This is a genomic window from Paenarthrobacter sp. Y-19 (assembly GCF_029223985.1).
Taxonomy (GTDB): Bacteria; Actinomycetota; Actinomycetes; order Actinomycetales; family Micrococcaceae; genus Arthrobacter; species Arthrobacter nicotinovorans.
Map to the genome: position 1 here is coordinate 1,083,318 of NZ_CP119414.1, position 57,671 is coordinate 1,140,988.

Consider the following 57,671-nt stretch of genomic DNA (forward strand, 5'->3'; position numbering starts at 1 on the left):
AAGGCGTCGCAATGGCGGACGAACCGTGCCGCCTTTTCCGAGGCCGAGATGTCCAGCGTGCCGGCGAACTGCATCGGCTGGTTGGCGACGATGCCAACGGTGTGTCCCTCGACGCGGCCGTAACCAATGATCACGTTGGGCGCGTAGAGCGACTGCATCTCCAGGAAGTGGGCATCGTCCACGATCTGCTCGATTACCTTGCGCATGTCGTAGGGCTGGTTGGCGGAGTCCGGAATCAGCGAGTCCAGGGCGAGGTCGTCGTCGTTGAGTTCCAGTTCCTGGTCGTGCTCAACAACCGGGGCTTCGGAGAGGTTGTTGGACGGAAGGAAGTCCAGGAGTTCGCGCACGAATTCGATCGCGTCGGCCTCGTCCGATGCCAGGTAGGTGGAGGTACCGGTGGTGGCGTTGTGCTGCCGTGCGCCACCCAGGGTTTCCATGTCCACGTCTTCACCGGTGACGGTCTTGATGACGTCGGGGCCGGTGATGAACATGTGCGAGGTCTTGTCCACCATCACCACGTAGTCGGTCAGGGCGGGGGAGTAGGCTGCGCCGCCGGCGCAAGGGCCCATGATGAGGGAGATCTGGGGGACCACGCCGGAGGCATGGACGTTGTTGCGGAAGATGTCCGCGAACATGGCCAGTGAGGCCACGCCTTCCTGGATGCGCGCGCCGCCGCCGTCGTTGATGCCGACAACCGGGCAGCCGTTGCGGAGGGCGAATTCCTGGACCTTGACGATTTTCTCGCCGTTGACCTGGCTCAGCGAGCCGCCGTAGACGCTGAAGTCCTGGCTGTAGATGGCCACCAGGCGGCCATCTACGGTTCCGTAACCGGAGACCACGCCATCACCGAGCGGCTTCTTCTTTTCCATGCCGAAGGCTGTGGAACGGTGGACCGCAAGGGCGTCGAACTCAACGAAGGAATCCGGGTCAACCAGAAGGTCGATGCGCTCACGGGCGGTGTTCTTGCCGCGTGCGTGCTGCTTCTCAACCGCTTCCGGGCCGGAAGGCTGCTCTGCCCGTGCCTGGCGGTCGCGGAAGTCGGCAATCTTTCCCGCTGTCGTTGTCAGATCGTGGCTCATCAAGTGTCTCCGGCTCTGTAGCTGATATTCGCTGGCGCAGTCCTGGGTGCGGACAGAAGCTCACTTAAGTAGCTTCCGTACAAAGAACAGGCCCCGCAGGCCAGTCTAGTGACGCCTTTGCCGCGAACCGCTGTAGAAACCCTACAATTTTCCGCGTCGTAGCCAAATCCTTCACTATGTTACCCGTCGGTAACATAGTTGGGTTAGAGTGTCCCCATGAGTTCAAGCAACGACGCTTCCAGCACACTTTCCCCGAGTGGCAGCCCCTACGTCGCCACGGGTTCGCTCAAGGACCGGACCATCCTGATGTCAGGCGGAAGCCGTGGCATCGGGCTGGCCATCGCCACCCGCGCGGCCCGCGACGGGGCAAACATCGTCCTGATGGCCAAGACCGGCGATCCCCACCCGAAACTGGAGGGTACGGTCTTTACGGCTGCGGAGCAGTTGGTCGCTGCCGGCGGCCAGGCCCTGCCGCTGGTGGGGGACGTCCGCAATGACGACGACGTCGCCGCGGCAGTCACTGCCGCCGTCGAGCGTTTCGGAGGCATAGACGTCGTGGTCAACAACGCCTCGGCCATCGACCTGTCCCGCACCGACGCTGTCGACATGAAGCGGTACGACCTCATGCAGGACATCAACGTCCGTGGAACATTCCTGTTGTCCAAGCTGGCGCTGCCTGCCCTACGGGAATCCAGCCACGGCCACATCCTCACGTTGTCCCCGCCACTGAACCTCGACCCGAAGTGGGCGGGGATGCACCTGGCCTACACCATGGCCAAGTACGGGATGAGCCTGACGACCCTGGGCCTCGCGGAAGAATTGAAGGACGACGGCGTATCGGTCAACTCGTTGTGGCCATGCACCCTGATCGACACCGCCGCGATCCGCAACATGCCCGGTGGGCGTCAAATGGTACAGGCAGCCCGTGGCCCCGAAATCATGGCCGACGCAGCGCATGCAGTGCTGACGGGGTCCGGAGCCACAGGCAACTTCTATACGGATGAGCAGGTCCTGCGAGCGGCCGGCGTATCCGACTTTTCCCCCTACAGCCTCGGTGCGCCGGAAGACCGCCTGGTGCCGGACATCTTCCTCTAAGCGTTTTCACGGGTTCTTTTCAGGGCCGCCGGCATTCCTGGACGGCACAACTGGATAGGATTCAGCTATGGATGCCGAACAGCCAGACAGCAGCGAAGCAGTTGACCCGCCCAGCGGCATGGAGCGGCCCGCATTGGACCGCGCGGCGCTGCTGGATCCGGACTTCCTGTCCTCCGCCGGCATCTCGCAACTGAAGATTGTGGACTCCACAGGGTCCACGAACGCGGACCTGGTTCGGGCCGTGACAGTGGAGCCGGGCAAGTGGGCCGATCTCGCGGTGCTGACGGCCGAACACCAGACGGCCGCACGCGGACGCCTGGACCGGCACTGGGAAGCCCCGGAGCGCTCTGCGGTCTCAGTCTCGATCGTGCTGCGGCCCGTGACGTCCCAAGGAATGCCCGTTCCGACCCAAAGCTACTCGTGGTTGTCACTTCTCGCAGCCGTTGCCCTGCGCGAAGCCCTGCAGGAAACGGCCGGGCTGCCGGCCGACATCAAGTGGCCGAATGATGTCCTTGTTAACGGGCGGAAGATCGCCGGCATCCTTGCCCAGATGACGCCTCTCGGGGACGGATCTGTCCCAGCGGTGATCCTCGGGGTGGGACTGAATGTCTCTCTCGCCGAGGACGAGCTCCCCGTACCGACTGCGACATCGCTCGCCGTGGAAGGAGCCACGACGACGGACCGCACCACGCTGCTGAAAAGCTACCTGTCGCGTTTCGCCCGGCTCTACCGCAGCTTCTGCAACTCCGAGGGTGACCCTTCGGCCGGTTTGGCCGGGGGAGCGTCCTTGCATAAGCGGGTCGAATCGGCCATGGTCACCTTGGGCCGGGAGGTGCGCGCGCATCTGCCGGGCGACCTCGAGCTGGTCGGCCACGCGTCCCGTCTGGATGAGCATGGTTCGTTGCTGGTGGTGGACCACGGTGGCCGGGAACACGTCATAACTGCCGGCGATGTGGTGCACCTCCGCGCCACAGAAAGCGGTTATGCGTAAAGAGTTGCTTCCGGGGGAGCAGGTCATCACCATCACGCGACAACAGGCCCGCTCGCTCTTCTTTCCAGTGCTGGCCTTCATTGTGGTTCCTGCCGTCGCTGCCTATGCCTGTGCCTGGGTTATCAAGGGCAACGCCCAGCGGCTGGTGCCCTTCATATCAACGGAGTGGACACCGTGGCTCGTGGGTGCGTGCGTGGTGCTGGCGGGGTGGTTCCTGCTGGCCTACAGCATCAAGCGGGTACTGAAATGGCGATCCATCAGATACACCCTCACCAGTCGACGCATACTTGCCAGATACGGAATGTTCAGGCGCAACGACTGGCAGATTTCCCTGGCGGCCATCCGCCATGTGGAAGTCCATCAGAGCCTGCTCCAACGGACATTGCACTCAGGGAATATATCCTTGGATACCGGGCACTCCGGAACAGCGCTGCTGGCAGATGTCCCGGAGGTGGGGAAATTCAGGGGCTTCATCCTTGACGCGTTGGACGAACTCCCGCAAGGTGAGGTTTTTGAGGGTGAACTGTTGGGGGACTATGAAGAATTGCCGTGGGAATTGAGAGAAGGTGGATGAGATGAGCGTTGAGGATCAGCAGTCCGGCGAGGACCTGGACCAGGAGTTCGACGCCGTACCCGAACCTTCAGTGGACGACGACACGGAAGAAGACGACACGGACGACGACGGCACGGACGACGACGACACAGACGACGACACAGCCGCCGGGCCATCCCAGGCCTCCGTTCCTACAGGCCCGCCCACTGGCGTGATGTCGGCAGAGCGGCTGGCGATCAAGGCCCTGGAGGCAAAGCTTCTTGGCGGCGAACGGAAGCTGCGTCGTCGTGAAGTGGCCGCTGGCGCGGGCGTTTCCATTTTGTCTGCCCGTAAGGTGTGGCGCGCGCTGGGTTTCCCGAACTTCAATGACGAGGACGTGGCGTTCACCGAGCGCGACCAGGCTGCACTGTCCAGCATCCTGGACCTGGTGCGCGCCGGCATTCTGACCGAAGAAGCCGCGATCTCCGTGACCCGCTCCATCGGCCAGATGACAGACCGCATGGTGGTCTGGCAGATCGAAGCGTTGGTCGAGGACATGGTGTCCGAGCAGGGCATTCCGGATGCCGTTGCGCGGAAGCAACTGGTGGGACGCTTGCCGTCACTGGTGGATTCCCTGGAAGAGATCCTCGTCTATTCCTACCGACGCCAGCTCAACGCCGGCGTCCAACGGCTCGCTGTCCGGGCCGAAGCCGGTTTGCAGGCCAGCGAGGAAGGCCGCGAAGGGGACGAGGACGATTCCCCGTTGCCCTTGGCACGCGCAGTGGGCTTCGCGGACCTCGTCTCCTACACCAGCCTTTCCCGGCGGATGAACGAGAAGACGCTGGCCCAGTTGGTGCAGCGCTTCGAGAACAAATGCGCCGAAATCATCTCCGTTGGCGGTGGTCGACTGGTCAAGACTGTCGGCGACGAAGTGCTGTACATTGCCGAGACGCCGGCCGCCGGGGCCGAGATCTCGCTTGCTTTGGCGCAGGCCTTTACCGAGGACGAGATCCTGCCCCAATGCCGGGTGTCCATGGTGTGGGGACGCATTCTTTCGCGGCTCGGCGACATTTATGGTCCCACCGTGAACCTGGCCGCGCGCCTCACGACGCTCGCCCAGCCCGGGACGGTGCTGGTGGACGCCATGACCGCAGCTGCCCTCGGCCAGGACGACCGCTTCGTGCTGGTGCCCCAGAAGTCGGAGAACGTCCGTGGCTTTGGCGAGATCCATCCGGTCATGCTGGCCCGCGGCCGTGGCAAGGGCCTGGTTCTCGACTAGGACTGCTCGTTCCCGGACAATGCCCGACCTTCCCCGCCCATCGCTGGGCGGGCCCCACGGACTGTTGCGTTCCTGGCAGCCCATGTTGCGCACTCTTGGCTAATCGATGGATTAACCCGGTACTCTTAGCTTGTTTGTGTTGTGATGGCCCGGGGTTCGGTGCTGGCTGCCTAAAAGTGGGGAATTTGGATGACTCTGACCAATGGGTCCGGGAATCGTCGTGGCAAGATCCGGCGGCGGAGGGTTATCACGGCTACCGCCTTCACAGCCGCCGCAGCAGTGCTCGTGACGGGTGCCATTCTCTACCCCGGGTTCAAGACCACTGAAGTGGACCTGAACGACGGCGGTGTCTGGGTAGTCAGCAAGTCCAAGAATGCCGCCGGCCGGCTCAACTATCCGTCCAAGTCCCTGGATGGTGCCGTCACTCCGGCCAGCAAGGACTTCGACATCCTTCAGCAGGCCAGTGACGTGTTCATTGATGATGCCGACGGCGCCACCATCAATCCCGTCAGCGCCGCCAACATGCGCCTGGGCGGAGACCAAAAGCTCCCGGGGTCGGCAGCTGTAAGCTTCGGCAACAAGGTCCTGGCCGTCACCGATCCCTCCAAGGGCAAAGTCTGGGCGCTCACAGCCGGTTCGGTCGGCGGATTCAGTGACGAGGCCGAGCCCGTCCTGGAACAGTCCACCGGCATCGTGTCCGTCGTTGGCACCGATGACACCATCCACACCGTGGATCCGGAGACCGGCAGCCTGACGGCCACCAAAGTCGACGCCAACGGCCAGTCGGTGGATTCCCAGGTTCGCAAGGATGATGCGCTGAAGGGCGCCGGCGACCTCCAGCTGACCGCGGTGGGGGACAAGGCTGTGGTCCTCAACGAGGCCACAGGAAACATCGTCCTGCCGGGCGGAGCCACCGTCCACTTGGACGACGCCCGCGACGCCAAGCTCCAACAGAGCGGGACTGCCGCGGACTTCGTGGCCATCGCCACCAAGAAGGCAGTGTTGCTGCAGCCCCTGGACGGCAGCACAGCCAAAACCATCCGAGCTGACGGCGAAGGCGTGCCCGCAGCGCCTGTCCATCTGGGCTCCTGCACCTACGCGGCCTGGTCCGGGGCCAACAAGTACCTGCGCGAGTGCACGAACGAGGCTGACAACCGCCGCGCCGACGTCCCCAAGGCGAGTGCATCGCCGTCGTACGTCTTCCGGGTCAACCGGGACCTCGTGGTACTGAACGACGTCAACTCCGGCAACGTCTGGATGGTCAACCAGAACATGCAGCTGGTCAACAACTGGGACGACGTCATCCCACCCCAGCAAACATCTGACGACGCCGACAAGGACTCCGCGGACGAAGTCCAGCAGACAGTCCTTCCGGACCGCAGCAAACCGAACACTCCACCTGTCGCGAAGCCGGACGCTTTTGGCGTGCGGGCGGGTAAGACAACGCTCCTGCCCGTGCTTGACAACGACGCCGACTCCGACGGCGATGTCCTGACCGTCTCGGCCGACCAGGTGCTCAAATCAGGGGCGTTGGCCCCCGTCTACGGCGGCACGGGATTCCAGATCACGGTTCCTGCCGATCAGTCCGGGAGCGAATCGTTCAAGTACTCCGTGGATGACGGCCGAGGAGGGACTGCCTCGACCACCGTGGATCTGAGGATCGTTCCCCCCGGTGAGAACGCCGCACCGCAGCAGAAGCCCAACCGGAACAACGCCTTGGTGGTGCAGGCGGGAAAGATCGCCAACCAATACATCCTCAGTGACTGGATCGACCCCGACGGCGATGACCTGTTCGCCGTGGCGGCCAGCAGCAGCGATCCCGCGGACCAGGTGCGGATCAGGCCCGACGGGCTTTTGACGTTCCAGGACTCGGGGGCCGGTCCGGGGAAGAAGACGATTTCCGTGACGGTCTCCGATGGCACGTTGAGCTCCGAGGGGCGGATCAGCGTGGATGTCCGTGCGCCGGGAGCCCTGCCACCCATTGCCAACGCAGACCACGTGGTGGCCGTCGCCGGCCAGGACACGGTTATTGCACCCCTCAAGAACGACTCCGATCCACAGGGAGGCACGCTCCGCCTGGCTCAGGCGCAGGCGGATGACCAGGCGACGGCCGTGATAGGTCCGGACCAGCAGACCTTCTCGTTCAACTCCACGAGTGTCGGTCCGCACTACGTCACCTACATGGTCACCAACGGACCTGCCAGCGCGCAGCAGCTGGTGCGCGTCGACGTCGTGTCCGGCAGCAACGACGGCGCGCCCGTGGCGGTGCGCGATATCGCCCTTCTTCCCAGCGGCGGCAGCACAGTGGTGGACGTGCTTGGCAACGACTCGGACCCGGCCGGCGGCGTGCTGGTTGTCCAGTCCGTGACGGCCGCGGACGGCCTGCCTGTCACGGTGGCGGTACTGGACCACTCGGTGGTCAAGATCACCGATATCCATGCCACGGGGCAACTTTCCCTCAAGTACACGATTTCGAATGGCAAGGCCTCCGCCACCGGAGACATCTCGGTCCAGGTGGTCCCCGCCCCCAGCAAGCTGCAGGCACCGCAGGCGAAGCCCGACGAAGTTTCAGTACGGGTTGGCGATGTGGTCACGATCCCCGTCCTGGAGAACGATTCCGACCCCAACGGCGGTGAGCTGACCCTCGATCCAGTCCTGGCGCAGCAGCCGGACGCGGCCGACGGACGGATGTTCATCGCGGGCAATTACCTGCGCTTCATTGCGGGCGACGTCCCCAAGACGGTGTATGCGATCTACAAGGTCAGCAACTCCTCGGGGCAGACCGACTCGCAGCAGGTGACCATACGCATCCGCGCCAGGGATGACGCCACCAACACCCGCCCTGAGCCCCGGAACCTGACCGCCCGGGTAGTTGCCGGGATGACCGTCAAGATCCCGGTTCCGCTGGACGGCATTGACGCCGACGGCGACTCCGTCCAGCTCATCGGCGTGGACAAAGCACCCGCGATGGGCACCGCTGTGGTGCGGGACGGCTACATGGAGTTCACCGCCGGCGGCAAGTCTGCCGGGACGGATACCTTCAGCTACCGCGTGCGGGACCGCATCGGCGCCGAAAACACAGGCACCGTCATTGTGGGGATCGCTCCGGCAGAGGCCAACAACCAAAAGCCGATCGCCGTCGATGACGCCATTGATGTCCGGCCGGGGCGCCGCATTGCGGTGGACGCCCTCAAGAACGACTCCGATCCGGACGGCGACCCCATCGGCCTGGTCAATTCATTCGAGGCCAATCCTGATCTCCAGGTGGAAGCTGCCTCCGGCAAGATCCTGCTGACAGCACCCGGCGTTGCCGGAACCGAGAGCATCAGTTACCGGATCCAGGACGACAAAAAGGCCGAAGCCAGCGCGGTGGTCAGGGTCCAGACAAGTCCAACGGCAGCCCTCCACGTTCCTGTGGCTGTGGACGACCGCGTCACACTGGCTGAGACGTTGGGCAAGACCGCCGTCGACGTTCCGGTATTGAAGAACGACTCCGACCCCGACGGCGTCGCCGAGGACCTCACCATTTCACTGCCGGATGGAAATCCAAACGCACGGGTAGGTACCGCCGGCAACGTGGTAGTGACCCTCGTCCCGCAAGAGCAACTGATCCCGTACACCGTCACGGACATGGACGGTCAGTCAGCCACCGCCGTGATGTGGATTCCAGGCCAGGGCCTCCAGTACCCGACCCTGGCAAAGACAGAACCTGTGGAAGTGATGTCCGGCAAGGACGTCACGCTGGCGCTGCAGGAATACGTCCGCGTCCGGGAAGGCCGCCAGGCCCGCATCACCGTGGCGGACAAGATCCGCGTTCAAGGCGGGGACCCCTCAAACGTCATCTCCGGTGATGGAAACGCGCTGCGGTACGCAGCCCAAGCCGACTACGTTGGCCCCGGATCCATCACCTTCGAGGTCACTGACGGCTCCGGCCCGGACGACTCCCAAGGGTTGAAGTCCACGTTGACCATCCTTACGAAGGTCATTCCGGACCCCAACGCCAACCACCCGCCGACCTTCAGTGGAGCATCCGTGGAAGCTCCCAAGGGTGAGACTACGGACGTTGAACTGGCCAACCTGGCCAAGGACGTCGACGAAAGGGACCAAGGCAACCTGAAGTTCGAGCTCGACGGCCAGCAGGCGGCAGGTTTCCAGGCCAAAGTGGAAGGTACCGTCCTTAAGATCACCCCGGACCTCTCGCTCAATCCAGGGGCCGTAGGCTCGTTCCCGCTCAAGGTCACCGATGGCCGCTCCGACGCGGTGCGCGCAACTGTCACCGCCACCGTCGTCTCGTCGAACCGGCCGCGGCCGGTTGCCAACGACGACGCCGTTGAGAAGGCCAACGCGGGCCGTTCGGAAACAGTGAACGTCCTCGCCAACGACTTCAATCCTTTCAACGACGCACCATTGACCATCGAAAACGCGGCAGTGGAGACCGGGTCCGCCGCCGGCCAGCCGACGGTGTCAGGAGAGTCGATCACCGTCACCCCGGCCGATGGTTTCAAGGGTGTCATGGTGGTCCGGTACACGGTGCTGGACAAGACCAAGGACCCTTCCAGGCAAGCAACCGGCCGTGTCCGCATCACAGTGCGGGACAAGCCCGATGCTCCGTCCGCCCCCGTAGCGACCGACGTCAGGAGCCGGACTGCCGTCCTCAAGTGGACGCCGCCGTCGGACAATGGCGCAGCCATCACCAAATACACCGTGAAGGCGGCAGGTTTCGAGCAGGTATGCCCGACCACCACCTGCACGCTGTCCGGACTGACCAATAACGTGAAGTACGTGTTCACCGTTTACGCCACGAACGAGGTAGGCGACTCGCCGGCATCCACGGCGTCCAACGAAATCCGGCCCGATGAGAAGCCCTCGCCGCCGGATGCCCCTACGGTCAAGGCCGGGGACAAGAACATGGCAATCACCTGGACCCCTGCCAAGACGGAGGGGTCGCCGGTGAAGCACTACAACCTGGAAATCTCACCGCCTCCGGCCAACGGCATTGCCGTGAAGAACGAGGTCACAGGACTCACATACACCTGGCCGGGACTGACCAATGGTGTGAAGTACAAGGTGCGTGCCCAAGCGGTCAATGAGCTCGGGCCCTCCGATTGGGGCATGTATTCCGTTGAGGACAACCCCGCAGGCCTCCCGGGGGCACCGGCGGCTCCCACTACCGCTGTGGTGCAGTCCGTGGGAGCCCAAAACCAGATCCGCGCCGATTGGACTGAACCGGATGTCAATGGTGATCCCATCAAGGCGTACTACGTCACCATGAGTGGTGGCAATGGGGTGCCCCAGACGCAAACGATCCCAGGCAACGTCCGCTCCGCAGTCTTCACCGCACAGAACGACGAAAAGGGCTACACATTCACTGTTCAAGCGGAGAACAAGGCCGGAAAGGGAAGCGTTAGTGCGCCTTCCGCTCCCCGTCGTGCAACGGGCATGCTCGGCACCGTCAACAACGTGTCGGCAACCCCGGCAAACACCGGGGGAGCAGGTCGTGCGGTGACCATCAACTTCACCGTTCTCGACCAAAGTCAACGCAATGGGTCCAGCCAAAGCGAAGTGAGCTACCGCTACGTCGCCAGTACCGGACAGTCGGGTCCCATCAGCCCAGGGCAGACGGTGAGCGGCTTCACCAATGGGCAGGCCACCACCATCACGGTCAATGCCGTTTCCACGGTGGCCCCAAGCTCCAATCCCAGTGCACCCGCCACCACCACACCGTATGGTTCGCCTGGCACCCCCTCGGCGTCCGGTGCCAACGGTGGCCAGAACCAAACCACGCTGACCCTTAACTGGTCATCGCCTTCCACGGGCAGCAACGACGTCGCCGCGACCAAGATCAGGATCACCGGCGGCGGAACGGACACCGGGTGGATCAACGAATCCGCCTCCGGCAGCCGGGTTGTGAACACGGGCGGCTACAACCAGACCCGGACCATTGAGGTCCAGACCTTCAACTCGGTGGGCCAAGGTGGAGCCGTGGCTTCGGCCAGTGCCCAGAGCGGTCCGCAGAAGACGTCGTGGGATGCCACCTTGCCGGCCGGCAGTTTCCGTACCTGTACGGACACGGCGGCATCGGGACAGACGTCCTGGGACCCGAACACGCCGGGCCACCGCTGTGACGGCGTGGTCTACGGCACCCCGTGGCAGTACGAGTCAAACGGTTCCTTTACGGTCAATTGCTACATCAACCGCAGTACCCCGTACCTGAACTACGCGGCGTGGTACCGGCTGACCAGCGGTCCCAATGCCGGACGCTTCATTGCGCAGGGCAACACCACCCTGGGCGATCCCGGACCCCACCAGATACCGCAATGTTGAGGCCATCAGCACCGCGGCGCGGGGCAGTTGTCCCCATCGCGCTTCACGGCTCCAAGACAGTACTCTGTCAAAGCCATTGGATAGCCCGGTCTCGGGTTTCCTTGGCTGGCCGTGGGGCGCGTGGGATAGTCTTAGGGACTGAAAATTCCGCCGCCGTTCGGGGGTACTGCGGATTGTACGGCTGCCGGCACCTGCCGGATGGCTTGGAAGCCACTGGGGGGCGGCTGCAAACAAAGGGAATTCTGGGGCTGTGACAACTTTCTTCGGCAAGCTGGGGCTGAAAAAGCGTCAAAACAAGAAATTCATAGCGGGCACCGGTGCCACTGCAGCAGGGGCTTTGCTGGTCGCGGGTGCTGTTCTGTACCCGGGCTTCAAGACCACCGAGGTGGACTTGAACGACGGCGGCGTGTGGGTTGTGAGCAAAACCAAGAACGCTGTGGGGCGGCTGAACTACCCGTCCCGCGTCCTCGATGGTGCCGTAACGCCTGCCACCACCACGTTCGACGTCCTGCAGCACGACGGCAACGTCTTCGTCGATGACGAATCCGGTTCCACCATCAACCAGGTGTCCGCCGCCAACCTGAAGCTTGGCGGCGATAAGCAGCTGCCGTCGTCGTCGCAAGTCAGCTATGGTTCCACGGTCCTGTCCGTGACCGATCCTGCCCGTGGCAAGGTGTGGGCACTTTCTCCGTCCACGGTCAACGGCTTCGACGAGGAAGGCACCGAACCCGTCCTGACCGGCGATCAAGGCATCGTCTCCGCAGTCGGCGCGGATAACCGCATCTACACCGCAGACCCCGGCAAGGGCGAGATCACGGCCATCACCGTGGACGCGGACGGCCAGCGGACCAACTCCGAAGTCACCAAGGTGGACGAGCTCAAGGGCGCAGGCGATCTTCAAATCTCGGTGGTGGGAGACAAACCCGTTGTCCTCGATGCCGCCTCCGGAAACCTTTTCCTCCCCGGTGGCCGCAAGCTCCAACTCCAGGATGCCCGCGAAGCCAAACTCCAGCAGACCAGCGGGGAGAGCAGCTACGTCGCCATCGCGACCCGCAAAGCCCTCCTGAAGCAACCCCTGGACGGCTCTACAGCCGCCACTGTCAACGCCGACGGCGAGGGCGTACCGGCCGCTCCTGTCCAGGTCAGCAAGTGTGTCCACGCGGCCTGGTCCGGCGCCAACAAGTACGTCCGCGACTGCGAGAACGACGCCGACGACAAGAAGAACGACGTCCCCAAAGCCAGCGCTTCCCCGAGCTATGTGTTCCGCGTTAACCGCGACCTCGTGGTGCTTAACGACGTGAACTCCGGCAGCGTATGGCTGGTCAACCAGAACATGCAGCTGGTCAACAACTGGGACGACGTTGTCCCGCCCAAGAACCAGTCCGATGACCAGGACCAGGAGTCCGCGGACAACAACACCATCAACGTCCTCCCGGACCGCACCAAGCCAAACCGACCGCCGGAGACCAAGCCGGACGAATTCGGCGTCAGGCCGGGCCGGACCTCCATTTTGAGCGTGCTGGACAACGATTCAGACCCCGACGGCGACGTCCTCACCGCTTCGGTGGGTCCGAACGGCCCCAAGATGGGGACGCTGGAAAACATCTACGGGGGCTCCGCTTTCCAGATCAAAGTTCCCACGGATGCCAAACCGGGAACGGAAGTCTTCGACTACAACGCCGCAGACGGACGGAGTTTGTCGGCCGGTGGCAAGGTCACCCTCCATGTGGTGGCTCCCGAAGAGAACAAGCCTCCCTTCTTCAAGCGGGGCGAGCCCACCACCATGCTCGTGGAGCAGGGAAAGTCCGTCAGCCAGAACATCCTCACCGATTGGATGGATCCCGACGGTGACGACCTCGTCCTGCTCGATGCCAAGACGGACAACGACCAGGACCAGGTGAAGGTTCGCCGCGATGGCCTGCTCACCTACCAGGATTCCGGCGCAGCACCGGGCAAGAAGAACGTCACCATCACCGTGTGGGATGGCAGGGCCACCACCACGGGCCGAATCGTCGTCAACGTACAGCCCCCGGGCGCGCTGGCACCCGTGGTCAACGCCGACCACGTGACAGCCGTTGTGGGGCAAGACCTTGTCATTGCGCCGTTGAAGAACGACGTCGATCCCAACGGCGGCGCATTGCGCGTTGCCCACGTTGAGGCGGCCGGGCCCGCTGAGCTGGGACCGGTGACCGACGGCGGCACTTTCACCTTCCGGAGCGCCACGCCGGGTCCGATCTACCTGACGTACATCGCCAGCAACGGGCCGCAGAGCAGCCAGGGCCTCATCCGCGTCGATGTCGAGTCCGGCAAGGACGCAGGAGCTCCCGTTGCCGTCCATGACGTTGCCTTGCTTCCCGTTGGAGGCAGCGTCCTGGTGGACCCCTTGGCCAACGACTCCGATCCTTCCGGGGGAGTACTGGTCCTGCAGTCAGTGACGGTTCCGGACGGCTCGTCCGCCTCGGTCAGCGTCATTGACCACAGTGTCCTGCGTGTCACCGATGTCCTCGGTGCCAAGGACCCCTTCGTCTTCACCTACACCATGTCCAACGGACGCACCTCAGCGACCGGAACGGTGGGCGTCGTCCCGGTGCCGGCTCCCGCCGTCGTCGAAGCTCCCCAGCCGAAACCGGACGAAGTGAACGTGCGGGTGAACGACGTCGTCACCATTCCGGTCCTGGACAACGACACGCACCCGCAGGGCGAAGAGCTCTCCGTGGACCCCGTCCTGGCCCAGGGCATTCCCGAAGAAGACGGCAAGGCCTTCATTTCCGAGAAGACCCTGCGCTTCATCGCCGGACCCACGCCGAAAACGGTGCGCGCCATCTATAACGCAGTGGACCCGCAGGGCCAGAAGAGTGCTGCCGCGGTAACCATCCACATCCTTCCCCTGGAAGGCACCCAGAACTCGCGCCCGCAGCCGCAGAACCTGACCGCTCGCGTCGTGGCCGGAGGCAGCGTCCGGATCCCGGTCCCGCTGGACGGCATCGATCCCGACGGCGACTCGGTGCAGCTCACCGGCATCGACAGCACACCCACCATGGGAACCGCGACGGCGGGAAGCAGCTTCATCGATTTCGTCGCCGCCGGTGACGGTGCAGGAACGGACACGTTCCGGTACAAAGTGATTGACCGGCAGGGTGCGGTCAACACCGGAACCGTCACGGTCGGCGTCGCGCCCCGGGGGGAGAACAACCAGAAACCGGCTCCCGTCGATGACGAGGTCAAGGTTCGCCCCGGTCGGCAGATCGCCGTTGATGCCACTGCCAACGACACCGATCCCGACGGTGACATCATCCGTATCCTCACGGACAGCATTGAAGCCGATGCGGGCCTCGACGCCCATGTCAGCAAGACCAGCGGCCGCATACTGGTTACCGCGCCCGCCGCTGAAGGCACCGTCAACGTCCGCTACTCCGTGGCCGATGACCGTGACGCAGTGGGACAAGCCAGCATCCGCGTGGTGGTGAAGAACGACATCCCGCTCCAGGCACCGATCGCCCGCGATGACCGGGTGACATCAGCCCAGACACTGGGCAAGACCGCCGTGGATGTTCCGGTCCTGAAGAACGACGAAGACCCCGACGGCGTGGGGGAGAACCTGAAGATCAGCACCGACGTGACAACCGCGCGCCCGGGTCCCGAGGGCAATGTGATCGTCGAACTCACCGAGCAGCCGCAGTTGGTGCCCTACACCGTGGAGGACGTGGACGGACAGAAATCCACGGCCATCATCTGGGTTCCCGGCATCGGCCAGCAGGTTCCGACGCTCGCCAAGGACGAGGTCATTGAACTCGTTTCGGGCCAGTCGGTGACCGTTGACCTGGCCGAATGGGTGAAGGTCCGTGAGGGCCGCTCGCCACGGCTGACGCAGACTGACCGCATCAAGCTCATCGGCGCCGACGGCGCTGATCCCGTGGCCAACGGTGGTACCGGCCTGAAATACACTGCTGGAGCCGAATACGTGGGTCCTGGCTCCATCAGCTTCGAAGTTACAGACGGAACCGGGCCGGACGACCCCAATGGCTTGAAGTCCACCCTGAGCATCCGCACCAAGGTCCTGCCTGATCCCAACAAGAACAACCCGCCTGTCCTCCTGGGCAGCGATGTGGAAGTTCCCAAGGGTGATTCCGCAAGCCTGGATCTTGGGAAGCTGACATCGGATCCTGACTCCGACGATGTCCAGAACATGAAGTACGAGCTCACTGGTTCTGCCACGAGTGGCTTCAAGGTGTCGGTGGACGGCAAAACCCTGAAGGTCTCCGCGGATGACTCCGTGCAGATCGGGCAGTCCGGCACTGTCCAGGTGAAGGCCAAGGACCCCCGTGGCCTGGAAGCTGTTGCTACCTACAAGCTCGCGCTCTCGGCGTCCAACCGTCCCAAGCCTGTTGCCAACGATGACGCTGAACCGGATGCACAGTCCGGGAAGCCTGTCACCGTGAACGTGCTGGCCAATGATTCGAATCCGTTCCCGGACACCCCGCTGAAGATAGTCTCGGCGGTCACGGAGACGGGGCAGGGAACTGCCGAGGCCAGCGGCGACAGTGTGACCGTGACGCCTGCCGGCGGCTTCACAGGGACCATGGTGGTTGCCTACACGGTGCAGGACAAGACGGGCGAAATTTCCCGCTACGCCACAGCGCGTATCCGCTTGACCGTCAAGGACAAACCAGCGGCGCCCACCACACCCTTGGCTCAAAGCGTCGGTGACCAGACAGCGTTGCTCACGTGGAACGCCCCTGCAGACCGCGGCTCACCCATCACCAAATACACGGTCTATGGCGAGAACGGCTTCAAACAGGATTGCCCGGCCAACACGTGCACCTTGACCGGCCTGACCAACAACGTGAAATACCACTTTGCGGTCACTGCCACGAACGCCATCAACGAATCCGAACGCTCCCCGGTCTCGGCCGAGGTCCGGCCGGACGTGAAACCGGACACGCCGGTTGCTCCAACGCTGAAGTTCGGCGACAAGCAATTGTCGGTTGCCTGGGTTCCCCCCGGCAGCAAGGGTTCGCCCATCAAGTCGTACGACCTTGAGATTTCCCCGGCCCCGGCAGGACAGAATCCCCAGATCCAGAACCTGACGGGCAACAGCCACGTCTGGACGGGCCTGACCAACGGTGTGGCCTACAAGGTCCGGGTCGTGGCCCGCAACGACGCCAAGGAGCCTTCCGAGTGGAGTACCTACTCTGCTGCGGAGACCCCGGCCGGTGTCCCCGCGACACCTGCCGCTCCGTCGGTGGCCGGCGCAGGATCGGTCGGCAGCCAGAGCCAGTTGCAGGTCAGCTGGGTGGCGCCGAACAACAACGGCGACGCCGTGTCCAGCTACACCTTGACCACGTACCGTGGTGGCGCCGTCGTGGGTTCGCAGGCTGTAGCAGCGACTTCCCAGAACGTGACCGTTGACAACTCCGAAGCCGACTATTCGTTCACTGTCTCGGCCACGAACAAGGCAGGCGTCAGTGGCGTGAGCCAGCAGTCCAATGCCATCCGTGCTGCAGGCAAGCCCGGAATGGTGGGCGCGCCGTCGGCGGCCCTGGTGGAAACCAACGCCGACGGCGGCAAGATCCGCGTCGCGTTCAACCCGCTCTCCGCGTCAGAACGCAACGGTGCCAACGCCAACGAGATCAGTTACCGATATGCGCTGACCTCAGGCGGCGGCAGCGGTGCCATTCCCGCCGGCGGCGGCGTGGTGGCAGCACCCAACGGTACAGACACCGCCGTGGTGGTTTGGGCGATCTCGACCCGTAACCCGACGCCCGGTGATCGCAGCCCGGCGTCGAACACTGTGAATCCTTACGGCCTTGCCTACGCTCCGACCGTTACCGGCAGCAAGAGCAGCGGCGTGGGGGACAAGACAGTGTCCTGGACCTGGAACGCCCCCAATGGCAACGGCCGGCCGGTTACCGGCTACCAGTACAGCCTCGACGGCGGAGCCTGGCAGGACACGGGCCAGCGGAGCTTCTCCACGACTGTTGGATTCAGTGAAACGCACACTCTGCGGGTCCGTGCCGTCAGCGGCGGGCAGGCAGGACGGGTTGGCAGCGACACCTCGCGCAGTGGCGATGCGCCGCCGCCCCCGCAGCCTCCGGCAGGCGAGATCAGGGCCCACAACAACACGTGCCCCGGTAAGCCCGGACAGGCCGATACCTACAACCCGAGCGGCCCGAGCTGCGGCGTTGGCTGGGTCTCCAACTCCGAAGGGTGGTTGAACGTCAACTGCACCAAGGACATCTACAACAACGGCACTCCCTGGTACCGCGTCACCCAGGGCAGCCACCCCGGCTGGTTCGTGAAGTCCACCACCGTGGATCTGCGCGGAACCAAGCCCGGCGGTTGCTAGCCACGTCCGGCCGGCCGGCATCAACAACAACTTCATCCCAACACCCCAACACAAGGAACAGGATCAACCGATGACCATGACAAACGAGCAGGCCGCGTGGTTTGCAGAAACGTTCGAGAAGCTCGTTGCCAACGTGGGCCAAGCCGTCCTGGGCAAGGAACACGTCATCCGGCTGACGTTCACTGCGATGCTGGCCGAGGGGCATGTCCTTTTTGAAGATGCACCCGGCACGGGCAAGACCTCCCTGGCCCGTGCTTTGGCTGCCACGGTGCAGGGTTCACACAACCGCATCCAGTTCACCCCCGACCTCCTGCCCTCGGATGTCACGGGTGTGACCATCTACGACCAGAAGACGCAGAAGTTCGAGTTCCACAAGGGACCGGTCTTCAACAACATCGTTCTCGCCGACGAAATCAACCGTGCTTCCCCGAAGACGCAGTCTGCGCTGCTGGAAGTCATGGAGGAGTCCCGGGTGACCGTGGATGGCACCACCTACGAGGCAGGCCGCCCGTTCATGGTCCTGGCCACCCAGAACCCCATCGAGCAAGCTGGTACCTACCGGCTTCCGGAAGCCCAGCTGGACCGCTTCCTTATCAAGACCTCCATTGGCTACCCGGACCACGCCTCCACCGTCCGGCTGCTGGGCGGGGCCAACCTGAAGGACCGGTCGAAGGATCTGACGCCGTTGATCACGACGCAGGCCGTGGCCGACATGGCGGATCTCGCCGCCACCACGCACGTGGATACCGCAGTGCTTGAGTACATTTCCCGGCTGTGCGAGGAGACCCGTAACGCCTCCGAAACCCGCCTCGGCGTTTCGGTGCGTGGAGCCCTGGCCATGGTCCGTGCGGCCAAGGTATGGGCAGCGGGACAGGGCCGGAACTTTGTGCTTCCGGACGACATCAAGGAGCTCGCTCCAGTGGTGTGGACGCACCGTTTGGTGATGGATCCTGAGGCAGAGTTCTCTGGCGCCACGCCGGACGTCGTGCTCACGCGCGTCCTGGCCGAAGTGGCCGCCCCGCAGCAACGCGCCACCGCCTAAGCCAGCGCAGTTCCCTTCTCGCACCGTTCGAACAAAGGCCCCTACATGTCCTCCAGCAAACCCCTGACCAGGGCTGCTGATTCGCTTAAGCGCGCCACGTCAGCAGTTGGCGGCACGATGCGCTCCCTGCGTGGCTCCGGCAAAGAAGCGGGCAACCGCCCTGGCAGCCGAAGCACGTCCGGAAAAACCAGGAAACTGCACCCCGCCGCAGTGTGGGCCGAGGCTGCTGGCACGGCAGGGGAGTTCCTCGCGCCGGCCTGGGAGAAAGTCCGTGCCCTATGGCTGCGCTTTGTCTGGCCGGCACTCTCCGTTGTCAGCCTGCTCGGCTGGGTGGTGCTCGCAGCGGCGATCGGGCTCTGGTGGGCAGGCCAGTCCTGGGGCTGGCAGGAAGCCAAGTCCGCGGCCCTGGTGGCCTTCCTGCTCTTCGTGCTGGCCGTTGGCTTCATTGTGGGCCGCTCGGCGTACGGCGTGGTCCTGGACCTTGCCCGCACCCGTGTCGCGGTGGGTGACGACGCCGTGGGGAGCATTGCCGTTTCCAATGTCTCCACACGCCCGTTGCTGCCTGCCGCGCTGGAACTTCCCGTGGGAGCCAACACGGCCGTCTTCCACCTGCCGCGGATGAAGCCGGCCCAGGTCCACGAGGATCTCTTCACTATTCCCACGGCCCGCCGTGCGGTGATCGTGGTCGGACCGGTGCGCTCCGTTCGCGCCGACCCTCTCCACCTGCTGCGCCGCCGCGTGCTCTGGACCGAACCGGTCGATCTGTTCGTGCACCCGAGGACCGTGGCGCTCGGGGGTTCCGCTGCCGGGTTCATCCGCGACCTCGAAGGCATGCCCACCACGGAACTTTCCAGCGCCGACGTCTCCTTCCATGCCCTGCGCGACTATGTGCCAGGCGATGACCGGAGACACATCCACTGGAAGACCACGGCCCGCACCAACAAACTCATGGTCCGCCAGTTCGAGGAGACGCGCCGGGCACACCTGGCCATTTCCCTGTCCATCAACACCGACGAGTACGACACCGAAGCGGAATTCGAAATGGCCATTTCGGTGGCGGCCTCCATCGGCCGCCAAGCCATCAGTGAACAGCGGGACCTGGACGTCCTGACCCAGAAGGGGCCGCTCCGCTGCGAAACCGGCCGCAACCTCCTGGACGACATGACCAGGATTGTCGGTGCACCCATGCGGAAGACCGCCGTCGATCTTGCCCGGACCCTCTCGGATACCGTCCCGAATGCTTCCGTGGTGTTCTTCGTGGTCGGCAGCCATGTCACGGCCACGCAATTGCGTTCGGCCTCAGCGTCCGTCCCGCCGGGAGTCCGCAGCCTTGCCGTCCGCGTCCAACCCGGCGCCGCGCCGTCGAGGGCCAACATCGCGGACTTGACGGTCCTCACTGTGGGCGACCTGGACGATCTCGCCATTGTCCTTCGAAAGGCGGCAGCATGAGCACCGCGCCCAACCTCCGCGTCCGTCCGCGTGCGGAAAAGCAGGCTAAGTCCGGTGCCCGGGCCAAGGCACGAGCCGCAGGCGGATCTGTCTTTGCCGACGACCGGCCATTGTGGCACTTCTTCGTGGACTGCGGCGCCCTGACAGTGCTGCTGTTCCTCGGCGTTCTTGGCTTCACGCTGAGCTTCGGTGGGGACGCACGCTTCCTCGTCGCTGGTTTGGGCGGGGTGATCCTCGGGCTCGGCATTGCCGTCCTGAATGCCCATCTCCGGCTCGGTCTCCTCATCACAACAGCTTTGGCCTTTGGCGCCTACATGGTGTTCGGTTCTGCGCTTGCCGTGCCGGATTCCGCGGTTCTCGGTTTCCTGCCAAGCTTCGATTCCCTGCGAACGCTCCTGTTGGGCATTGTGTTCTCGTGGAAGGACATGCTCACGGTCGGCGTTCCGGTCGGAACAGCCAACGGCACGTTGATCGTGCCGTTCCTGAGCTCGCTGCTCATGGCCCTGGCGGCAGGGCTGTTGACCTGGCGGCTGAAAAGCCCATACTGGCCGTTGCTGCCGGTTCTGGTCCTGTTCGTCACGGGCATCGCCTTCAGCACCAGCTCGGGCTTCCTGAACGTGGAGCGCGGCGTGTCCTTGACCATAGTTTCGATCGTCTGGGCGACGTTCCGCCGGGACGTGCTCCGCCAGCGCAGCACCCGGACCGTCTCAGCCAACAGGCCGGATTCCGACGCCGGTGCGGCCCGCCGCGGCCAGCTCCGCCGCTTGGGGACTGCAGCCGCGGTCATCGCCGTGGCCGTGGGCGTAACGGCCATCGCATCCCCCCTGGTGACCGCCAGCGACGACCGCAAGGTGCTGCGGAACACGATCGTCCCGCCGTTCGACCCCCGTGATTACATCACTCCACTGGCGAGCTTCCGGAGCTTCGTCAAGGACGAAAAGGACACCACGCTCTTCACGGTGAAGGGCTTGCCCAAGGACGCCCGTGTACGGCTGGCAGCGCTGGATGCGTTCAACGGCCTGAACTACACCATGGATCCGAACAGTTCCGGCAACTTCAGCAAAGTTGGCGACGCCAAGTCGCTGAACACGCTGGCTGATTCCGGGAGCCCGGTGGAAGGCACCAACTACACTCTGGACATCACGGTGGAGGACTACCAAGGTTACTTTGTCCCTGGCGGCCGCCACACCACCGGGATGAGCTTCGCGGACACCTCCGGCGCGGCATCGGGGCTCTACTTCAATGCGGGCACTGATACTGCGGTGACCACCAAGGGACTGGGCAAGGGCGAGAATTACACGGTCCAGGTTTCCGATCCCGGCACTTTGGAGCATGGACAGCTCACCCAGTACGACTTTGCGAAGCTCACGTTGCCCGACGCTGAGGAAGTTCCCCCGATCGTTGCCTCGCAGGCCAACGAACTGTCCGCGGATGCACCCACAGCGATCGACCGTGTCCGGCAGATCGAGGCCCACTTCCAGAAGGGTGGTGCCTTCAGCAACGGCCTGGTGGCAGAGGGGCAGCTGCCCAGCCTTCCGGGCCACAGCGCGGCCCGCATCCGCAACATGCTCTCCGCCAAGCAGATGCTGGGCGATGACGAGCAGTACGCAGTATCCATGTCCCTCATGCTCCGCCATTTGGGCATTCCTTCGCGCGTTGTGATGGGTTTCTACCCGGATCCCAAGAGCCCCGAAAACGGCGCCGGCGATGTCAAGATCACGGGCAAGGATGTCCACGCCTGGGTAGAGGTGGCCTTTGACCGCGTTGGCTGGGTCTCCTTCGATCCCACACCGCCCAAGGACAACGTGCCCATCCCGCCGGATCCGCAGAACAAGTCAAAGCCGAAGCCCCAGGTACTGCAGCCGCCACCGCCGCCGCAGGAGCCCGCGGACCTGCCGCCGGACTCCACTCCCGACGCCCTGGACGCGGACGAGAAGAAGAACAACCCCTGGTTGTTCTGGGGACCCCTGCTGGCTGCGATCGGTGTTGCCCTGATTCCTTTGGGGATCCTGGCTATCCCGCTGCTGTTGATCCTCCTGTTGAAGTCTCGACGCCGGAAGGCACGTTTCCGTGATGGCCACCCGGCCCAGCGGGTTGGCGCAGGATGGAGCGAGGTATTGAGCCTTGTCACCGACATGGGTGCATCGATCGACACCAAGTCCACCAGGCGCGAGTCTGCCTCGGTGATTGCGGACGCTTTCCCCACAGCCGGCAACACCACTACCGTGCTTGCGCACCGCGCCGACGCCGCGGTGTTCGGTGCCGGCCAGCCGAGTGAGTCGGAGGTCAAGGAGTACTGGGAGATCGTCGACTCGTCCCTGACCGATATCACTGGAAGCGTCGGATTCTGGAAGCGGCAGCAGGCACGGTTCTCTCCGCGCTCGTTGTTGTCCGACGGCAGGGCGGCCCTCCGCCGTCGGAAACAAGACCCTTCCAATCCCGGCGGGCGGCGTTTGAAACTGCCATTCACGAAGGACACCACGGATGAGCAGTGACGTTGAACTGTGCCCGGCCTGCCGTCACGCTGTCCGTCCGGGGGCGGCGTTCTGCAACCAATGCGGATCGCCGCTGAACAACCGGGGCGCCCGTAAAGAAGGCAACATCAACCATGCCCAAAGGGCGGCCCTGGAGTCCGCCGCCCGGCAGGGCGTGGCCGATCCCGGTAGTATCTCCGTAGTGTCGGCGCCAGTATCGCCGGTGCTTCCGGGGACAAGTGCCGAACCGGACAGACTGCAGGGGCCAGGGGGAGGGACCATCATGACCACCAAGCTCGACCTCGTACCCGCTTCCGCCGGGAAACGGATGGGCGCGGCAGCCTTGGACTGGTTGGGTCCCGTCGCCGTCTTGGCCACGACATTTGCCATCGGCATCGCCGGCATCACCCAGACGCGTCGGAACGGCTTTATTGTCTACGACACCGGCCTGCTGGTTCTTCTTGGCAGCATCGGCCTCGCAGTCACCGTGATCTACACGTTCGTTCTGCTGGGGGTGGAGGCAAAGTCGGGCAACACCATCGGCAACCAGCTCATGGGCATCCGCAGCGCCGACGCGGACGGCTACGCACCGGGTGCTGGGGCGGTTTTCGTTCGCGGCATCGTGACGGGTGGCCTTCTCGTTGTGGGGTCCTTGGCTGCAGTCATCCTGTCGGCCCTCGGCCTGCTGGGGCTTGTCGCGTGGATCGCGCTCCCGCTGATGGTGCTCGGTGTTGTATGGGCCATCCTGGTGGTGGTCTCCAACGCCTGGGACAAAAACGGCAAGTTGCGCGGCTGGCATGACAAAGCGGCAAAGTCCTTGGTGTTCGATGTCAACGCCGGCCGGAATCCGGTAATCTCGGGCGGCATCCAAGGTCCCTACAGCTTCGCTCCCATGGACCTTCCCCCGGTCCAACCGGTTGCTTCCCCCGTGCCGTCCGGGCGGGCCCCGGCCCCGGCGCAGGCTCACCCAACCCAGGCGACCGCGCCGGTGACCCCGACCGCCCAGGCCGCTCCGGCGTCGTCCGTTGCACCGGCCGTGCAGCCCTCGCATGATCCCAACCAGTGGCGTCCACCGACCCCGCCTCGCCAGGTTCCTGTCACGCCACAGGTGCAGCTTGCCCCCCAGCAGGCCGCCGCGTCCCATGCGGCTCCGGTCGTTCCGCAGCCGGCTGCGGCCGCCCACCCCGACGACGACGTCGAACGCACCCAGATGCGTCCCGGCACAGCCCGCGCCCAGGCAGTCCTGCGGATAAGGGTGGATGACGGCCAGGATGTCCAGCTCGGCGGAACCGTCCTGCTGGGCCGCAATCCCGCTGCCCAGCCCGGGGAAAACGTTGAGCAGCTCCTGCCGGTGTCCGATCCCGGCAGGTCCATCTCCAAAACCCATCTTCATCTCCGGGTGGACGGCGACGGCGTGTGGGTAACGGACCGCAACTCAACCAACGGCAGTGCCGTCACCACCCCTGACGGCATCCAGACCAGGCTCCAACCGGGCGAAGCTGTCTTCGTCCGCCCCGGTTCCACAGTCCACTTCGGGGACCGCTCCTTCCACCTAGGACAAGCATGAATTCACAGCCGGCCACTCCCGCAAACGCCGACGCCGGCCCAGCCGCAGGCGGTACCTCATTCCGTCTCAGCTACGGATACGGAACCGACCGCGGACTTCGTCGCGAGCTGAATGAGGATTCGTTCATCGCCGCGGACCCAGTCTTCGCCGTCGCGGATGGCATGGGCGGGCACGAGGCAGGCGAGATAGCCAGCGGCATGTGCGTGCGCACCCTGGGCAGCGCTCCCGAGTTGGCTTCCGGGGTCCGCACGGCGTCAGCGGCGGATCTGCAGGCTTGCCTGTTGAAGGCCGACGCCGCCATCCGCGACGCCACGGGTGCCCGCGCCGGCACCACGCTTTCGGGTGTGGTTGTGGTGGAGCAGATGGGCCTTCCGTACTGGCTGGTCATGAATATCGGTGATTCCCGGACCTACAGGCTCAGCCAGGGCGAATTCGCCCAGATCAGCGTTGACCACTCGGAAGTCCAGGAGCTTGTGGACTCGGGGGATATCACCTCCGAGCAGGCGGCCGTTCATCCCCGCCGGCACGTTGTGACGCGCGCGCTGGGAACCGGCGATGAGACGGAGGCCGACTTCTGGTTGCTGCCCATCCAGGAGGGCGACCGGATCATGGTCTGCTCGGACGGACTCAACGGCGAACTCAGCGATGACCACATGTTCCGCATCCTCAGCACCGTCGCCCACCCGCAGGACGCGGTGGACGCACTTATCCAGGCTGCGCTGCGGAGCGGTGGACGGGACAACGTCACAGTGATTGTGGTTGATGCCAAGAACGTCCTGAACGACGCCGGTATCGCCATTACGGCGCCCCGCCCGGAAGTCGGGTCCGAGGTGGAGGAGGACACCCTTCCCAAGGCCTGGGTAAACGGCACCGGGCAAAACGACCAAGAGGAAGGCAGCGATGGCAAGCAGTAATCTCCTCTCCCACACGCGGTACCAGCAGGGTGAATGGTTTGGTGTTGTTCGCAATGGAACCGTTGTCCTTCTTGGGCCGGAAACACCCCATGCCTTGATCGACACTGTCTGGGAGCTGCTGGAATCCTCACCCGAGGCCCATGAAGTACTGAACGAAGTCACCGGGGCTTTTGGTGTCTCGCTTAGCCGTATCCCGCCGTTCGGCATCATTGATTCCAAGGACGCGCTGCGGGTGTTCCTCCGTGGCGACCTCGAATTGGCAGTGCATCTGGACGGGCGCCAGGAACATCTCACAGGCCGTGACGTCACCACCTGGACGGAGCGCCGCATTGTCGGTGCGTCCTCCTTCAACGTCTACATCGGTGCGCCGGCTGCCGCCGGGATGGACCGGCCGCTTTTGGATTCCCTCCCCGTCAAGGACGGCGTGGTGCTGTTGGCTTCCCTGGAAGCCGCCGGTTCGGCCCCTTCAGCGGCGGATCCCGTGCCGGAAAGCGACATAGCGCCGGAACAAGACACAGCGCCGGAACAAGACACAGCTCCTGAACAAAACATGGTTCCTGAACAAGACAGGGCGCCCGAAACCCACGTGATGCCGAACGCGCACGTCGCGTCTGTTTCCGACGAAACCATGGTCGGCTACCAGGAAGCCGACCTAGGGCTCACGATTGCACCAGGCCAAGCCCACGCCATCGAGGGCCCTGTCCCGGCCGCACCTGAAACGAAGGCCGTCGACGACGGGGACAGCGGACAGGAAGACACGGAGCAGGCCGGGCTCGCAGTGGGGGAGCCTGAAGTGGGGGAGCCCGCTGGACAGGAAGACCCTGCGGGGTACATTGCTGCTGAAGCCAAAGAAGCTGAAGTCCGTTCCGGCGATGAAGAACTCCCCGCTCCGGACCGGTCCGGCGAAGACGGTGCCGTGGACGATTCGGAAGTCCCGGTCCACACCAGCACGACTGATCCCGTGGGTCCCTCGCTGGAGAACACCACGAACTATGACCATTTGTGGGACAAGACGGTGATGCGCACCATCGAAGACGCCGCAGTCCGTCTGCAGAGCGACTCTGATGACCACGACACTCCTGCGGGCCAGGCACTTGGCCCGCAACCGCCGGCGGCTCCGCAACCGCCGTCGGAGCCGGAAGGAACCGTCCCGGACCCGGCTGGCCCTGAACCGCTTTCACCTCAACCGCTTTCACCCCAACCGTTGGTTATCCCGCCAGTGCAGGCAACTGCGCCGGTGGCCGGTCAGTCCGCCGCCGCAGCGCCGGCAGGTGGACTGATTGATTCGGTGCCGTGGCTGCGCAGCGCTACGTCGGCGCCGGTGGCTGCTCCCGCCCCACAGGTGCCTGCAGCCTGGACACCCGCGCCTACCAGCGGCCCGGTGGACGAGGACGCGGACCACGACGGTCAGACAATCATGAAGAGCAGCCTGCCCGCGGCCGATGACGGGGAAGCTGCCGCCGCATCCGGTGCGACGCCGGCCGTCAACGGTCCCAGTGTGCTGGCCAGGGTCTGCTCCCAGGGACATGCCAACCCGCCCACCTATCCGCTGTGCTCGGTGTGCGGAGTTCCCGTCTCCGGGGATGCTGTCCATGTCCCGCGGCCCCGTCTGGGACGCATGCGGCTTTCCACCGGGGAACTGATCGACCTCGATCAGTCGCTCATCATCGGCCGCCAACCCTCGGTTTCGCGCGTCCAGGGCGGCACCATGCCACGGCTGGTCCAGGTGGAGAGCCCCGGCGGGGACATTTCGCGATCCCACGTCGAGGTCCGCCTTGAAGGCTGGCACGTGATGCTGTGCGACCTGAAGGCGACCAACGGCACCGTGCTTATCCGCGAGGGCCAAGCGCCCCGACGGCTTGCCCAAAACGAGATGGCCATCCTGCTGGATGGCGATATCGCCGAACTCGGCGACGACATTTCATTGCGTTTCGAGGAGATTCTTTGAGTTCCAAGAGGCCCCCCGCGCCGCCTCCGCCCATCCCGGGGTTCAAGTACATCAGCTTGCTTGGCTCCGGTGGCTTTTCCGATGTTTACCTTTACGAGCAGGACAGGCCGCGCCGTAAGGTGGCGGTCAAGGTGCTGTTGTCAGACCTCAAGACGGAAGGGGCGCGCCGCCGCTTCGAGTCCGAGGCGAACCTGATGGCGCAGCTGTCCTCGCACCCCTACATCGTGACGATTTTCGAAGCGGAGATCACTGAGAGCGGCCATTCCTACCTGGCCATGGAGTACTGCTCCCGGCCCAGCCTTGACGTGCGCTACCGGCGTCAGCGCTTCAGCGTGGACGAGGTCCTTGCCGTCGGCATCCAGGTGGCGTCCGCCGTCGAGACCGCCCACCGGGCCGGAATCGTGCACCGTGACATCAAGCCGGCCAACATCCTGGTCACCGACTACAACCGTCCGGCCCTCACGGACTTCGGCATCTCAGGCACCATCGGTGCCGATGCCGAGGACGACGCCGGCATGTCCATTCCATGGTCGCCGCCCGAGCAGTTCCGTGGTGGTGCCGTGGAGGGCGTTCCCGTGGACATCTGGGCCCTGGGAGCTACGCTCTACACGTTGCTGGCGGGCCGGTCACCTTTCGTGCTTCCGGGGCAGGACAACTCGCAGCGGGAACTGATCTCGCGCATCACCAACGCGCCCCTTCCCAGGCTGGGCCGCGCCGACGTTCCGGAATCGTTGGAATTGGTGCTGGTCACCGCCATGGCGAAGTCCCCAGGCTCCCGCTACTCCTCAGCGCACGCCTTCGCTTTGGCGTTGCAGCGGATCCAGACCGAGCTGAACCTGTCCGTGACGCCCTTCGAAGTGCTCGAAGAACCAGGTCACGGCGATGAGCAGCACCCGGATGACAACTTCGAGGAAACCCGGGTCCGGAGCATCGCGTCGATCGACCCGGACGCGTCGGGCACAGCCACGACAGGCTCTGCACCGACCTTCCCTGCCCGAACTTTTCCTTCGACTGTTCCCGGGAACAACCAGCCGCAAACAGCCCCGCAACCGGCAGCACGGCCGACCCTGTCCCAAGGCTCTGCCCAGCAGGCAGCAGCTGCTGCCCAACAGACAGCGCCGCCGCGATTCCACACGGCCCAGCCGGTCTTGGACGAGCCCGATTCTTCGGAGTCCACCGTCCTTCGCGGCTGGCAACCCTCGGGCAGGCAGGACATCGTTGACGATACTGTCAGTCGCTCCGCGTCGCAGGCATCCCAGGACACCGGCAATGAAGCGCCGGCTGCGGACCACAGCAAACGAAACTTGTGGCTTGCTGCAACGGGCGCGGCGGTGCTGGTTGTGGCGATCGTGGTCGGAGTGGTGCTGGGCGCCCAGGCGCAGCCGAAGGTGGCACCCACAGAGGCGGCCAGCAAGCCGCCGGCGGACCCGATAGGCGATGGTGGGGTTCCCGAGGTTACGGACATCACTTACGAGATCCAAAGCGGGGGCACCTCAACGACGCCCTTGGTGGTTTTTCGCTGGGACAGCCCTGACTGGAAGGTGACGGACACTTTCAAGTGGCGACTCAAATCCGCGAAGTCCGAGGGCACCTACGAATCGACGTCCGAACTTTACGCCATCATCACGGGCCACGCCGAGCGGCCCCTCTGCATCCAGGTCATCATGGTCCGGGCGGATGGTTCGGCATCGCCGGGCGGCCCTGAGTCCATTGCCTGTGTGGAGAAATAGACGGCTCATGACAGAAACACGTTGTCCAGCAAGGAGGCACAGATCATGGGGGATCTAGCAATAGATTTCTGTGGGGAATGGTACGAACCATCCGACGAGGACGTCTTTGACATCGGCCGTGAAGGTGACCTGGAAGTAGACGACAACCCGTACTTGCATCGCCGCTTCCTGCAGATTGCCCGTTACGACGGAATCTGGTGGCTGAGCAACGTTGGCAGCATGCTGTCGGCCACGATCGCGGATGGCTCCGGAGGCATGCAGGCATGGCTGGCACCGGGTGCCAGGATCCCGTTGGTGTTCAGCCACACCAACGTCATTTTCACCGCGGGCCCCACCACCTACGAGTTTGCGGTACACCTGAAGACGCCGTCTTTCCGGCACGAGGCACGCGAGGAAGACCAAGCCGGGGACACCACCATTGGCCCCGTGGTCTTCACCGATTCACAAAAAGCACTCATCGTGGCCCTCGCTGAGCCGATGCTTCGCCGGGAGGGTACCGGTTTCAGCGCCATACCGTCTTCTGCGGAGGCCGCCAAACGCCTGGGGTGGGCCCTGACCCGTTTCAATCGCAAGCTGGACAATGTGTGCGACAAGCTCGACCGCGTTGGCGTCGTGGGTCTTCGCGGTGGAGCCGGCAAATTGGCCACCAACCGCCGGGCGCGCCTGGTGGAGCATGCCGTGACGTCCCATCTGGTGACGCCGGCTGACCTGCATCTTCTTGAGAAAATGAGTGAGGTCGACGAAGGATGAAGTTCCGCCTGACATTGCGGCGTGACCCTGCGGAAGCAAAGGACCTCGCCGTAACCGTGGATGGCCGCGCCACCGTGGCCGACATCGCCACCGAACTGTGGGCTGCCGACCCCGCACGCAAGGGCACCGAACCGCCGTCGAACCTGTCCATCAGCGTGGACGAAGCGTTCGTCGGCGGTGGCTTGTCCGGTCATGTCCTCAGGCCCACGGAGAACCTCCTGGAATCGGGCCTTCGCCCGGGTTCCAAGGTTTCGCTGGCGCACGTCAGTGAGGAATTCGCCTCCAACGGCCACGGCACCAACAGGGGCCCAGCCGCGGCGACGTTGCGTGTCATGTCAGGGCCCGACGTCGGACGCGAATTTTCGCTGCCGTTCGGCACCAGCTACATCGGCCGGGACCGGGACGCCGACATCCGGCTCTCCGACCCGCTCACCTCCAAGCGCCATGCGCGCATCACCGTGGGGGAGACGGTGGAGATCGTGGACACGAACTCCGCCAACGGTCTCCTCATGGACGGCCTGCCGGTAACACGGGCCACGCTCGCATCATCGGACACCGTGACGCTGGGCGACACTACGGTGGGCGTCGTCTCCCTCTCCCGCAACCACGGTGGCGGCCCGTCGTCGCCACTGGTGGATTTCAATCGCTCGCCGCGGGTGCTGCCTCGGTTTGAATCGCCCAAGCGGGTTCCACCAGCTGGTCCGAAACGGCCTGAACACCAGCCGTTCCCGTACATCATGCTGGTTGCCCCGCTGCTGATGGGCGGCGTGCTCTTCGCGGTAACCCAGAACCTCCTATCCGTGCTCTTCATGGCGATGATGCCGCTGTTCATTGTGGGCCACTACGTGGATCACAAGATGCAGGGCAAGCGCCAGGCGAAGGAAGGCCACAAGCAGTTCAAGGCCGCAATGCTGGCATTCCGCGAGGACATCGACAAGCAACAGAACATTGAGCGCGCCGTCCGGCTCCAGGAAGCGCCCTCGGTGAGCGATACCGTGGACGCGATCTACAAGCTCGGGCCCTTGCTGTGGACCAACCGTCCCGAGCACCAGCACTTCCTGGGCGTCCGTTTCGGTTTGGGCTCTGCGCCTTCGCGCATTCCCTTCGATGAGCCTGCCGCCAACGAGACAGAGCCGCAGTACATGCGCGAAATCCAGGAGTGCCTGCAGCAGGTGCGCGTCATCGAGGGCGTGCCGATCGTGTCACAGCTGCGCACTTCCGGTTCCTTCGGCGTTGCGGGGGACCGCAGTGTGGTTGATGACGTAGCCCGGGGTATGGTGCTCCAGTTGGTGGCCCTCCATTCGCCTGCCGAGGTGGTCCTGACCGCCTTGACGTCGCCGCGTTCGCGTGAGCGCTGGGATTGGTTGCAATGGCTCCCGCATGTCGGTTCAGGCCACAGCCCCCTTTCGGGTGACCACCTTGCGGCCGGCCCTGGCGCGGGCGCTGCCCTGTTGTCCCGCCTGGAAAACCTCGTGGAAGAGCGCGAGTCCCTGTCCAAGGAACCGGGCCCCCAGCCGCGTCCGGGCCTCAAGGACGAGAACCAGGAAATCCCGTCTCCTGTAGTGCCCGCCGTGCTGGTGATCGTGGAGGATGACGCTCCCGTGGACCGCGGCCGCCTGACCAGGCTGGTTGAACGGGGTCCGGACTACGGTGTGCACGTCATGTGGGTGGCGGCAAATGTGCAGTCCCTTCCGGCGGCATGCCGCGATTTCCTGTCCGTCGACGGCGACCACGGCACCACTACGGGCCAGGTCCGCCTGGGCCGGCACACCTACCCGGTGAGCTGTGAAAGCCTCGACGCCGATCTCGCCACGCAACTGGCGCGCATGATGTCGCCGCTGGTGGACGTGGGCAACCCGCTTGAGGACGACTCCGACCTCCCGCGTGCAGTCTCCTACGCCACGTTGATCGGCAAGGAGCTGATGGACAACCCGCAGGCCGTCGCCGAGCGGTGGCAGGAAAACAACTCAGTACACGCCACGGCCGTTCCCAACCGTAAGGACAACGGAAGCCTCCGTGCCCTCGTGGGATCCAAGGGCGTGGAACCGTTCTACCTGGACCTGAAGAACGAGGGCCCGCACGCGCTGGTGGGTGGAACCACCGGTGCCGGCAAGTCCGAGTTCCTGCAGTCATGGGTCATGGGCATGGCGGCCGCGTACAGCCCGGACCGCGTCAGCTTCCTCTTCGTCGACTATAAGGGCGGTGCGGCTTTCGCCGACTGCCTGCACTTGCCCCACACGGTGGGCCTGGTAACGGACTTGTCCCCGCACCTGGTTCGCCGGGCACTGACTTCCTTGCGGGCCGAGCTGCATTACCGGGAACGTCTCCTGAACCGCAAGAAGGCCAAGGACCTGCTGGCTCTGCAACGCGAGGCCGATCCCGAGGCTCCGCCGTACCTGATCATCACTGTCGATGAGTTCGCGGCCCTCGCCACCGAAGTTCCCGAGTTCGTTGACGGGGTGGTGGATGTGGCGGCCCGTGGACGGTCCCTGGGCCTGCACCTCATCCTTGCTACGCAGCGCCCCGCCGGTGTCATCAAGGACAACCTGCGTGCCAACACCAACCTCCGTGTCGCGCTGCGCATGGCTGACGAAGTGGACGCCGTGGACATTCTGGGCGTCCCCACGGCCGCGTACTTTGATCCGTCCATTCCCGGCCGTGGTGCCGCGAAGACGGGACCGGGGCGCATTCAGGGGTTCCAGACCGGATATGCCGGTGGCTGGACCACCGAGAAACCGCAGCGTCCCAGGATCGACATCGTGGAGATGGCCTTCGGGTCCGGACCTGTGTGGGAGCCGCCGCTGGAAGCCCAGGTGGAAGAAGAACCCGCCGGCCCGAACGACATCGCGCGGATGACGGGAAACATCATCCGGGCAGCCGATGTCCTGTCCATTGCCCCGCCACGGAAACCGTGGCTCAACGAGCTCGCCACAACCTACGATTTCTCCAAGCTCCCCAATCCGCGCACCGATGAGCGGCTCCTGTTGGGCGTTGCCGATGACCCCGCGCACCAGGACCAGCCCACCGTGTTCTACGAACCGGACAAGGACGGCAACATGGCCGTCTACGGTACGGGTGGATCCGGCAAGTCGGCAGCGTTGCGGGGTATCGCGATTGCGGCAGCGGTAACTCCCCGTGGCGGACCGGTACACGTCTATGGGATCGACTGTGGCTCCTCGGGCCTGAAAATGCTCGACGGCCTTCCCCACGTTGGCGAGATCATCAATGGTGACGACGTCGAGCGTGTAGGGCGCCTCTTGCGGTGGCTCAAGGAAGTAGCCGACGACCGGGCAGCGAGGTTCGCCGAAGTCAGGGCCTCCACCATTGTTGAATACCGCCAACTGGCGAACCGGCCGGAGGAGAAGCGCATCTTCATCCTGGTGGACGGTATGTCCTCTTTCCGGGAAAGCTATGAGTACAGCAACCTCTCCGCGCTGTGGGATATCTTCCTGACCCTGGCAACCGATGGCCGTCCCCTGGGCATCCACCTCGTCGTCAGCGGTGACCGCACCAATTCCGTTCCGGCGTCGTTGCTTGCCTCCATCCAGAAGCGACTGGTGCTGCGGCTCAGTTCTGAAGACGACTACATGACCTTGGACGTCCCCAAGGATGTCCTGAACGCTGCCTCACCTCCGGGCCGCGGACTGCTGGACGGCCTCGAAGTCCAGCTCGCCGTGTTGGGCGGCAACTCGAACCTGGCTCTGCAGGCCCGTGAAGTGTCCAAACTGAGCCAGGCAATGGTTCGCCAGGGCCTCGAGCAGGCACCCCAGATCCAGCGCCTACCGGAGCTTGTGGATCTGGATATCCTGCCCATCGGCGCTCCGGACAACCCCGTTATTGGTGTCGACGACGAAACGCTGGGTTCAGCGGCCATCGCCGCCAAGGGCTCGCTCCTGCTGGCAGGCCCTCCCGGCTCGGGCCGGACGGTCGCGCTGGTCACGCTGGCCTACGCCCTGCGGCGCTCCAACCCACGCACCGACCTTATCTACATCGGTTCGCGCCGCTCGGCGGTGGCATCGTTGAACATCTGGAGCCGGTCGCTGGTAGGAGCCGATGAGGTCTCCGACGTCATCGACGACCTCGTTGACAAGGCTTCCGACAACCCGGGCAGCATGGCCATCTTCATTGAGGGCCTGACCGAGTTCACGGACACATTGGCCGAATCCGGGGTTGGCCGGCTGGTCACCGCTGCCATCAAGGCAGACCAATGGGTGGTTGGCGAGTCCGAAACATCCACCTGGTCCCAGGCCTGGTCTTTGGCGCAGCCATTCAAGTCCGGACGCAGGGGCCTCCTGCTCAACCCGGGGGACGTGGAAGGGGACACGCTCCTGAACACTTCCCTGGGCCGCATCAGCAAGGATTTCATCCCGGGCCGCGGGTACATCGTGGGTCGAGGAAAGGTCCGCAAGCTGCAGATTGCCATGCCACCGGAAAACCGCAGCTAGGAGGCCGTTGGGCTTGAATGTCGGTGGCTTGCGGCAAGATAGACCTGTGAGCACACCAGAAACTGCGAATCCGGTAGAAACCACAGGTGACCACTCCCCGGCTGTTGCCGTGGAGGGGGAGGGAACACCGCCCGCGGAGTCCTTGCGGGACGAGCATGAGCAATTGGCAGATCTCGTCCGCAAGTACCGGTATGCGTATTACCAGGAGGACTCGCCCACGGTTTCCGATGCGGAGTTCGACGAACTCTACCGTCGCCTCGAGGAACTCGAAGCACTCCACCCGGAGCTTGTCACCAATGATTCCCCCACCCAGGAAGTGGGCGGGGAAGTCTCCTCGGCGTTCGCTGCCGTGGAACACCTGCAGCGCATGTACAGCTTGGATGACGTCTTCTCCTTGGAAGAGCTTGAGGCCTGGGTCCGGAAGGCCGAGGCTTCCGTGGCGAAACTCGGGGAAAGCGTTCCACCCATTGCGTGGCTGACGGAGTTGAAGATCGACGGGCTCGCCGTGAACCTGCTGTACCGGGACGGCAAACTGGTCCGTGCCGCTACACGTGGCGATGGCACTACCGGTGAAGACATCACCCATAACGTGCTCACCATAAAGGAGATCCCGCGGGAACTCAGTGGCTCCGGATTCCCCTCCGAAGTGGAGATCCGTGGTGAGGTGTTCATTCCCTCCAAGGCGTTCGTGGAGTTCAACGAGACACTGGTGGCCGCGGGCAAGGCGCCCCTCGCCAATCCGCGCAACGCCGCGGCCGGTTCATTGCGCCAGAAGGACCCGGCCGAGACAGCCAAGCGACCCCTGAGCATGTACGTGCACGGCATCGGTGCGCGCGAAGGTCTGGAAGCGAAGAGCCAGTCCGGGACCTACAAGCTGCTGGAGCAGTGGGGTCTCCCGGTCAGCCCCTACCTCAAAGTGCTCGGCTCCTTTGAGGAAGTGCTGGAGTTCATCGCCCATTACGGAACTCACCGTCACGACCTTCAGCATGAGATCGACGGCATTGTGGTCAAGATCGACGACTTCGCCACGCAGCGCGCCCTCGGGTACACCTCCCGAGTCCCCAGATGGGCCGCAGCGTACAAGTACCCGCCGGAGGAAGTGCACACCAAGCTCCTGGACATCGCGGTCAACGTTGGGCGCACAGGACGCGTGACTCCTTTCGGATTGATGGAACCCGTGAAAGTGGCCGGCTCCACGGTGGGGATGGCCACCCTGCACAACCAGGATGTGGTCAAAGCCAAGGGCGTCATGATCGGCGACATCGTGATCCTCCGCAAAGCCGGCGATGTCATCCCGGAAATCGTGGGGCCTGTGCTGGCACTGCGCGACAAGCAGGATCCTCCGGTGCGCGAATTCGTGATGCCCACCGAGTGCCCGTCCTGTGGCACTCCGTTGGCACCAGCGAAGGAAAGCGACGTGGACATCCGTTGCCCCAACGCCAAGTCCTGCCCTTCCCAACTCCGTGAGCGCGTCTTCCACCTGGCCGGCCGCGGTGCTTTCGACATCGAAGCCCTGGGCTGGGAAGCCGCCATCGCACTCACCCAGCCGGCAGAGCCCGAGACCCCGCCCCTGACGAGCGAGGCCGGCTTGTTCAGCCTGACCCGTGAGGCCCTGGCGGACGTGAAGATCCGTCGTGAAAAGCGTTCCAAGGGTGTGGGAACCGGTGAATACGAGCTCGTTCCGTACTTTTACACCAAGGGAACAGCCAAGTCGCCGTCGAAGCCCACAGCCACCACGGAGAAGCTCTTCGTTGAGCTGGAGAAGGCCAAGAAGCAGCCATTGTGGCGCGTGCTGGTGGCTCTGTCCATCAGGCACGTAGGTCCTACGGCATCCCGGGCCCTGGCCACCGCCTTTGGCAGCATGGACGCCATCCGCAGCGCCACTGAAGAGCAGATTGCCCATGTTGACGGCGTAGGCCCTACCATCGCGGCGGCACTCAAGGAATGGTTCGCTGTGGACTGGCACAACGACATCGTGGACAGCTGGGCTGCAGCCGGAGTGCGGATGGAGGACGAGCGGGATACCTCAATGCCGCGGACCCTTGAGGGACTCACTGTCGTCGTCACCGGAACCCTGCCCAATTTCAGCCGGGATGAGGCCAAGGAAGCCATCATTATCCGCGGCGGCAAGGCCTCCGGATCCGTTTCCAAAAACACCAGCTACCTGGTGGCCGGCGAGAGTGCCGGCACCAAACTGGACAAGGCCGAGCAACTGGGTATTCCGGTGTTGGATGAGGACGGATTCCGTGAGCTGCTGGCCAACGGACCGGCCAAGACCGAAGCAGAGCCCGAAGCCGAAGCAGAGCCCGAAGCCGAAGCAGACCCTGAAGCCACGGCGGCGGAGGCTGAAACAGAATGACGGACACCACAGAGTTACTGGCCGTTGCCAAGCGCGCCGCAGCCGCAGGGGCTGCCGTGCTGGCCGGGCGCTCGGTCAGCGGTACGGCAGGCCACGGCCTGGAGACCACCAACAAGGGCGAGGCCGGCGACTGGGTCACCGCCTTTGACGTGGCGGCGGAGAATGCGGTCCGCGAGGCGATCCTGTCCGAACGGCCCGATGACACCATCACGGGGGAGGAGTACGGAACCACGCGTCCCGCGGAGCCTTCCCGCTACCGATGGTCCATCGACCCGCTGGACGGGACCACCAACTTCATCCGGAACATTGTCTACTACGCCACCTCGGTTGCCGTGGCGGATTCCGACGGCGTATGGCTGGCCGGCGTCGTTCACGCACCTGCCTTGGGACGCGTGTACTCAGCAGCCCGGGGTCAGGGAGCGCAACTGGAAACCGGAGGGCAAACCATCTCCTTGGCGGGGCCCGTGCCGGGCCGGACAGGGCTGATCCTGGCCACCGGTTTCAGCTACGACCCCCTGACCAGGGCCGATCAGTCGGCAGGTCTGGCTGAGCTCATGGAGGGGTTCGCGGATGTGCGCCGCCTGGGCTCCGCGGCGTTGGATCTTTGCCTGGTGGCAGACGGGACCTTCGATGCCTACGGTGAGCGTGGCTTGAACGAACACGACTTTGCCGCGGGTGCGTTGATCGCAGAAGAAGCGGGGTGCTGGGTTCGCCGGCCCAGACTGAGGAGTCCGCTGGATGGAGGGCCCAGCACGGAGGATCGCCTGGCGGCGTGGATGTGTGCCGGTGCCTTGGAACTTTCCGGCAAATTCCCCTTGTGACGGGATTTCGCCGTGACCCGGGTTTCCTTGTGATCCGACTTCCCCGGAGGAAAACCGTTCCGTGATCAAGACACTCGCCATCGCCAACTACCGCTCCATCCGGGATCTGGCCATCGAGCTTCACGGCCTGGATGTCGTGACCGGGGCCAACGGCAGCGGCAAGTCGTCGCTGTACCGGGCCCTGCGGTTGTTGGCCGAATGCGCCGGGGGAGACTCCGGAAACGTGGTGGGCTCCCTGGCCAGGGATGGCGGTTTGTCATCGACGCTCTGGGCAGGGCCGGAGAACATCAGCGACGCCATGCGCCGGGGTGAAGTTCCTGTCCAAGGCACTGTCCGCCGGGAGTCCGTGAACCTGAAACTGGGCTATTCCGGGGACGAGTTCGGCTATCTGGTGGATCTTGGCATGCCGGTGCCCGGCGGCATCGGATTTGACCAGGAAACCGGCCGCCCGAGGCCTTCGGCGTTCGGACTCGATCCCGAAATCAAGCGGGAGCAGATATTCTCCGGGCCGGTCGCCAGGCCTGGCTCCTTGTTGGTGGACCGTAAAGGAAGCCTGGCCAGGCTCCGTGACGCCGAGGGCCAATGGACCGAGCTGTCGCGCCGCCTGGATACCTTCCAAAGCATGCTCACGGAAGTGTCGGACCAGGACCGGGCACCGGAGGTACTGCGGGTGCGGGACTCGGTCCGTTCATGGCGCTTCTATGATCATTTCCGGACCGACACGGACGCACCGGCCCGCCAAGCCCAGATCGGGACCCGCACCCCTGTGCTGCACCACAGCGGCAAGGACCTCGCGGCCGCGCTCCAGACCCTCCGCGAGGTGGGTTTCGAGCAGAAACTGGACGCCGCCGTGCACCATGCCTTTCCCGGAAGCCGGCTGGAGATTGCGGTCAATGACGGCAGGTTCAGTGTGGAGCTGAAACAGCCCGGAATGCTCCGGCCCATGAAAGCCGCGGAGCTCTCTGACGGAACCCTGCGTTTCCTTCTGCTCACTGCCGCTTTGCTGACTCCCCGGCCTCCGGAACTCATGGTGCTCAATGAACCGGAGACCAGTCTCCACGTTGACCTGATGCCGGCGCTGGCCGGACTGATTGTCCAGGCCAGCGCCTACAGCCAGGTGATCGTGGTGACGCACTCCGAAGCCCTGCTCACGGCACTCCGGGCCAGCGGGTCGGCACACGAGCACGAACTCTACAAGGACATGGGCGAGACCAGGATCAAGGGCCTCGGCGCGCTTGAGGGCCCATCGTGGAGCTGGCCAAAGCGGTGATCTCCACAGCGGATGGATGGACTAGAAGGCCGAACCGATGGAGGTCAGCTCCTGCGCTGCAGTTCCGGCGTAGCGGTTGACGGGCCGTTCCAGACCGTAATGTCCGCGCAGCGTGGAGGCCGTGTACTCGGTGCGGAACAGACCGCGCTCCTGCAGGATCGGCACCACCTGGTCAACAAAAACTTCCAGGCCGGAAGGCAGGACCGGAGGCATGATGTTGAAACCGTCAGCCGCGCCGGCATGGAACCACTCCTGGATGGCATCCGCAACCTGTTCCGGCGTGCCGGTGAACGTCCTGTGGCCCCGGCCGCCACCGAGCCGGGCAATCAACTGCCTGACGGTCAGTTGCTCCCGGCGGGCCAGTTCGACGATCAGTGTGTAGCGGCTCTTGGCTCCTTCGATGTCGTCCTCCGACGGCAGGTCGGCCGGCAGTGGCCGGTCCAAGGGAAGGTCCTCGGGTGAAAGCCGCAGTGTCCGGGCAAGCTGCTCGCGCGCGTACTCGGGCTTGATCAGGTGATCAAGCTCCCGCTCCAGCTTGAGGGCCTCGGCTTCGGTGGAGCCGATCACCGGGACGATGCCGGGCAGGATCTTGATCCCCTCCGGATCGCGTCCCGCAGCCGCGGTGCGTGCCTTCAAGTCCGAGTAGAAGTCCTGGGCATCTGCCAGCGTCTGATGTGCTGTGAAGACGGCTTCGGCATACTGCGCCGCCAGGTTCTTTCCGTTTTCGGAGGAACCTGCCTGGACAATCAGTGGGTGCCCCTGCGGTGACCGGGGGACGTTGAGGGGTCCACGGACCCGGAAGTGCTTGCCTTCGTGGTCAATGACGCGGATCTTCTTGTCGTCGCCCCACACTCCGTCGGCCTTGTCGGCAAGAATGGCGTCGTCGTCCCAGCTGTCCCAGAGCTTTTGCGCCACTTCGATGAACTCGGCTGCCCGTTCATAGCGGACTGCGTGTGCGGGCTGGTCGTCCACTCCGAAGTTCCGTGCCGCGTCAGGGCCGGCCGTGGTCACCACGTGGGGTCATGGTTTCTCCTCGGTTCAGGACGGTGTGGGGGCGGGTGTGTGGCAACATAAGCACGTCCGCGAAGAGCACCGCCAGCAGCCCGACATGTGCCCGCAACAGCGCGAAACCGGGGTTCACCGGGCGCAACGGAACGGCATTGAACGCCACGGGAGGCAACAGAAAGGCGCCGCGGGAGGTTCCGCCACACGGCTGCGCAAGCCGGCCATCCGGCGTCGTGCTGTGACCAGAGGTGATAGTTCCATCACGGAAAGCCGCCTTTGGTGACCTGGATGGGTCGGGCGCGACTACCATTGGTAGGTGCTTTCGCCGATTACCGTCCGTCCCGCCCTGCCCGAAGACTACGACGCCGTTGCCCGGATTACGCAGGACTCCTACGTCACCGCGGGGTACTACGGCGATGCCGACCACCCGTACCTGCAGAAGCTTCAGGACGTGGCCGGCCGCGCAGAGCACGCAGATATCCTGGTGGCTGAGCGCAACGGCGAGGTCATCGGCTCCGTCACGGCTGCTCCGGCCGGCGGGGGCTTCTCGGACATCGGCCTTGAGGACGAGTTGGAACTGCGCACCCTTGTGGTGGATCCGGCTGTCCAGCGCTCCGGCGCGGGGCGCGCCTTGGTACAGGCCGTCGTCGACCAAGCCAAAGCCATGGACGGTATCAACGCCGTGTCCTTGACCACGGGCGCCACCTGGGAAAGCGCCAACGCGTTGTACGCCCGCACCGGCTTTGACCGCGCACCGCATCGCGACTGGTTCGTGCCCGGCACCGACATAAAACTGTTCGTTTACAGGCTCGAGCTCGGGCAGTCATAAAGTTTCCTTCGAAGCGCCGGTCACCGGGCCGGGCGCAACGACAGGAAGGCGCGGCATGCGCAAGACATTCGGTACGGGTTCGGTCTGGGAGCAGACCCTTGGCTACTCCCGCGCAGTCCAGGTGGACAACACCCTCTTCATTTCGGCGACGGCTGCCAGCGGGACCGTGGACGGCAAACCGGCGATTGTGGGCGACGGCTTCTACTCCCAGACCAAGTACATCCTCGAAAAGCTGGGGACGGTCCTGGAAGACGCCGGTTTCTCCTACGAAGACGTGGTGCAGTCCAAGCTGTACCTGACGGACATCAGCAAGTGGGAAGATGCCGGCCGCGCGCACGGCGAGGTCTTCGGCGAGATTCGCCCGACGCTCTCACTGGTCCACGTACTGCCGTTCCTGGATCCGGAAATGCTCGTGGAGATCGAGCTGGTGGCTCAGAAGTCCGCGTAGCAGCGCGGCAAACCGGTCTTGTGGGCTGCCGGGTCAGCCCGGAATGCCATAGCGGTGTTCCGGGCGGCCGGTGGTTCCGTAGCGCAGTTGGATCTCGACGGCGCCGTCGTCCGCGAGCGAAGACAGGTACCTTTGCGCTGTGGCCCGGGAAACGCCAACCCGTTCCGCGACCTCCGCGGCGGAATACTGTTCGCCGGGGAGCAGGGATTCCAGGACTGCAGCCTCGGTGGCGGACCGCGGTTTCGCAGCAGGAGCGACGTCGCCGGGAATCAGGGAACGCTTGGCCCGCTCAATGGTGGTCTGGTCGATGGCGGTCTGCTGTCCCAGGATCCGGCGATAGCGGGCATAGGACCTGAGCTGCTGCGATAAGGACTCTGCAGTAAATGGCTTGAGCAGATACCCCAAAGCGCCTCTGCGGAAGGCCACTTTGATGGACTGGGCATCAGAAGCGGCGGTGAGCATCACGGCGTCCACGTCCAGTTGGCCCAGGAGATCCAGCCCGGATCCGTCGGGCAGGTAGACATCCAGCAGCACTAGGTCCGGCCGCAGGCTGTGGATCGCCTGGAGTGCCTGGGACACAGATCCGGCCGGAGCCAGGGCCATGAAACCCGCCACTGAATCCACGTATGCAGCGTGGAGCCGTGCCACGTGGAAGTCGTCATCCACGATCAGCACCCTCAGGTCCTCAGCCACCGTTGTCCTCCCTCATCGTTGAGCCGGATCCGGTGGTTCCGGATCCGGCGCCGTCCATCACTCCGGGGATGGTGGCCATGAACACTGCACCGGGCCCTCCTGCGGTTCCCGGTTCCAGGACGCGGACATCGCCGCCGCGCCGACGCGCCAGCTGCCGTACCAGCGCGAGCCCCAAACCCTGTCCGGCCCCCGGACGTGACGGTTGCTCCGCCGTCGTGAAGCCCTCCGCGAAAACCTCTTCGGGTTCCAGGCCACCCAAGCCGTCGCCGGAGTCCGCCACCACGATGTGCAGCGCGCCGCCGCCGGGGCTTTGCTCGTCCAGCAGTTCGATGTCCACCCAGCGCTCCGCGGCAGACCCGGCGACGGCGGCGCTCACTGCGTTGTCGATCAGGTTGCCGAGCACGGTGGTGACGTCCTGGGGGTCGGCCACGTGCCCGCGCACCAGGGTTTCGGGGCCGATCCGCAGGGCGACGCCGCGTTCGGAAGCTTCCACGCCCTTGGCGCCGACGAAGGCCTGGAGGTAGGCATCCTGCAACAGTTCGGCTTGCTCCACCGGGAATTTCAATGGCCCGGTGGCTGAGATCCTGGCCAGGTACTCCTTGGCGGAGTCGTACTGGCCGATGCTCATGAATCCGGCGATGGTGTGCAGCTGGTTGGCGAATTCGTGGCGCTGGGCACGGAGCGCGGTGGACATGGTGCCCACAGCATCCAGTTGCCGGGTCAGCTGCTGCAATTCGGTGCGGTCGCGCAGCATGACCACCCATCCGAGGTCTTCCTTCCGGTGCCACGCCTTGCGTGCGCTTGCCACGAGGACCCGTTCGCCGGCCACGATTTCAACGGCTTCGGCGTCCCGCGCTGCCGGTCGCGTGAGCTGCTTGAGTTGTTCCGGGACGTTGGCCGAGGTCCAGTCCTGGCCGGTCGCATCAGGGATGTCCAGGAGCCTGGCAGCGGCTGCATTGAACACCGAGATCCGGCCGTCGGCCGCGATGCCGATCACGCCATCATCCACGCCCTGGAGCACAGCAACCTGGTCATGGACCAGGGTGCTGATCTCTTCAGGTTCCAAGCCGAGAGTGAGCCGCTGGAGCCGGCGGCGGAGCAGGAACGAGGCAAGGACACCGGCGAGCAGGGCGCCGCCGGCGGTGAGGGCGATGGGCGCGATGTCCCGCACCAGGCTCTTTGTCAGGGATTCCACGGAGTATCCCACGCTGACTTCGCCCACGATTGTGCCCGGGGCGTCGGGGGAGTAGACGGGCACTTTGGCACCGGCGGAAGGCCCCAGTGTGCCGGTATTGCGTGTGGTGATTTCTTCGCCGGCGAGGGCCACTGAGGGATCGGTGCTGACCCGTTCACCGAGGCGTGCGGTGTCCGGGTGCGCGAGCCGCAGCCCGGTTTCGTCCGTGATGACGACGAACAGCGCGCCGGTCCGGACCCTGGCTGCTTCCGCCGCGTTCTGGAGGGGGCCGGCGGCGAGGACGTCGGGCGGCGGGGTGCCCTCTTCTTTGCTGATGGTCTGGACGTCCGCGCGGATGTCGGGATCGGCGGCAACTGTCCTTGCCAGGGTCAGGGCCTGGTTTTCTGCTTCGTCACCGATCCGTTCATACACCAGCCAGGCGTGGACGATGCCGCTGAGCAGGACTACCAGCAGTACCACCCCGAGCTGGAGGAGGAGGGTCTGGGTGGAAAAGCGCATGCTGGTTCTGTTGTTGCGGGGCACCGTCACTCCTTTCCTCCAGATCCATTGAAGCATTGAGCATAATGCGCAAAACGTTCGCAACGAGCAGTATTCCCAACAATTCCCGGAAACCCCTGCCAGTGACGGACGCCACCCTAATGTCTGTAGTGCGCATCACACCGACGTGGCGCCATTCACAGTAGTAAGGAGCCGGCCGTGCTGGTTTTGCTTGGATTCGCAATGATTGCGGTATTCATGGTCCTGATCATGACCAAAAAATTGACGCCCGTCCTGGCGCTGATCATCGTCCCCACCGTCTTCGGCCTTTTCGCCGGGGCAGGCCTCGGTATCGGTCCCATGGTCATGGATTCCATGAAGTCCATGACGTCCACGGCGGCGCTGCTGATGTTCGCCATCATCTACTTCGGCCTCATGATCGACGTCGGACTCTTTGACCCCCTGGTGAAGTTCATCCTCCGCAAGCTGGGCAACGACCCCGCCAAGGTTGTCCTCGGCACCGCCATCCTGGCCGCCGCAGTGTCCCTCGATGGGGACGGCTCCACCACCTTCATCCTTACTACCGCCGCCATGCTCCCCGTGTACCTGCGCCTCAAGATGAGCCCCGTGGTCCTGACCTGTGTGGCAGGCCTGGCCAACGGCACCATGAACATCCTGCCTTGGGGCGGCCCCACCGCACGTGCTGCCACAGCCCTGAAGCTCGACGTCAACGACGTCTTCGTCCCCATGGTCCCGTCCCTGATCGTCGGCCTGATCGTCGTGCTGGTCTTCTCCTGGCTGCTCGGTCTGCAGGAACGCAACCGCCTCCGCACCACGGCTCCCGAAATCTGGGGCGACGTCGCTGATCCGTCCGAAGCGTTCGACGGCGGCACTGGACGCGGTGGCGCACTCGCCGCAGCTTCCGGCACGGGCTCCGGATCGGGTTCGGTCAAGGGCCGCTTCGGGTTCGGCCGCACCGCAGGCAAGCCGGGCACCGGCGGAGGTTCCGGCGTCGCCGTTCTTGAACGTCCCGAAACCCTGGTGGACGACCACGACACCGCCATGGCCGACACGGCCCTGGACCCCAACCGCACCACGCTGCGTCCCAAGCTGTTCTGGTTCAACCTGGGCCTCACGGTTGCCGTCATGGTGACCCTGGTTGCCAACATCGTTCCGCTGCCCTTCGTCTTCATGGTCGGCTCAGCCATCGCCCTGCTGGTGAACTTCCCCAAGGTCAAGGACCAGGGCGCGCAGCTGATTGCGCACGCGCCGTCAATCGTCGCCGTGGTCAGCATGGTCATGGCAGCCGCTGTCCTGACCGGTGTGCTGAACGGCACGGGCATGGTCAAGGCAATGTCCGAATGGCTGGTCCAGATCATCCCCGCGGACATGGGCCCGTTCATGGCAGTCATCACCGGCCTGCTGAGCATCCCGATGACCTTCTTCATGAGCAACGACGCCTTCTACTTCGGAGTCCTGCCGGTCCTGAGCGAAACCGCAGCCCACTACGGAGTCGGCGCCGCCGACATGGCGCGTGCTTCCATCACGGGCCAGCCGTTCCACCTGCAGAGCCCCCTGGTTCCGGCCATCCTCCTGCTGGTATCACTGGCCAAGGTCGACCTGGGCGACCACCACAAGAAGGTGCTCTGGCGCACCGCGGTCATCTCGATCGTCATGCTGGCCGTCGGTGTCCTGACCGGAGCGATCGGCATCGGCTGACCGCCCGCAGGTGCCGCGAGCTTCGACTACAAGCTGCGGCACCGCCGAATACGCCGCTGTAAATGATCAGCCTGCCGGGTTTGTTGCCTGGCAGGTCTGGTCATTTGCCGTTTGGCTCGGAATGCTTCCCTCCGCCGGGGCCGGGACCGGCTTGTCGCCCGAGGCAAAGTCCTCGCCTGCGTAGAGCTGGACGCCCTCAATGCCGGCGGCCTGCTGGACGCTGGTAGCCGGAAGTCCGAACATCGCGGCGATGTCGGTTGCGACGTCGTCGAAACCGGCCTGATAGTAAATCATCGTTTGGGTTTGTGGCTGGGCCTGCAGCCGGGTTGTCTTGGTGTAGCCGGCGGCGGCCAGCGTCGCGGCGATGGCATTGCTCCGGCCCGTCACGGAAGTGCCGTTGGCAACGGAAACCGGCTGGAGTGCTTTGTCGAAGGAAGGTTTGGCGGGCGGGCTGGAAGGCTCAGCCGTAGGGGCCGCACCCTGGCTGAGGTCGGCGCTCTGCCGGAGGGCGGAGAAAAGTTGCGACGCCGCCGGCTCCGCCAAGGCCAGCCGGTTGGGGTCGGACGGCGCGGGCACAGTAGGTACGGTGATGAAGTTGACCTTTGCGGGGTCGATGTTCTTGAGCCGGTCCGCGATGGTCAGCAGTGCCGGAACGGAGGACAAACCGGTGTCCACTGTGAGGTTGCTGGTCATCGTGTCAGCGATATCCAGCACTTTTTGCGGGTTGGTCAGTGTGCCTTCGGATTTGAGCTTGCGCACCAGCGAGCCAAGGAAGGCCTGCTGAGCCTGGATGCGGCCCAAGTCCCCGCCGTCGGCGAAAGCATGCCGGGTGCGCAGGAACGCCAAGGCCTGGTCGCCTTCCACCTGGGAGGTTCCCTTGGGAAGCCGGAGGCCGGAATCGGGATCGTAGACATCCGAGTTGACGCATACATCCACGCCTCCCACCTTGGTGGAGAGTTCCTTGACGGCATTGAAGTCCGCCATCATGAAGTGGTCGATTTCCAGGCCCGTTAGTTTGTTGACGGTATCCACGGCGCAGCCAATGCCGGCTTCGGCCATGGCGCTGTTGATCATCGCGTCCTCACGGGCAGCATGCTGCTGCTTGGTGGCCTGGTCCTGGCATTCAGGAACATCCACCATGAGGTCGCGGGGAAAGCTGATGACATTGACGTTGTTGTTGTCTGCCGAAATATCCACCAGCATCATGACGTCCGATTGACCGTAGCCCGAAGACTGGTCCGCCGTACCGTACTGGCTGTTCTTGCCGCTGCGGGTGTCGCTGCCCAGGACCAGGATCTGGAGCCGGTCCTTGCGGTCATCAACCGGGCCCTCGGTGCGGGCGCCTCCGGCTCCCAGCGCACTCGTGGAGATGTTGGACTGCAACCGCCACAACCAATAGCCGCCGAAGCACAGCACACCGAGGAGGACTGCGGCTATCACCAGGACGCCGAGCCGCAGCCAGCGGCGACGTTTACGGGTGGGCGAACCGAGGCTGCCGTCAACCAGGTTTCCCTGCCCGGGGTAGGCAGCAAGAGCTGGGTCGGAGCGGTTGGGGTCGGGACTTTCGTGACGACCTTGCACAGGGCCGGCCTTTCCTTGGGGGTCAGAAGCGGCTCATATTACTGAGCCATTCTGGGAATTTCCCCCATCGGCCAACCGCTCAGGCGGTGGGAATATCATGGGCTGGTGCCGCCACTTGAACTCCTTGGCAGTGCCTGGCGAATCGACTGGGCAGCCGTCGCAATGATCAGCACGTTTGGCGTGCTCTACGGCCTGGGGATCAGGGCCGCCACCAGGAACGGCCATAGATGGCCCCTCTGGCGGGCGGCTGCGTTCTACGGTCCCGGCCTGGGATCCATGGCTGTCCTTTGCTGCGGATTCACCGGGGTCTACAGTGCCGATCTTCGCTGGGCATTTACCCTCAAAGTCTCCTTGCTCCTTTTTGTCGTCCCACTGTTGCTGGGGCTGGGCCGGCCGATCACGCTGGCCCGTGCGGCACTGCCAGACACGGGCACAGCGGTGCTGAACGCAGTGCTGGCCCACCGCGTTGTGCGCTTCTTCAGCAACTCGCTGGCCGCCCCGCTGATCGGATTGGCGCTTTTCTCCACCTTCCTGACACCGGCCTTCCATGCGCTGCGTGCCGATCCGTTGGCCGAAACCCTGCTGACCGTCTGCATTCCCTTGCTGGGCCTCCTGATGGCCCTGCCCATCATCGAAGAAGCGGATTTCCAGCGCTCCAGCGCATACATCACCCTGGAGTTCGTGTTCGTTTTCATTGAGCTTCTGGCAGATGCCGTGCCGGGTATCCTGCTGCGTCTCAACGGCCAGGTCCTGGACCACGTCATGACAACCCAGGCCATGGCGGGGTGGTTCCCGGACCCGCTACGCGACCAGCAACTGGCGGGGGATGTCCTCTGGTTCATCTGCGAAATCGTCGATCTGCCACTTATCATCCTCATGTTCATCCGTTTCTCCAGGAGTGACAAACGTGAGGCGCGCGGTTTCGATGAACTGACGGACGCGCAACTGGAGGAGCTGAACGCGCAGCACCTGAACCGGCGCTGAAGCCGGTGCACAGCCAAGTAGACTGGTTCGGAAAACCATTTGAACTTTGCAGGGGAGATCCATGGCTGCGATCAACCGTGACGACGTCGCGCATCTTGCGCGTCTGGCTCACATTGAAATGAGTGCCGAAGAACTGGACAGGATGGCTGTTGAGCTTGCTGTCATCGTGGATTCGGTAAAGAGCGTGAGCGAGGCTGCCGGGGACGATGTTCCGGCGACATCGCACCCGATTCCGTTGACCAACGTGTTCCGTGAGGACGTCGTGGGTCACACATTCACGGCCGAACAGGCGCTGTCCGGCGCTCCGGATGCTTTCGAGAACCGTTTCAAGGTCCCGGCAATCCTGGATGAGGACTAATCACTATGACTGAGCTGAAGAACGAACTCATCCGCCACTCCGCTGCCGACCTCGCAGCCAAGCTGGCCGCCCGCGAAGTTTCCGCCGTCGAGGTGACGCAGGCGCACCTCGACCGCATTGCCGACGTCGATGGTCAGGTTAATGCGTTCCTGCACGTTAACAGCGAAGAGGCTTTGGCCGTTGCCGCCGACGTCGACGCTGCCCGCGCTGCCGGGGGTGCCGCTGCCGAGGAACTGCACGCCCTTGCCGGCGTGCCGATCGCGGTTAAGGACCTCATTGTCACCATTGGCCAGCCGACCACCGCTGGTTCGAAGATCCTTGAGGGCTGGCACAGCCCGTATGACGCCACTGTGGTGAAGAAGCTTCGCGCGGCCAGGATGCCCATCCTGGGCAAGACCAACCTGGATGAGTTCGCCATGGGTTCCTCCACGGAGCACTCTGCGTTCGGACCCACCCGCAACCCGTGGGACCTGGACCGCATCCCCGGCGGTTCGGGCGGTGGCTCCGCGGCCGCCGTCGCCGCTTTCGAAGCGCCCCTGGCGCTCGGCACGGACACCGGAGGTTCCATCCGCCAGCCCGGTGCCGTCACTGGAACCGTCGGCGTCAAGCCCACCTACGGCGCTGTTTCCCGCTACGGTGCCATCGCCATGGCGTCCTCGCTGGACCAGATCGGTCCGGTGTCCCGTACCGTGCTTGACTCGGCCCTGCTCCAGGAAGTCATTGGCGGTCACGACCCCTTCGACTCCACGTCCCTGACCGATCCGTTCAACAACCTGGTTGCCGCCGCCCGCGTGGGCAACGTCGCCGGGATGAGGATCGGCATCGTCAAAGAGCTGCACGGCGAGGGCTACCAGGCCGGCGTCGAGAACCGTTTCAACGAGTCGCTCCAGATCCTCAAGGACGCCGGTGCGGAAATCGTCGAGGTTTCCTGCCCCAACCTGAAGTACGCCCTGGGTGCCTACTACCTGATCATGCCGTCCGAGGTCTCCAGCAACCTGGCCAAGTTCGACGGCGTCCGCTTCGGCTTGCGAGTCCTGCCCAAGGACGGTCCGATGACCATCGAACGCGTGATGGGTGCCACCAGGGCTGCCGGCTTCGGCGATGAGGTCAAGCGCCGCATCATCCTGGGAACCTATGCGCTGAGCGCCGGTTACTACGACGCCTACTACGGTTCCGCGCAGAAGGTCCGCACCCTGATCCAGCGTGACTTCGACGCCGCTTTTGCCCAGGCCGATGTCCTGATCTCCCCGACGGCGCCCACCACGGCGTTCAAGCTGGGGGAGAAGCTTGATGATCCCTTGGCCATGTACCTGAACGACGTCGCCACGATTCCCGCGAACCTCGCCGGTATCCCCGGCCTGTCCCTGCCGGGTGGCCTGGCTGATGAGGACGGCCTGCCCGTCGGCATCCAGCTGCTGGCTCCGGCCCGCGAAGATGCCCGTCTGTACCGCGTGGGTGCGGTCCTCGAGTCCATCCTTGAAGAGAAGTGGGGCGGCCCGATTCTGGCGCAGGCGCCGGAACTGAAAAGTGCTGCCCTTGGCGCAACGTCCAACACCGCCGGAGGTTCCAACTAATGTCCGTCGACGCAACCCTGAGCTTCGAAGAAGCCATGGAGGAGTACGATCCCGTCCTGGGGTTCGAAGTCCACGTGGAACTCAACACCAAGACCAAGATGTTCTCCTCGGCACCCAACGTCTTCGGCGACGAGCCGAACACCAACGTCAACGAAGTTGACCTCGGCATGCCCGGCGTTCTTCCGGTGGTCAACAAAGCCGCCGTGGAGTCCTCCATCAAAATCGGCCTTGCCCTGAACTGCAAAATCGCCGAGTCCTGCCGCTTCGCCCGGAAGAACTACTTCTACCCGGACACCCCCAAGAACTTCCAGACCTCGCAGTACGATGAGCCGATCGCCTACGACGGTTACCTCGACATCGAGCTGGAGGACGGCACGGTCTTCCGCGTGGAGATCGAACGCGCCCACATGGAAGAGGACGCCGGCAAGCTGACCCACATGGGTGGCGCTGCGGGCCGTATCCAGGGCGCCGATTACTCCCTGGTGGACTACAACCGCTCCGGTGTGCCGCTGGTGGAAATCGTCACCAAGCCGATCGAGGGTGCCGGCAGCCGCGCCCCTGAACTGGCCAAGGCCTACGTCGCGGCCGTCCGCGAGATCGTGAAGAACCTCGGCGTCTCCGATGCCAAGATGGAGCGCGGCAACGTCCGTTGCGATGCCAACGTCTCGCTGCGGCCGCATGGCCGTGAACGCTTTGGCATCCGTTCGGAAACCAAGAACGTCAACTCCCTGCGCGCCGTCGAGCACGCCGTACGTTATGAAATCCAACGCCACGCCGCGGTCCTTGAGTCCGGTGAACCGGTCATCCAGGAGACGCGCCACTGGCACGAGGACACGCGTTCGACGACGTCGGGCCGGCCCAAGTCCGACGCTGACGATTACCGCTACTTCCCGGAGCCGGACCTGGTTCCCGTTGTCGCTTCCCGCGAGTGGGTGGAGGAATTGCGCGCAACCCTTCCCGAGCCGCCTGCTGAGCGTCGCAAGCGCCTCAAGGAAGCCTGGGGCTACTCGGATCTGGAGTTCCGCGATGTCGTGAACGCCGGGGTCATGGACTCGATCGAGGAAACCATTGCCGCCGGCGCATCTGCCGATGTTGCCCGCAAGTGGTGGATGGGTGAGATCGTCGGCCGCGCCAAGGTGGCCGACGTCGATCCTTCCGAGCTCGGCGTCACGCCGCAGGTCATCGTCGAGCTGAACAAGCTCGTCGAGGGCGGCAAGATCAACAACAAGATGGCCACGCAGGTCCTGGACGGCGTCCTCGCCGGCGAAGGAACTCCGGCGGAGATCGTTGAAAAGCGCGGCCTGGCGGTCGTGTCCGACGACGGTCCCCTCCTGGAAGCCATCGACGCCGCCCTGGCGGCACAGCCTGACGTCGCGGAGAAGATCCGTGGTGGCAAGATCCAGGCCATCGGCGCGATTGTTGGCGGCGTCATGAAGGCCACCCGTGGCCAGGCAGACGCAGGCCGTGTCCGCGAGCTCATCCTGGAGAAGCTCGGCGTCGAGGGCTAGACGCCTGTATTTCCCTACAAAGCAGGCCGCAGTTGATGCTGCGGCCTGCTTTGTTTTGGGCGCACAATGGATGCATGGCCACTCTCAAACCGGGCCTTCGGAAGGCCCTTCTTGCCGGCGGAATCGCTGTCACCTTGACCTGCGCCGGAGGCGCTGCCGTGTGGGCCGGCACTCAGGGCCCTTCAGGAACGCAGGGACCTTCAGCCACGCCAAGTTCCTCTGCTTCCGCCGAGCCATCCCAGGCGGCCCCATCCCAGGCGGCCCGGGGCCAGGCCATTCATGGCGAACACGTCGTCAAGCAGCCGGACGGGAGCTACCGGACCGTCCTCACCCAGGCCGGAACCATAGATTCGGTGAGTGGCTCCGACATCACGGTGAAGAGCGAAGACGGCTTCACCCAGGGGTACGCGATCACCACCGACACAAGGATCGCCAGGCTTCCCGCCGACGTGTCGCAACTCCGCAACGGCAATGGCAACGGCAAGAGCAAGCCTGCATTGCCGTCGGTGACGGCTGCCGAGCTGAAAGCCGGTGACAAGGTCCACATCAGCGGCATCAAGGACGGCGGCACCGTGACCGCAACAAAGATCGTCGCCGGTGAGCTGCCGGCCGGCATCAAGGGTGGGCACGGCCTCATGGGTGGGCACGGCCTCATGGGCGGGCACCGCGGGCACGGACCCAGGCAGGCTACAGAGCTACGGTCCTGAAGCCGAGGTTCGCGCTGGCCGACTCCGGTGTGTTTGAGCTTCGCGCGGCCAGGCGGTAGCGGTTGCAATAGGAGTCGTGGCAGAGGTACGAGCCGCCCCGCATCACCTTGCCCCGGCCGATGGTAGGCCCTTGCGGGTTCTCCACCGTTCCTTGTGCCAAGCACGTTTTGTAGTACTTGGGCAAGAACCAGTCGCTGCACCACTCCCACACGTTCCCGCTGGTTTGGTAGAGACCGTAGCCGTTGGGGGCAAAGGACCGCGCGGGGGCTGTGGTGAGATAGCCGTCGTCGAGGTCGTTGCGGGCCGGGAAGTCGCCTTGCCAGATGTTGCAATGGTGGGCCGCCTGTCCCGGCGCGTCACTGTGCAGTTCGTTGCCCCAGGGGTAGCGCTGCCCGGACAGTCCTCCGCGGGCCGCGTACTCCCATTCGGCTTCGGTGGGCAACCGGCGGCCGGCCCATCCGCAGTAGGCAAGGGCATCGTTGTGTGACACATGGGTCACCGGATGGTCCGCGGCTTCGCTCCAGTGGGAAAGCGGACCGGCAGGGTGGGCCCAGTCGGCTCCGCGGACATTCAGCCACCACGGGACGTTTCCGACCCTGTTGAGTATGTCCTTCCTGTCCGCTTTGACAGCCAAGTGGAACACGGCCGATGTCCCGAAGATCTCCGACTCGGTGCGGTATCCGGTGGCATCGATGAATGCCGCGAATTCCTGGTTGGTGACGGTTGTGGCGCTGATCCTGAAAGCCGGCATCCGAACCTGGTGCACCGGGGACTCGCCGTCGGCCGCATAGCCTTCTCCGAACGGGTCGCCCATGGCGAAAGTCCCCTCCGGAACCCGGACGTCGCCGTCCGTGGCCGCGGGGGTGGAAGGCTTCCCATGCCCGGATATCCCGACGCCGGTGTCCGCGCCGGTGCCGCCACTCGCCTGGGACAGGGGCAAAGACGGCTTGGGCGTCGAATGATCCCTGGCACCCGGGCCCGGGGCACAACAATCTGCCACACCGATCTCCTTTGTTCCACGCGGCTTTGTTCCACGCGGCGCGGGCTTCCCGCCGGGCGCCCCGTTCAACACATCCTACTGGCACCTGCCCGCCGTCGAAAATGATGAAAGCTGATTTCTGCGAGCAGTTTCGATCATGATCTTGCAAAAAGAGACCAGCGTCACTTATGGTTTGTTAAACGGTTAACGAGCGTGGCTTGAATCACATTGATGGCTTTCGCTCAACACTTGAGGAGACAGCATGAACTCGACGACGAAACAGGCTCCGGCATTGCCCGAAGCTCGCCGAGTCCCCGCCCGGGCAGGTGAAAAGACCGCCGGAGCCGGTGCGAAGAAGCGGAAAAGGAACAAGGTCCCGCAGCAGAGCTTCCGGTCCCGGCTGAGGCGTGACAAGCAGATGCTGCTCATGATGGTCCCGGGAGTGCTCTTCCTTCTGCTCTTCTTCTACATCCCCATCCTTGGCAACGTCATCGCCTTCCAGGACTACCAGCCATACCTCGGCATCGGGGACAGCCTCTGGGTGGGCTGGCAGAACTTCGTGGACCTGTTCGGCAACCCCGACTTCATCCACGCCTTCTGGAACACCCTGTACTTGGCGGCCTGGCAGTTGGTCTTCCTCTTCCCGGTGCCGCTGGTACTGGCCCTGATTGTGGATTCGCTCGTCAGCACGCGGGTCCGGAAGGTTTTCCAAAGCATCGCGTACCTCCCGCACTTCCTGTCCTGGGTACTGGTTATCGCGTTCTTCCAGCAGATGCTGGGCGGGGCCGGCTTCGTCAACAACCTGCTCCGCGACTGGGGCATGGAGCCCATTCCCTTCATGACCAACCCGGAGACCTTCCCCGTGATGGTCGTGGTCCAGATGATCTGGAAGGACGCCGGCTGGGCAATGATCATCTTCCTCGCAGCCCTGGCCAGCATCGATGCCTCGCTGTATGAAGCCGCCGCCGCCGACGGTGCCGGCAGGTGGCGGAGGATGTGGCACATTACCCTCCCCGGCCTGCGCCCCGTGATCGTGCTGCTCCTCATCCTGCGCATCGGCGACATCCTCTCGGTCGGATTCGAGCAGTTCATCCTGCAACGGGACGCCGTCGGAGCCGGCGCGGCCGAGGTCCTGGACACCTTCACCTACTACACCGGCGTAGTGGGTGGCGGGTGGAGCTCGGGTGCTGCTGCCGGCTTGGCCAAGGGCGTCGTCAGTGCCCTGCTGATCTACGGAGCCAACAAACTTGCCCACCGCTTTGGCGAAGACGGAATCTTCGCAAAACAAGCGCGCTGAAAGTCATGCCAGCCCGCGGGGCTGCCGCACAAGGAGAATTTCATGGCAACACCATTGTTTAGCAAGAAACCCCGGGAACTGACGTACAACCCCAAGCGCCCGGTGTGGAAAGAAAAGCCATCTGCGCTGTACCAAACGGTCAAGGCAGTGGTCCTGGTCGTGTTCAGCTTGTCCATCCTCACTCCCATCCTGCTGGTGGTCTCAACGTCCCTGGCCGATACGGAGCAGTTGGTCAAGGCAGGAGGCTTCGTCTTGTGGCCTGAACGCCCCACGCTGGAGGCCTACGCCACCATCTTCAAGGGCCCCATGGTCCTGCAATCCCTCGGGGTGAGCGTGCTGATCACCGCGGTCGGCACCATTCTGGCGCTGTTCGTGACCATCACCATGGCCTATGCCACCAGCCGTTCGGTCCTCTTCGGCAGGCCCGTCATCCTGGCAGTGCTCTTCACGCTGCTCTTCGCACCGGGACTGATCCCGTCGTTCCTGATGATCCGTCAACTCGGCCTGCTGGACTCCCTGTGGTCGCTGATCCTTCCAGGCATCTTTGGAGCCTTCAACTTTGTGGTGATGCGCTCGTTCTTCATGAACATTCCGGGCGAACTGATCGAAAGTGCCAGGATCGACGGCGCCAACGACTGGCAAATCCTGTGGCGCATCGTGATGCCGCTCTCCAAAGCCGTGATCGCCGTCGTCGGCCTCTTTTACGCGGTGGGCTTCTGGAACTCATTCTTCAACGCCCTCCTCTACATCAACGACCACAGCAAATGGCCAATCCAGCTGTTGCTCCGCAACTTCGTGGTCCAGGGCAGCGGGGCGGCCGACCAGCTCGGCATCACCACAACCCCTCCGCCGCAGTCCATCCAAATGGCAGTGGTGGTCGTAGCCCTGGTTCCCATCCTGATGGTCTACCCGTTCCTCCAAAAGCACTTTGCCAAGGGCGTCATCACCGGCGCCGTCAAGGGCTAACCCGCACCCGCGGAGCCCGAACAGAACTGAAACCCACACCATGAAGCAAATAACCAGAAAGGGTTATGCCATGACGAGCACTTCCTCACAGGCTGGATTCAGCCGCCGCGGTTTCCTTGGCCTAGCGGGCCTGGCCGTGACCGCAGCAGGATTGTCCGCCTGCGGTGGCGGCGGAGCCGGCGGCAACGGAGGCGCCGCTGCCTCCGCTTCGGTCAAGTTGCCCACCTACAAGGAATTCACCGGCGTCACCCCGGACATCGCCGGCAACGCCAAGGGCCTGCAGTCCGGTTACTTCAAGCTGCCCACAGCCGTGCAGTCCGTGAAGACGCCGCCGCTCAAGGGCAAGGTCACCGGCTTGACTGAAACCTTCGACACCATGAGCCCCGGCCTGAAGGACAATCCTTTCTGGCAGCGGCTCAACACCAAGCTCGGCGGCGACCTGGAACTGCAGATCGCCGAAGACATCGGAGACGGCTACCCTGCGAAGTTCGCTACCGTCCTGGCCAGCAACGACCTCCCGGACATGATGTGGGTTCCGCCGAACCAGGGCATTCCCAACGTCGGTCCCATGCTTGAAGCCAAGTTCCAGGACCTGACGCCGTACCTTTCAGGCGACGCCGTCCTTGAGTACCCCAACCTGGCCGCGCTGAAGCCCGATTCCTGGAAGACCGCCGTCGTGAACGGCAAGATCTGGGGAGCGCCCATCCCGAGCACCCCGTTCGGACAGGTATACGTAGGCAATCACGATGTCTGGTCGAAAGTGGGCGGCTTTGAAGCGGCCAATGCCGATGAATTCCTGGACAAAGCCAAGGAATTGACGCGTCCGGGGGACCAGCAATACGCCCTGGAACCGGCCTACATCAACGCCCTGCACATGGTGACTGAGTGGTTCGGCGCCCCGAACAGCTGGGCGGTCAACAAGGACCGCACCCTGACGCACCTGTACGAGACCGACGAATACCTGGCCGGTGTCGAGTTCACCGCCAAAATGTTCGCAGCAGGTGTCTTCTACCCGGACTCCAAGGCCACTGACATCCGTTCCCGTGTGGCCAACGGCAGCGTGGCGGCGCAGGTCGTCGTGGGTCCACACGACATCCGCAGCTACCGTGCGCTGAACAAGGACGTACAGTTCGACATCCTGATCCCCTTCAGCGCCGACGGCAAGGTCAAGCCTGTCTATGACATGGGCTACGGCACGGTTGGATTCACCCCGTTCAAGAAGGCCGACGAAGGCAGGATCCGCGAACTGCTGGCACTCATCAACTACCTGTCGGCACCCTTCGGCACCGTCGAGTACATGCAGAAGAACTTCGGCGAGCTCGGCCAGGACTACACCATCGATGCCGCCGGCAACCCGGTCCGCACGGAAACAGGGACCACCAACGCACCCGGCCTGGTGTCGGCGTTGAACATCATGTCCAGCCCGGAAAACGTCATCTTCAACCCCGGATTCGACGACGACACCCGCTACGTCAGCCAGCAGGAGGAGAAACTCCTCGAGTTCGCCTGGCGCAACCCCACCAACGGTTCCTACTCGGACACCAACGCCAAGGTGGGTGCCAAGATCACCAAGCAGCTGCGCGACAAAGTGGTGGACATCATCACAGGCCGGGCGAAGATCGACGAGCTCAAGGACGCGGTCAAGCGCTGGAAGAGCGAAGGCGGGGACAAGATGCGCGATGAGTACCAGGCCGCGTTGGACCCCAACGCGCCAGTCTTCCGAAGCTAGGCCGCTTCAGGAGCTAGCCTCGACACAGAATGGCGTGACCAGAGATCAGCGAACAATCAGGGGGAACCATGGCAAAAGCGAGCAGCACCGGAGTAAGGCCCACCATTCGAATGGTGGCCGAACTGGCCGGCGTCTCCACCGCCACGGTGTCCTATGTGTTGTCAGGGCGGCGCGGTGACGGCGGACCAGGCGTTTCGGATCCGACGGCGGAAAAGGTCAAGGCTGCTGCCGAGCGGCTCGGCTACCGCCCCAACCAGGCGGCCCGGGCCATCCGGACGGGCCGCACGAACACCGTGATCCTGTCGCTGACCATGCTCTCCGATCCTTGGTCGTTGTCCGTCATCGAAGCCGTGCAGAAGGCCGCGGTCCCGCTGGGAATCACGCCGATGATCCTCGGCGATGCTGACTGGGTCAAAGTACTCGGCACGCACAATGCAGACGCGGTGTTCGTCGATGCTGTCCGCGAGAACCAGCGCGATGACCTGCGCAAACTCGCGGAACGCGGGACCACCCTGGTGGTTTTCGACGAGGTCCTGGAAGCGGACGGCTTCGATGTCATCCGTTCCATTGCCGGCCCCGGCTGCCGGATGGCCGTGGAGCACCTGCTCCACGGCCACCGGCAGATCGCTTGCCTGACTCCGGCAACGGCGGCGGGCACCTCCGGCGGATCGCGGTACCGGGCCTACTCGGAAGCCTTGGCCTCGGCCGGCATCCCGGAGCGGCGGGACTATGTGGGGCTCTTCGATGGGACCACAGCCAGTGCCTATGCCGCTGCCACCCGGCTCCTCAGCCTGCCGGACCGTCCCACCGCCATCTACGCCACCACGGACTACGCGGCGGTCAGTGCCATCAATGCAGCACAGCGCCTGGGGCTCGGGGTCGGCGTGGATGTGGACATCATCGGTGTCGGCAACACAGTGGAGGGTGAGCGGATGTCGCCCTCGCTCAGCACCGTTGGTCCCGTGGACTTCTTCGACAAGCTCGCCCGGCGGCTCTTGAAGCGTGCTGCCAGCCACGGCGAACACGACGAGCCCGCCGTCCTCGACTTCCCCTGGCATCTGTTCGTGCGCGAATCGGCGCCCCACCGCAGCGCCGCCACCAGACTTTACTAAGAAACAGCAGAAGGAAAATGTACACCATGGATAAGGATTTGAAGGTCGGAATCGTAGGATTCGGCCTGCGTTCGGGGTTGTGGAAGCACGCCCAC

General features: G+C 64.2%; 36 protein-coding genes and 1 pseudogene (2 of these 37 cut by a window edge). 31 read left to right on the forward strand and 6 right to left on the reverse strand.

The genetic code is table 11. The features are described 5' to 3' along the window. A protein-coding gene (locus PYR64_RS05045) for an acyl-CoA carboxylase subunit beta (RefSeq protein ID WP_018777398.1) crosses the window boundary here: on the reverse strand, positions 1–1,079 show its 5' portion. Its footprint begins 505 nt before the window's first position; the window shows 1,079 of its 1,584 coding nt (coding positions 1–1,079); it begins with the start codon at positions 1,077–1,079; the stop codon falls past the left edge of the window. A 216-nt stretch (positions 1,080–1,295) separates the two neighbouring features. Here PYR64_RS05045 and PYR64_RS05050 point away from each other — a divergent pair, with 216 nt between their 5' ends. The 18 genes from PYR64_RS05050 to PYR64_RS05135 all read left to right on the forward strand — a co-directional run bounded on the left by PYR64_RS05050 (position 1,296) and on the right by PYR64_RS05135 (position 38,415). Continuing rightward, positions 1,296–2,174 (forward strand): NAD(P)-dependent oxidoreductase, encoded by an 879-nt coding sequence (locus tag PYR64_RS05050; protein WP_189075856.1) that lies wholly within the window; start codon positions 1,296–1,298, stop codon positions 2,172–2,174. A 67-nt stretch (positions 2,175–2,241) separates the two neighbouring features. After that, positions 2,242–3,165 carry a biotin--[acetyl-CoA-carboxylase] ligase gene (locus PYR64_RS05055; RefSeq protein WP_018777400.1) on the forward strand — a complete coding sequence of 308 codons (924 nt, stop codon included), beginning with the start codon at positions 2,242–2,244 and terminating at the stop codon, positions 3,163–3,165. Then, positions 3,158–3,739 carry a PH domain-containing protein gene (locus tag PYR64_RS05060; RefSeq protein ID WP_018777401.1) on the forward strand — a complete coding sequence of 194 codons (582 nt, stop codon included), beginning with the start codon at positions 3,158–3,160 and terminating at the stop codon, positions 3,737–3,739. The genes PYR64_RS05055 and PYR64_RS05060 overlap by 8 nt, the downstream gene beginning before the upstream one ends. A gap of 1 nt (position 3,740) precedes the next feature. Beyond that, a complete protein-coding gene (locus PYR64_RS05065; protein ID WP_189075854.1) occupies positions 3,741–4,976 on the forward strand; it encodes an adenylate/guanylate cyclase domain-containing protein in 1,236 nt (411 codons plus the stop codon). Between the two features lie 189 nt (positions 4,977–5,165). Then, positions 5,166–11,300: an Ig-like domain-containing protein gene (locus PYR64_RS05070; RefSeq protein WP_275778721.1), complete on the forward strand. Its 6,135-nt coding sequence runs from the start codon at positions 5,166–5,168 to the stop codon at positions 11,298–11,300. A 250-nt stretch (positions 11,301–11,550) separates the two neighbouring features. Continuing rightward, positions 11,551–17,646: an Ig-like domain-containing protein gene (locus PYR64_RS05075; RefSeq protein ID WP_275778722.1), complete on the forward strand. Its 6,096-nt coding sequence runs from the start codon at positions 11,551–11,553 to the stop codon at positions 17,644–17,646. 70 nt (positions 17,647–17,716) lie between these two features. Next, entirely contained in the window at positions 17,717–18,688 is a 972-nt protein-coding gene (locus PYR64_RS05080) for a MoxR family ATPase (protein WP_018777405.1), read from the forward strand. Between the two features lie 45 nt (positions 18,689–18,733). Then, complete coding sequence (locus tag PYR64_RS05085; RefSeq protein ID WP_018777406.1) at positions 18,734–20,137, forward strand: DUF58 domain-containing protein; 1,404 nt, start codon at positions 18,734–18,736, stop codon at positions 20,135–20,137. Further along, on the forward strand, positions 20,134–22,632 hold the full coding sequence (locus PYR64_RS05090) for a transglutaminase-like domain-containing protein (protein WP_275778725.1): 2,499 nt from the start codon (positions 20,134–20,136) through the stop codon (positions 22,630–22,632). Before PYR64_RS05085 ends, PYR64_RS05090 begins: the two co-directional genes overlap by 4 nt. Beyond that, complete coding sequence (locus PYR64_RS05095; protein ID WP_275778727.1) at positions 22,622–24,178, forward strand: RDD family protein; 1,557 nt, start codon at positions 22,622–22,624, stop codon at positions 24,176–24,178. Before PYR64_RS05090 ends, PYR64_RS05095 begins: the two co-directional genes overlap by 11 nt. Next, entirely contained in the window at positions 24,175–25,092 is a 918-nt protein-coding gene (locus PYR64_RS05100; protein ID WP_055975011.1) for a protein phosphatase 2C domain-containing protein, read from the forward strand. Before PYR64_RS05095 ends, PYR64_RS05100 begins: the two co-directional genes overlap by 4 nt. Beyond that, positions 25,079–27,040: a hypothetical protein gene (locus PYR64_RS05105; protein WP_275778729.1), complete on the forward strand. Its 1,962-nt coding sequence runs from the start codon at positions 25,079–25,081 to the stop codon at positions 27,038–27,040. The genes PYR64_RS05100 and PYR64_RS05105 overlap by 14 nt, the downstream gene beginning before the upstream one ends. Beyond that, positions 27,037–28,770 carry a serine/threonine-protein kinase gene (locus PYR64_RS05110; RefSeq protein WP_275778731.1) on the forward strand — a complete coding sequence of 578 codons (1,734 nt, stop codon included), beginning with the start codon at positions 27,037–27,039 and terminating at the stop codon, positions 28,768–28,770. Before PYR64_RS05105 ends, PYR64_RS05110 begins: the two co-directional genes overlap by 4 nt. A gap of 45 nt (positions 28,771–28,815) precedes the next feature. Then, on the forward strand, positions 28,816–29,520 hold the full coding sequence (locus tag PYR64_RS05115) for a hypothetical protein (RefSeq protein ID WP_018777412.1): 705 nt from the start codon (positions 28,816–28,818) through the stop codon (positions 29,518–29,520). Further along, entirely contained in the window at positions 29,517–33,965 is a 4,449-nt protein-coding gene (locus tag PYR64_RS05120) for an FtsK/SpoIIIE domain-containing protein (protein ID WP_275778733.1), read from the forward strand. Before PYR64_RS05115 ends, PYR64_RS05120 begins: the two co-directional genes overlap by 4 nt. A 46-nt stretch (positions 33,966–34,011) precedes the next feature. After that, the gene (gene ligA, locus PYR64_RS05125) at positions 34,012–36,324 is read left to right on the forward strand and encodes an NAD-dependent DNA ligase LigA (protein WP_275778736.1); all 2,313 of its coding nucleotides are present in this window, start codon (positions 34,012–34,014) and stop codon (positions 36,322–36,324) included. Further along, positions 36,321–37,145: an inositol monophosphatase family protein gene (locus PYR64_RS05130; RefSeq protein WP_275778738.1), complete on the forward strand. Its 825-nt coding sequence runs from the start codon at positions 36,321–36,323 to the stop codon at positions 37,143–37,145. The genes ligA and PYR64_RS05130 overlap by 4 nt, the downstream gene beginning before the upstream one ends. Before the next feature lie 61 nt (positions 37,146–37,206). Then, complete coding sequence (locus PYR64_RS05135) at positions 37,207–38,415, forward strand: AAA family ATPase (protein WP_275778740.1); 1,209 nt, start codon at positions 37,207–37,209, stop codon at positions 38,413–38,415. A 21-nt stretch (positions 38,416–38,436) separates the two neighbouring features. Here PYR64_RS05135 and PYR64_RS05140 read toward each other — a convergent pair. Further along, positions 38,437–39,432 (reverse strand): annotated as a pseudogene (locus PYR64_RS05140) (NtaA/DmoA family FMN-dependent monooxygenase); the annotation flags it as partial. 304 nt (positions 39,433–39,736) lie between these two features. On the opposite strand from PYR64_RS05140, the gene PYR64_RS05145 reads away from it, so the two are divergent. Both PYR64_RS05145 and PYR64_RS05150 read left to right on the forward strand, forming a co-directional pair. Further along, complete coding sequence (locus tag PYR64_RS05145) at positions 39,737–40,249, forward strand: GNAT family N-acetyltransferase (RefSeq protein WP_055975024.1); 513 nt, start codon at positions 39,737–39,739, stop codon at positions 40,247–40,249. Between the two features lie 55 nt (positions 40,250–40,304). Next, complete coding sequence (locus PYR64_RS05150) at positions 40,305–40,697, forward strand: RidA family protein (RefSeq protein WP_018777419.1); 393 nt, start codon at positions 40,305–40,307, stop codon at positions 40,695–40,697. A gap of 33 nt (positions 40,698–40,730) precedes the next feature. On the opposite strand, the gene PYR64_RS05155 is transcribed toward PYR64_RS05150, so the two are convergent. Together PYR64_RS05155 and PYR64_RS05160 are read right to left on the reverse strand one after the other, a co-directional pair. Then, complete coding sequence (locus tag PYR64_RS05155; protein ID WP_018777420.1) at positions 40,731–41,390, reverse strand: response regulator; 660 nt, start codon at positions 41,388–41,390, stop codon at positions 40,731–40,733. Further along, entirely contained in the window at positions 41,383–43,083 is a 1,701-nt protein-coding gene (locus PYR64_RS05160) for an ATP-binding protein (protein WP_275778743.1), read from the reverse strand. The genes PYR64_RS05155 and PYR64_RS05160 overlap by 8 nt, the downstream gene beginning before the upstream one ends. Positions 43,084–43,281: 198 nt before the next feature. On the opposite strand from PYR64_RS05160, the gene PYR64_RS05165 reads away from it, so the two are divergent. Further along, positions 43,282–44,781, forward strand: a complete 1,500-nt coding sequence (locus PYR64_RS05165; RefSeq protein ID WP_275778745.1) for a CitMHS family transporter — start codon at positions 43,282–43,284, stop codon at positions 44,779–44,781. A gap of 66 nt (positions 44,782–44,847) precedes the next feature. Here PYR64_RS05165 and PYR64_RS05170 read toward each other — a convergent pair whose 3' ends face one another. Beyond that, complete coding sequence (locus PYR64_RS05170) at positions 44,848–46,362, reverse strand: LCP family protein (RefSeq protein ID WP_275778747.1); 1,515 nt, start codon at positions 46,360–46,362, stop codon at positions 44,848–44,850. 105 nt (positions 46,363–46,467) lie between these two features. On the opposite strand from PYR64_RS05170, the gene PYR64_RS05175 reads away from it, so the two are divergent. The 5 genes from PYR64_RS05175 (at position 46,468) to PYR64_RS05195 (ending at position 51,493) form a co-directional block, all read left to right on the forward strand. After that, complete coding sequence (locus PYR64_RS05175; protein WP_079581036.1) at positions 46,468–47,346, forward strand: cytochrome c oxidase assembly protein; 879 nt, start codon at positions 46,468–46,470, stop codon at positions 47,344–47,346. A gap of 61 nt (positions 47,347–47,407) precedes the next feature. Next, complete coding sequence (gene gatC, locus PYR64_RS05180; RefSeq protein WP_018777425.1) at positions 47,408–47,704, forward strand: Asp-tRNA(Asn)/Glu-tRNA(Gln) amidotransferase subunit GatC; 297 nt, start codon at positions 47,408–47,410, stop codon at positions 47,702–47,704. A 5-nt stretch (positions 47,705–47,709) separates the two neighbouring features. After that, the gene (gatA, locus tag PYR64_RS05185; RefSeq protein WP_064721852.1) at positions 47,710–49,278 is read left to right on the forward strand and encodes an Asp-tRNA(Asn)/Glu-tRNA(Gln) amidotransferase subunit GatA; all 1,569 of its coding nucleotides are present in this window, start codon (positions 47,710–47,712) and stop codon (positions 49,276–49,278) included. Next, positions 49,278–50,786 carry an Asp-tRNA(Asn)/Glu-tRNA(Gln) amidotransferase subunit GatB gene (gene gatB, locus PYR64_RS05190; protein WP_275778751.1) on the forward strand — a complete coding sequence of 503 codons (1,509 nt, stop codon included), beginning with the start codon at positions 49,278–49,280 and terminating at the stop codon, positions 50,784–50,786. The genes gatA and gatB overlap by 1 nt, the downstream gene beginning before the upstream one ends. Before the next feature lie 74 nt (positions 50,787–50,860). Then, positions 50,861–51,493 (forward strand): DUF5666 domain-containing protein, encoded by a 633-nt coding sequence (locus PYR64_RS05195; protein WP_275778753.1) that lies wholly within the window; start codon positions 50,861–50,863, stop codon positions 51,491–51,493. Here the strand turns inward: PYR64_RS05195 and PYR64_RS05200 are convergent. Next, a complete protein-coding gene (locus tag PYR64_RS05200) occupies positions 51,474–52,493 on the reverse strand; it encodes a formylglycine-generating enzyme family protein (RefSeq protein WP_275778754.1) in 1,020 nt (339 codons plus the stop codon). The two genes, PYR64_RS05195 and PYR64_RS05200, sit on opposite strands and share 20 nt — an antisense overlap. 241 nt (positions 52,494–52,734) lie before the next feature. On the opposite strand from PYR64_RS05200, the gene PYR64_RS05205 reads away from it, so the two are divergent. The 5 genes from PYR64_RS05205 to PYR64_RS05225 all read left to right on the forward strand — a co-directional run. Beyond that, entirely contained in the window at positions 52,735–53,769 is a 1,035-nt protein-coding gene (locus tag PYR64_RS05205) for an ABC transporter permease subunit (protein WP_275778755.1), read from the forward strand. 42 nt (positions 53,770–53,811) lie between these two features. Further along, a complete protein-coding gene (locus PYR64_RS05210; RefSeq protein ID WP_018777431.1) occupies positions 53,812–54,735 on the forward strand; it encodes a carbohydrate ABC transporter permease in 924 nt (307 codons plus the stop codon). Between the two features lie 70 nt (positions 54,736–54,805). Continuing rightward, complete coding sequence (locus tag PYR64_RS05215; protein WP_055975045.1) at positions 54,806–56,464, forward strand: hypothetical protein; 1,659 nt, start codon at positions 54,806–54,808, stop codon at positions 56,462–56,464. Between the two features lie 68 nt (positions 56,465–56,532). Continuing rightward, positions 56,533–57,576 (forward strand): LacI family DNA-binding transcriptional regulator, encoded by a 1,044-nt coding sequence (locus tag PYR64_RS05220; protein WP_275778758.1) that lies wholly within the window; start codon positions 56,533–56,535, stop codon positions 57,574–57,576. Positions 57,577–57,593: 17 nt separating this feature from the next. Next, a protein-coding gene (locus PYR64_RS05225) for a Gfo/Idh/MocA family oxidoreductase (RefSeq protein WP_275778760.1) crosses the window boundary here: on the forward strand, positions 57,594–57,671 show its 5' end (the start). It continues 1,116 nt past the right edge of the window; the window shows 78 of its 1,194 coding nt (coding positions 1–78); its start codon is at positions 57,594–57,596; its stop codon lies beyond the right edge, outside the window.

Bases quoted from the DNA above. Each gene is read 5' to 3' on its own strand.
- gatB (WP_275778751.1), top strand. From the start codon at position 49,278: ATGTCCGTCGACGCAACCCTGAGCTTCGAAGAAGCCATGGAGGAGTAC.
- PYR64_RS05050 (WP_189075856.1), top strand. From the start codon at position 1,296: ATGAGTTCAAGCAACGACGCTTCCAGCACACTTTCCCCGAGTGGCAGC.
- PYR64_RS05220 (WP_275778758.1), top strand. From the start codon at position 56,533: ATGGCAAAAGCGAGCAGCACCGGAGTAAGGCCCACCATTCGAATGGTG.
- PYR64_RS05065 (WP_189075854.1), top strand. From the start codon at position 3,741: ATGAGCGTTGAGGATCAGCAGTCCGGCGAGGACCTGGACCAGGAGTTC.
- PYR64_RS05100 (WP_055975011.1), top strand. From the start codon at position 24,175: ATGAATTCACAGCCGGCCACTCCCGCAAACGCCGACGCCGGCCCAGCC.
- PYR64_RS05215 (WP_055975045.1), top strand. From the start codon at position 54,806: ATGACGAGCACTTCCTCACAGGCTGGATTCAGCCGCCGCGGTTTCCTT.
- PYR64_RS05090 (WP_275778725.1), top strand. From the start codon at position 20,134: ATGAGCACCGCGCCCAACCTCCGCGTCCGTCCGCGTGCGGAAAAGCAG.
- PYR64_RS05120 (WP_275778733.1), top strand. From the start codon at position 29,517: ATGAAGTTCCGCCTGACATTGCGGCGTGACCCTGCGGAAGCAAAGGAC.
- PYR64_RS05070 (WP_275778721.1), top strand. From the start codon at position 5,166: ATGACTCTGACCAATGGGTCCGGGAATCGTCGTGGCAAGATCCGGCGG.
- PYR64_RS05105 (WP_275778729.1), top strand. From the start codon at position 25,079: ATGGCAAGCAGTAATCTCCTCTCCCACACGCGGTACCAGCAGGGTGAA.
- PYR64_RS05150 (WP_018777419.1), top strand. From the start codon at position 40,305: ATGCGCAAGACATTCGGTACGGGTTCGGTCTGGGAGCAGACCCTTGGC.
- PYR64_RS05205 (WP_275778755.1), top strand. From the start codon at position 52,735: ATGAACTCGACGACGAAACAGGCTCCGGCATTGCCCGAAGCTCGCCGA.
- PYR64_RS05095 (WP_275778727.1), top strand. From the start codon at position 22,622: ATGAGCAGTGACGTTGAACTGTGCCCGGCCTGCCGTCACGCTGTCCGT.
- gatC (WP_018777425.1), top strand. From the start codon at position 47,408: ATGGCTGCGATCAACCGTGACGACGTCGCGCATCTTGCGCGTCTGGCT.
- PYR64_RS05085 (WP_018777406.1), top strand. From the start codon at position 18,734: ATGTCCTCCAGCAAACCCCTGACCAGGGCTGCTGATTCGCTTAAGCGC.
- PYR64_RS05060 (WP_018777401.1), top strand. From the start codon at position 3,158: ATGCGTAAAGAGTTGCTTCCGGGGGAGCAGGTCATCACCATCACGCGA.
- gatA (WP_064721852.1), top strand. From the start codon at position 47,710: ATGACTGAGCTGAAGAACGAACTCATCCGCCACTCCGCTGCCGACCTC.
- PYR64_RS05130 (WP_275778738.1), top strand. From the start codon at position 36,321: ATGACGGACACCACAGAGTTACTGGCCGTTGCCAAGCGCGCCGCAGCC.
- PYR64_RS05055 (WP_018777400.1), top strand. From the start codon at position 2,242: ATGGATGCCGAACAGCCAGACAGCAGCGAAGCAGTTGACCCGCCCAGC.
- PYR64_RS05160 (WP_275778743.1), bottom strand. From the start codon at position 43,083: ATGCGCTTTTCCACCCAGACCCTCCTCCTCCAGCTCGGGGTGGTACTG.
- PYR64_RS05080 (WP_018777405.1), top strand. From the start codon at position 17,717: ATGACCATGACAAACGAGCAGGCCGCGTGGTTTGCAGAAACGTTCGAG.
- PYR64_RS05210 (WP_018777431.1), top strand. From the start codon at position 53,812: ATGGCAACACCATTGTTTAGCAAGAAACCCCGGGAACTGACGTACAAC.
- PYR64_RS05195 (WP_275778753.1), top strand. From the start codon at position 50,861: ATGGCCACTCTCAAACCGGGCCTTCGGAAGGCCCTTCTTGCCGGCGGA.
- PYR64_RS05115 (WP_018777412.1), top strand. From the start codon at position 28,816: ATGGGGGATCTAGCAATAGATTTCTGTGGGGAATGGTACGAACCATCC.